The 57,671-nt window shown below is 64.8% G+C and carries 37 protein-coding genes (1 of these 37 running past the window's edge); 12 read left to right on the plus strand and 25 right to left on the minus strand.

The genetic code is table 11. The features are described from left to right. Positions 1-3,291 (minus strand): hypothetical protein (locus VGN72_02840; protein ID HEV7298273.1); only part of this gene is annotated, 3,291 nt, incomplete at its 3' end. 576 nt (positions 3,292-3,867) lie between these two features. Here VGN72_02840 and VGN72_02845 point away from each other — a divergent pair. Beyond that, positions 3,868-4,089, plus strand: coding sequence for a hypothetical protein (locus VGN72_02845; protein ID HEV7298274.1), 222 nt, complete (start codon positions 3,868-3,870; stop codon positions 4,087-4,089). A 16-nt stretch (positions 4,090-4,105) separates the two neighbouring features. On the opposite strand, the gene VGN72_02850 is transcribed toward VGN72_02845, so the two are convergent. Continuing rightward, entirely contained in the window at positions 4,106-9,154 is a 5,049-nt protein-coding gene (locus VGN72_02850; GenBank protein HEV7298275.1) for a PA14 domain-containing protein, read from the minus strand. 502 nt (positions 9,155-9,656) lie between these two features. Between VGN72_02850 and VGN72_02855 the strand changes: the two genes are divergently transcribed. Then, the gene (locus VGN72_02855) at positions 9,657-10,937 is read left to right on the plus strand and encodes a substrate-binding domain-containing protein (GenBank protein HEV7298276.1); all 1,281 of its coding nucleotides are present in this window, start codon (positions 9,657-9,659) and stop codon (positions 10,935-10,937) included. A 195-nt stretch (positions 10,938-11,132) separates the two neighbouring features. On the opposite strand, the gene VGN72_02860 is transcribed toward VGN72_02855, so the two are convergent. From VGN72_02860 to VGN72_02890, 7 genes are all read right to left on the minus strand, one after another. Then, complete coding sequence (locus VGN72_02860; GenBank protein HEV7298277.1) at positions 11,133-11,879, minus strand: hypothetical protein; 747 nt, start codon at positions 11,877-11,879, stop codon at positions 11,133-11,135. A gap of 146 nt (positions 11,880-12,025) precedes the next feature. Beyond that, the gene (locus VGN72_02865; GenBank protein HEV7298278.1) at positions 12,026-15,076 is read right to left on the minus strand and encodes a LamG-like jellyroll fold domain-containing protein; all 3,051 of its coding nucleotides are present in this window, start codon (positions 15,074-15,076) and stop codon (positions 12,026-12,028) included. Positions 15,077-15,371: 295 nt separating this feature from the next. Then, positions 15,372-18,713, minus strand: a complete 3,342-nt coding sequence (locus VGN72_02870; GenBank protein HEV7298279.1) for a UTP--glucose-1-phosphate uridylyltransferase — start codon at positions 18,711-18,713, stop codon at positions 15,372-15,374. Positions 18,714-18,791: 78 nt separating this feature from the next. Then, positions 18,792-19,658: a sugar phosphate nucleotidyltransferase gene (locus VGN72_02875; protein HEV7298280.1), complete on the minus strand. Its 867-nt coding sequence runs from the start codon at positions 19,656-19,658 to the stop codon at positions 18,792-18,794. Between the two features lie 449 nt (positions 19,659-20,107). After that, positions 20,108-23,065 (minus strand): hypothetical protein, encoded by a 2,958-nt coding sequence (locus VGN72_02880; GenBank protein ID HEV7298281.1) that lies wholly within the window; start codon positions 23,063-23,065, stop codon positions 20,108-20,110. A gap of 246 nt (positions 23,066-23,311) precedes the next feature. Continuing rightward, the gene (locus VGN72_02885) at positions 23,312-24,184 is read right to left on the minus strand and encodes a prepilin-type N-terminal cleavage/methylation domain-containing protein (GenBank protein HEV7298282.1); all 873 of its coding nucleotides are present in this window, start codon (positions 24,182-24,184) and stop codon (positions 23,312-23,314) included. Between the two features lie 49 nt (positions 24,185-24,233). After that, the gene (locus VGN72_02890; protein ID HEV7298283.1) at positions 24,234-25,241 is read right to left on the minus strand and encodes a LacI family DNA-binding transcriptional regulator; all 1,008 of its coding nucleotides are present in this window, start codon (positions 25,239-25,241) and stop codon (positions 24,234-24,236) included. A 178-nt stretch (positions 25,242-25,419) separates the two neighbouring features. On the opposite strand from VGN72_02890, the gene VGN72_02895 reads away from it, so the two are divergent. The 3 genes from VGN72_02895 to VGN72_02905 all read left to right on the plus strand — a co-directional run bounded on the left by VGN72_02895 (position 25,420) and on the right by VGN72_02905 (position 26,843). Continuing rightward, complete coding sequence (locus VGN72_02895; protein HEV7298284.1) at positions 25,420-25,872, plus strand: hypothetical protein; 453 nt, start codon at positions 25,420-25,422, stop codon at positions 25,870-25,872. A gap of 138 nt (positions 25,873-26,010) precedes the next feature. Further along, a complete protein-coding gene (locus tag VGN72_02900) occupies positions 26,011-26,211 on the plus strand; it encodes a type II secretion system protein (protein ID HEV7298285.1) in 201 nt (66 codons plus the stop codon). Continuing rightward, positions 26,199-26,843 carry a hypothetical protein gene (locus tag VGN72_02905; GenBank protein HEV7298286.1) on the plus strand — a complete coding sequence of 215 codons (645 nt, stop codon included), beginning with the start codon at positions 26,199-26,201 and terminating at the stop codon, positions 26,841-26,843. The genes VGN72_02900 and VGN72_02905 overlap by 13 nt, the downstream gene beginning before the upstream one ends. Before the next feature lie 152 nt (positions 26,844-26,995). Here VGN72_02905 and VGN72_02910 read toward each other — a convergent pair whose 3' ends face one another. Continuing rightward, positions 26,996-28,126: a hypothetical protein gene (locus VGN72_02910; GenBank protein ID HEV7298287.1), complete on the minus strand. Its 1,131-nt coding sequence runs from the start codon at positions 28,124-28,126 to the stop codon at positions 26,996-26,998. Between the two features lie 141 nt (positions 28,127-28,267). Further along, complete coding sequence (locus VGN72_02915) at positions 28,268-29,005, minus strand: PEP-CTERM sorting domain-containing protein (protein ID HEV7298288.1); 738 nt, start codon at positions 29,003-29,005, stop codon at positions 28,268-28,270. Between the two features lie 39 nt (positions 29,006-29,044). On the opposite strand from VGN72_02915, the gene VGN72_02920 reads away from it, so the two are divergent. From VGN72_02920 to VGN72_02945, 6 genes are all read left to right on the plus strand, one after another. Next, positions 29,045-30,046, plus strand: a complete 1,002-nt coding sequence (locus VGN72_02920) for a helix-turn-helix domain-containing protein (protein HEV7298289.1) — start codon at positions 29,045-29,047, stop codon at positions 30,044-30,046. A gap of 216 nt (positions 30,047-30,262) precedes the next feature. Continuing rightward, positions 30,263-30,649, plus strand: a complete 387-nt coding sequence (locus VGN72_02925; protein HEV7298290.1) for a hypothetical protein — start codon at positions 30,263-30,265, stop codon at positions 30,647-30,649. A gap of 87 nt (positions 30,650-30,736) precedes the next feature. Beyond that, positions 30,737-32,131, plus strand: coding sequence for a TolC family protein (locus VGN72_02930; protein HEV7298291.1), 1,395 nt, complete (start codon positions 30,737-30,739; stop codon positions 32,129-32,131). Continuing rightward, positions 32,128-33,513, plus strand: a complete 1,386-nt coding sequence (locus VGN72_02935; GenBank protein HEV7298292.1) for an HlyD family efflux transporter periplasmic adaptor subunit — start codon at positions 32,128-32,130, stop codon at positions 33,511-33,513. The genes VGN72_02930 and VGN72_02935 overlap by 4 nt, the downstream gene beginning before the upstream one ends. A 10-nt stretch (positions 33,514-33,523) precedes the next feature. Beyond that, positions 33,524-36,721 (plus strand): efflux RND transporter permease subunit, encoded by a 3,198-nt coding sequence (locus VGN72_02940; protein HEV7298293.1) that lies wholly within the window; start codon positions 33,524-33,526, stop codon positions 36,719-36,721. A gap of 19 nt (positions 36,722-36,740) precedes the next feature. Next, complete coding sequence (locus tag VGN72_02945) at positions 36,741-37,217, plus strand: hypothetical protein (protein HEV7298294.1); 477 nt, start codon at positions 36,741-36,743, stop codon at positions 37,215-37,217. 108 nt (positions 37,218-37,325) lie between these two features. Here VGN72_02945 and VGN72_02950 read toward each other — a convergent pair whose 3' ends face one another. The 10 genes from VGN72_02950 to VGN72_02995 form a co-directional block, all read right to left on the minus strand. Then, positions 37,326-38,699 carry an alpha-L-fucosidase gene (locus tag VGN72_02950; GenBank protein ID HEV7298295.1) on the minus strand — a complete coding sequence of 458 codons (1,374 nt, stop codon included), beginning with the start codon at positions 38,697-38,699 and terminating at the stop codon, positions 37,326-37,328. A 170-nt stretch (positions 38,700-38,869) separates the two neighbouring features. Beyond that, positions 38,870-39,025: a hypothetical protein gene (locus tag VGN72_02955; GenBank protein ID HEV7298296.1), complete on the minus strand. Its 156-nt coding sequence runs from the start codon at positions 39,023-39,025 to the stop codon at positions 38,870-38,872. A gap of 147 nt (positions 39,026-39,172) precedes the next feature. Beyond that, complete coding sequence (locus tag VGN72_02960; protein ID HEV7298297.1) at positions 39,173-42,274, minus strand: discoidin domain-containing protein; 3,102 nt, start codon at positions 42,272-42,274, stop codon at positions 39,173-39,175. 458 nt (positions 42,275-42,732) lie between these two features. Further along, a complete protein-coding gene (locus tag VGN72_02965; GenBank protein HEV7298298.1) occupies positions 42,733-44,580 on the minus strand; it encodes a right-handed parallel beta-helix repeat-containing protein in 1,848 nt (615 codons plus the stop codon). A 70-nt stretch (positions 44,581-44,650) separates the two neighbouring features. Next, on the minus strand, positions 44,651-45,451 hold the full coding sequence (locus VGN72_02970) for a prepilin-type N-terminal cleavage/methylation domain-containing protein (GenBank protein HEV7298299.1): 801 nt from the start codon (positions 45,449-45,451) through the stop codon (positions 44,651-44,653). 141 nt (positions 45,452-45,592) lie between these two features. Continuing rightward, positions 45,593-46,360 carry a PEP-CTERM sorting domain-containing protein gene (locus tag VGN72_02975; GenBank protein ID HEV7298300.1) on the minus strand — a complete coding sequence of 256 codons (768 nt, stop codon included), beginning with the start codon at positions 46,358-46,360 and terminating at the stop codon, positions 45,593-45,595. A gap of 145 nt (positions 46,361-46,505) precedes the next feature. Continuing rightward, the gene (locus VGN72_02980; protein ID HEV7298301.1) at positions 46,506-47,525 is read right to left on the minus strand and encodes a LacI family DNA-binding transcriptional regulator; all 1,020 of its coding nucleotides are present in this window, start codon (positions 47,523-47,525) and stop codon (positions 46,506-46,508) included. A gap of 150 nt (positions 47,526-47,675) precedes the next feature. After that, the gene (locus VGN72_02985; protein ID HEV7298302.1) at positions 47,676-48,995 is read right to left on the minus strand and encodes an alpha-L-fucosidase; all 1,320 of its coding nucleotides are present in this window, start codon (positions 48,993-48,995) and stop codon (positions 47,676-47,678) included. Positions 48,996-49,064: 69 nt separating this feature from the next. After that, complete coding sequence (locus VGN72_02990) at positions 49,065-49,895, minus strand: type II secretion system protein (protein HEV7298303.1); 831 nt, start codon at positions 49,893-49,895, stop codon at positions 49,065-49,067. A 112-nt stretch (positions 49,896-50,007) separates the two neighbouring features. Then, positions 50,008-50,865, minus strand: coding sequence for a PEP-CTERM sorting domain-containing protein (locus tag VGN72_02995; GenBank protein HEV7298304.1), 858 nt, complete (start codon positions 50,863-50,865; stop codon positions 50,008-50,010). Between the two features lie 147 nt (positions 50,866-51,012). Here VGN72_02995 and VGN72_03000 point away from each other — a divergent pair, with 147 nt between their 5' ends. Next, positions 51,013-52,179, plus strand: coding sequence for a substrate-binding domain-containing protein (locus VGN72_03000; protein HEV7298305.1), 1,167 nt, complete (start codon positions 51,013-51,015; stop codon positions 52,177-52,179). Positions 52,180-52,480: 301 nt separating this feature from the next. Here VGN72_03000 and VGN72_03005 read toward each other — a convergent pair whose 3' ends face one another. The 4 genes from VGN72_03005 to VGN72_03020 all read right to left on the minus strand — a co-directional run. Beyond that, positions 52,481-55,072, minus strand: coding sequence for a sugar-binding protein (locus VGN72_03005; GenBank protein ID HEV7298306.1), 2,592 nt, complete (start codon positions 55,070-55,072; stop codon positions 52,481-52,483). Positions 55,073-55,078: 6 nt separating this feature from the next. Beyond that, the gene (locus VGN72_03010; protein ID HEV7298307.1) at positions 55,079-56,035 is read right to left on the minus strand and encodes a hypothetical protein; all 957 of its coding nucleotides are present in this window, start codon (positions 56,033-56,035) and stop codon (positions 55,079-55,081) included. A gap of 113 nt (positions 56,036-56,148) precedes the next feature. After that, positions 56,149-56,490, minus strand: coding sequence for a hypothetical protein (locus tag VGN72_03015; protein ID HEV7298308.1), 342 nt, complete (start codon positions 56,488-56,490; stop codon positions 56,149-56,151). Between the two features lie 165 nt (positions 56,491-56,655). Further along, positions 56,656-57,671: the 3' portion of a hypothetical protein gene (locus tag VGN72_03020; protein HEV7298309.1), read on the minus strand. It continues 160 nt past the right edge of the window; the window shows 1,016 of its 1,176 coding nt (coding positions 161-1,176); its start codon lies beyond the right edge, outside the window — the gene reads right to left on this strand; the stop codon is at positions 56,656-56,658.

Consider the following 57,671-nt stretch of genomic DNA (forward strand, 5'->3'; position numbering starts at 1 on the left):
GGCGGCGGTGCGGGTGACGGTCCACTGGGCCGACGAGCCGCTGCCGGCGAAGTCCGCGTAGCCGCTGCCGGTGTAGCCGGCGTGCTGCGAGGACTTGGCCGTCCCGCCACCCAGCGTCGCGTCCTCCGCCTGCAGGACGACTGATGTGGTCGGCGGAGGCGTGGCCGGGTTGAGCGTTACGGCCGTCGTGTAGTCCGTGTACCCGCCATCCTTGTCCGAGATGCGGCCGCGCACGGTGAAGGACCCGGCTGCTGCGTAGGTGAACGAGGCGACCTCGCTGGTCGAATCCGCGACTTCGTCGGCGTCGGTGAAGTCGCCGTCGTTGTTGAAGTCGAACGAGTAACGGAACCCCGCCGCGACGTCAACTGACGACGGATCGCTGGCGTTCGCAAACGACACAGTAGTACTGCTGCCCAGCGTCACGGGCGCGGCCGTCCCAAACGTGGCTGTCGGGTTGGCATTGGCCACGGTAACCGTCGCAGTGTCGAACGACGTCGCGCCGTTGCGCGTCGCCCGCAGCGCCACCGTGCGCGATGCCGGACCCTCCGGGTTGCCGAGCGAGGGAGATGAGCCTGTATAGGTCGGGCGAAAATCGAAACCGTTGTAATTCAGGTCCCACTCCAGCACGGCGTCGGTGGACGATCCGGCCGACGATAGGATCAGTGGTTGCCCTTCGGTCACGGTGTACGAACCGTTGGCTTTAGCCACCGGAGGCACCGGACCCGGCGCGTAGGCGTAGAACTCCGTTGTTCTCGACTCCGGGGTGAACGCTTCGAGGTAGATCCACCCGTTGGAGACGTGATGCTTGTAAACGATCGAGAGCCCGTTGCGGCCGGCGTAGATCTCGTCGGAGACCATCGTCCCCGCGTCGGTACCGTCCGTGCGCCACATCTCCTCTCCCCGGTCAGGTGATTCCCCTACGAAGTACAGCGCGTCGCCGCTTGCATAAAGGAAAAGGGGGCTGCCGCCTCGGTCGGTAACGAGTTGGGTGCCGGCGGCCGTGCCGTCGCTCGACCACAGTCTGCGTTCGACGTTGGATATCGCGACGTTGTAATACGCGCGGCCGTTCATCACCGTGAGCAGGGACGGGCCATAGGATTCGACCGGCGTTGCCGCGGAAATCGAGGCCGTGCCCGCCGCCCTGCCGTCGCTCGACCACAGGGTGAACGGCGCGCCCGCCTCCGATTGTGCCATGTACAGGACGCGGTCGCCGATCGAGACCAGCCCGTACGTGCCGAACTTGTCCTTCACGTCGAAAGCCACCACGCCCAAGTCGACGGGCGTGTCGCCGGCGTCACCGCTCATCTTGAACAAGCGCACGCCGCCATCCACGTTGGCCAGGAAAAACACACTGCCATTCGCCCGTACCAATCCACGGGCCACAACCGTGAAAAAATGCGTCGTGGCGCCGACGGCTGCGACGGGCATGGTGCCGGCGGTCGTCCCATTCGTCTTCCAGATCTGCGTGGTCGAACTTGACCCGCGTCGGATGAAGTACAACTCGTCGCCCAGAGCGTAGAACTCCATGTTGTCCGACACCGTCGTACCTTGTGGAAAGGTGAAGACGATGGAGACGTCCGGGCCGATGGCGCGGAACAGAACCTGAGCACCCGTTACGGTTGACTGGCCTACCGCGTAGTACGCGTCATTCAGGCCGCCGTAGACCTCATGATCGGACATGATGCCGGCATCGAGAAGCGGCACGGGCTTCGTACCCGCCTTGGTGCCGTCGGTTACCCAGAGCGCGCTGATGCCCGTTGGCGTGTTGACGCGGAAATAGGCATAGTCGCCGACGGTCGTCAGCGCGGTCGTGTGGGTGTTGTAGACGCCCGCCCTGGAAACGACCCCGTCGGCCGGACCGGGCACGGTGTCGCTCAGCAGCGATGCGCCAGATGCATCGACGCGCCACAGCTCGTAACCGTGGACGCCATCGTCGGCGATCAGGATGGATGCGTCGCCGAGGCGAACGGCGTCCTTCGGGTAGCTGGGGATCTTCAGCACGTTTATATCGGCCAGGATCCGCGTACCGCTGATGGCGCCATCGGTCACCCAGGTCTCGCGGCCCGCCGCCGCGCTGTGGTGCGAGAAGTAGACCAAGCCCCCATGGCTGGATACGGGCGCCGCAAAGTTAGAATGACTGTGACGCGGAATCGTGCTTCGAACCAGTACCGTCACCGAGTCATCAATCGGAGAAACGAGGCTGACGACCTCGCTCGCGTCATTTCCAGTGACGATCATCAGGCCCAGCGGCGTTGCGAACTTCTGGCCATCGCCGGAATGACTCGTGTCGATTGCCTTCAGGGACTGCATCGCCGGATCGGTGACGTACAGTACGCCACCGGCCGTGAGGTACAGTTTGCCCGCCGTGGCAATCAGGGTTTCAAAGCTTACACCGTAAAGGTCGAACGCACTCGTCGTGCCGGCGAGGGTCCCGTCGGTCCTCCACAACGAGGTTCCACCCCCGTTCGGTGAGTGCCCAAAGAAATAGGCGTAATCGCCCAGGCTCGCCATGCGACCCCGTGGCTGAACCGCTACCGACCCACCAACTAATTCAGTTGTACCGGCAGGCGTGCCGTCGGTGCGCAACAACGTTGTAACCGATCCGGACGCCAACCGACCTTGGAACAACAGCGTCCCGTTGGACATTTCGACGACCGACGGAGTGGTCCAACTGGGCACCATGACCGTCGCTCCGCCCAGTGGCACCGTCCCGTTCGCCGTGCCATCGGACACGTAGAGGGGCTTGAGGGCGGGCACGGCACCGACGTTGGCGAATATAAACTTGCCCCGCGCGACACCCATCGGCTGCAGGCCATATCCGCCCGGACCCGGCACCCTGTCGAGCGTGATCCTCGTACCCTCAACGGTGCCGTCGGAGATCCAGACTTCGACGCCTGTTGGGGCATCGCCGGCGATGAAGAACGCGCGGTTACCGATCACCGTAAGCTGCGGGGGCTTGCTGTTTCCAACGTGTTCGAAAGATCGCAGTTGAGCCGTACCGTTGACCGTGCCGTCCGTCCGCCAAAGTATAATGCGTTCACTGCTTTGAACAGCGAATAGCGCCGTACCCTCATCCAGGGCAGCCAACTGGCCGAAACGATGGGTCTGACCGTTTCCGAGCAAGTCCGTGAGGCGCGTCGATGCCCCGGCTGCGTCAACGGCCCACAGTTCCTCGCCGTGCAGACCGTCGTCGGCGCTCATCAGGCGCTTACCATTGATAACGACCGGCGTGGACGCGTCGGACGATCGATTGAAGTCGCTGATCGTATCGATCATGCTAACCGACAGCATCTGCCGCGCTTCGAGCCCCTCGACCCATGGGCGTACCGGCTGCGCAGTTCCGCACCGCTTGGAATAATTTGTCATTTTGGAGATTCCCCAACGTACGGCTTGATCCCAGGTCCCATACGTCGCAACTCATCAAAGTTCTACGTATTGATGTGTAACGTGGCGGCGACGGATCCACAAGCGATTAGCAATCGAAGATCCACCTCTGTGTTCTCCGGGAATCAATCCAAATCATTTTTGCCCGCATAGTCCGAACAGCCCGCGCTTCGGCCGAGCGTCACGATCGAGAGCGACACTATAACTACCCCTGTCCCCCGCCCCTCTGCTAAGCTACCAGGCCCCCTCCTCCTTTTGCAGCCGGCGGCATTTTTACGCGCTGGCGTCTGGTTCTGATGCCACCCTCCGCACTCCAGGCACCGCTCGGGCGCCGCCCGGAGGTCGTAGCCGCAGGCGGGGCAGAGGCTGGCCCCTGCCCGGCGCTGGAGCCCCCGGCGGGACTGTGCCCACACCAGCAGCGGTACCGCCGCCACTACTAGCGGCGCGGCCAGCGGCACCCGCGCGATGAGGAAGTCGTACACCATGCCGTGGAGGAATCCCACCACGCCGTGCGGCGGCTCGAGGTACGCCACTCGCGGGTCGACCCGCGTGGCGGTGCAGGTGATCGAGTCCGGCGACCGCGGTTCCGCGGCCGAGGCGTACGGCCCGCCCTGGCGCACGTCCAACCTCGGGCAGCGAACGTGCAGCCGCCCCGACGTTCGTCGGGGCGGCCGGTACCACGAGCGCGCTTTCGTCCCAAGGTGAAGTGCGACCGTCTGCGTCAGGCCAGCAGTTCGAGCTCTGAAAGTTGGAGCATACCGTCGCCACTGTTGGCAGTGACGTTCAGCCGGTAAAACTTGTACGCACCGGGCGTGGCAACGGTGTACATGTTGCCGGCCAGGCGGGCGGGCCACGTCTGATTTGACCGGCTATCGAGGGTCGACCAAGACGAGTTATCGTTCGAGCCGAGCAACGTCCAGTTCCTCGGGTCGCGCGTCGGCGCATCGTTTCCACTGCGTACGATGTATTGCCGTACCGTTCGCGCGGCGTCGTTGGCGAACTGGTACTGAAGCCATCCGGTCGGCGAGAACGTGAGCCACTTGGTCGCCGTGGTGCCGTCGAAGGCTTGTGCCGCGCCCTCGTTGGCCGACACGTTCTGCCCGCTCGCGGTGGCGGTGCCACCGGTCGCCCGATTGGCAATGACCGGGGCGACGCTTGCGGTGATTGCCGTGCCTCCGTCGGCGTAGAGTTGCGCGGCAGGTATGGCTTGGAACGTCGTCTGTCCCGGGCGTTGCCACAGCAGGCGGGCGACCGCCCCGCCGGTGTTCTCGTAGTACTCCATGCGGATCGACTTCTTCTCGCCTGCGCCGAAGCTGATGGCGGCCGAGTCGTAACTCGTGGGGGCTTGATTGATCCATCCGCTGGCGACCAGCTGCTCGTTGACGTACAGGCGGATGCCGTCGTCCCCGGTAATGCGGAACACGTAGTTACCGGCCTCCTCGGCCTGCACCTCACCCGTCCACCGGGCGCTGTACGTATCCAGCCCGATCTCGGTCGCCGGCGAGCCGTTCCCCCAGTCAAAATTGATCGGCCCGTCGATGCGCGTCACCGTCGCACCGGTAAAGTCCATGTTGTCGTAGTACGTCGCGCTCAGGCCCGTGCCACTGGGCGCGGGCGGAGCGGAGGCGCCGAACGCGAAGTTGTCGTAATGGGCATAAGCGGCGCCCGAACCGATGTTGCGCGGGGTGAACCAGACGTATTCAAGGTCCGACCACGTGGCGTCGAGCGTGATGGTGGTCAGCGTGTCGGACGTGACGTCGACGGCACGGGTGACCGTCTGCGTGCTGCCCACCTTCTTGCCGACGATGTCGATGACGGTGTTGGTGCTGTAGACCCTGCGAACTTGGAACGAGGTGAGCGTGAAGCCCCCATTATCGCCGCGCCGTGCCTCGAGCCGCTGGCCCCAGTCCTGCGTGCGGACGACCTGCGAGCCGCCGCCCGACTCGATCGTCAGGTTGGCCGAGCCGTTGTACGGCAAGGACCCACGGTTGAAGAACTTGTAGTTGCCCTCGGTGTAGGTGCCGTCGGTCGCGACCGGCCCCGAGAATGTCACGGTGGCCGTTCCGTTCGTGGCGGGTTGCGTCGTGGCGCTGGCCATTGCGCTGTTGGCCGAGCTGCCGGCGGCGTTCGTCGCTCGCACGCGATAGTAGTACGGCGTTGCAGCCGAAAGCCCGGTATTCGCATAGCTGGTCACGTTGGCGCCGACCGTGATGGCCGTCGGCGAGGCGAACGAACTGCTCGTGCTTCGCTCGATGATGAACCCGGTCTCATTGCCCGAGTTGTCGTTCCAGGTCAGGTTGATCTGGCTGGCCGACGTTGCGGTCGCGGCCAGGTTGGACGGTGCGGCCGGGGCGGTGGGATTTGGCGTGGTCGTCGACGAGGCGATGGAGACGTTGTCGATCGACACCAGATCGCCGGACCCGACGCCGTCGCGCTCGAACCGGACGATGAGGAATTCATACCCACCGCCGAAGTCGCGGGTGACCGAGTGGTTGGTCCACCCGGTGTTTGCGGTCGCGACGTCGCCACTGTCGTAGAGCGTGGTGGCGGCGAACGGGAACGACCCGAACTGCCGGGGGAACACGACGCCGTTGGGGGTGTACCAATCGTTGCGGTTGAAGTCGAAGTACGGCGAGCCGCTGGCGTTCACGCCGTACACCAGCATGCGAAGGCGGTTCTCCGCCCCGCCACCCTCGGTGTTGCGGTAGTCGAAACGCACGGTCTGCGAGCCGCGATTGGCCTTGTCGTTGCGAACCAACTGGAACGCGCCGTACGACGTGTTGTTGGTCGTGGCCTGAAGCGTACCGTCGGACTGGCGGACGAATGCGGTTCCACCATCGAAGGTGTACCAAGCGGGCGATCCATCGGTCAGCAACTTGGTGCTCAAAGGGTGGTATCCGGTCTGCCGCATCATCGACGACGAGAAATCACCGTTGGTTAGCGCGTTCACCTGCCCGGCCGCCACGCTGACGGATTGGTTGATCGAGTTGGTTGCCCCCTTGTTGTCCCACACGGTCAACCGCACCACCTTGGCACCGGCCGAGGTGAAGGTGTGCGTGGGCTTCTCGCCCCACGCATCGATGGTGCCGTTGTTGTCGAAGTCCCACCCGTAGGCGGCGATGCGGTTACCGGCCGTCGTGGCGGCGTCGACATCGCTGGAGCCGGAGCCGTCGAAACGAACGGTGAGCCCGTCGCTGGCGGCGCTGGTGAACGTCGCGGTCGGCAGCGTGTTGCTGCCCTGCACGGTGAAGCTTGGGTTGTTGCGCAGTTCCAGGTACGAGTAGATCGGGTTCGGCACGGGCTGGAAGCTGTTGTTGGGGTCGAGCCGCTCGCCGGGCAGGATGTTCACGCGATTGTTGAAGCTGCCACCGCTGATCCAGCTGTCGCGGAAGACCGGGGGTCGGCCGACCTCCTGGTCGCCGTCAAAGGGAATCAACACGCCTTGGTCGAAGCCAACGACGGTGGTGTTCTCGATGCGGATGCTGCGCGGGTTGTAGTTGACGTCGATGCCGATGCGGACCTTTTGGGTCGACGATGTCGGGTCGGCGACGCCGGTCGACGTGCCGACGAGCGTGCTGTTGGTGACGGACAGGAAGCCCGCATAGACAAAGCTGACGGCCGACCCGGAGCGGACCGACCCGCCGATCTGCGAGATCGAGCCGTAGGTGCCCCACGACTTAAAGTTGTCCAGCACGTTGCGCACCGGACTGCGCGGGCCGATCGCCTCGCGCAGCTGCCAGCCGTACTGGAACCCGCTGTAGGAGTTGGATGCCGTGTTGTTGCTGAACGACTGCCAGGGCACGTGCCACGCCTTGATGTTGTTGGCCCCATAGGCGGTAACGAGGCTGTTGCGCAGCGTAAGGTCGGCAATTTGGTCGGGGTTGATGGGGTTACGGCTGTTGTGGACGTCGTCGGCGTCGCCGTACACCTCGAACGCCGGGCCGGCAGCAGAGGCGACGACGTTCCCGTCGGTGACGAACAGGCCCCCCCCTTGTAACCAGATCCCGTTGCCGAAGCTGCCGAAATCATGGTTGCCTGCGCGCCCACCGGGGGCATTGGGCTCGTACGTGCGGCCGTTGCCGCTGCCAATGTCCGAGGCGTTCGACCCGCGGGCCTTGATGGCAAGATTGTTCGTGAAGCTGCCCAGTTCGGTGCCCTCTTCGGTCATGAAGTGGGCGCCCAAGACGTCGTAGGAGACGTTGGAGTTAAAGTTGCCCTTGGACGAGTGCAGCGCGTAGCCCCAGCCTGAAGAGTTTTCGACGACGCACCCGTCGACGACTGCAGCGATGCCCGCCGGGGTGTTGTTGGACAGGTGGTGCATGTGCACCGCGTAACGGCCGCGCGCGTTGTTGTAGGTGGCGCCGGAGCCGGACTTGTCGGGGTCGGTCACGCGCACGTCCTTGCTGGTGCGCCCCAGGCCGTAGAACGAGGCGTTGTTGACGTTCACGCTCGCCGGACCAGTGAACATCGTGTGGCCGCGCCGGTTGTCGGCCGTGGTGGCGAGCCGCCAGTTCTCCGTCTCGAACGTGACGTTGCGCGTCAGGTTCCCGGCGTGCACCTTGAATCCGTAGCCGGCGGGCACGCTGTGGGCAAACCGGAGCGCGTTGCCGCCACCGTCCTGGTTGGTGAAGGTGATCGTGCGGCCGCTGATCGATTGGATCGTCAGCACCTCGTCGCGGAATCGCGAGTTGTCGGCGTCGGAGCCGTTGGCGTTGTAGCTCGTGCCGGTCAGCACGATGCGGTCGCCGACGCGCCATCCGGTCAGGTCTTGCTCGAACGTAAGGGACGTGGCGCCGGCCGAGACGTTGCCAAGGGTGACGCGGTCGGTCTTGTTGGCGCCGTGGATGTTGGCAATTCCCTCGACGATCAGGCCGCGCGAGATGGCCGAGCGGTCGACATTGAAGTCGATGGCGGTGCCCGAGGAGAACTGGATCAGCGCGGTATTGGCTGCGTTGACCGGATTGGCGGCCGTGCCGATGTTCAGCGTGCCGGCCTCGGCGACGACGAACGTGTCGACGAGCAGGTGCGTGTTCTGCGCGGTCGCGAAGTTCAAGACCCCATCGACGCGCAATGTGTTGAGCCGCACCGGGTTGGACGCGACGTTGTAGGTGACGACCTGCCCGTTCGGCACCCACGCTCTTGCGCCGGCGGCGGGGACAACACCGTTGAGCCAGGTGGTGGGGTTGGTCCAATCGCCCGAGCGGATCGCGACGTGGGTCGCGGTGCCGGTCGGCACGAGATCGAGGATCGCGTTGTGGTCGCTCTCGTGCGCCGCGTTGTGAGAATGCCCGGCGGGCGCGATGCGCACGTGGTTGGCGTCGAAGTTTCCCGTGTCCGCCACGAGCCGCATCCACTGTGTGCCAGCCGGCAGCATGATCCCCTTGATGGTGACATCGGCGAACGTGTCGGACGAACCGGTCCCCTTCACGACGAACAGGCCGCTGCGCGTGACCCCCGCCCCACCGATCTGACTTTGCGGCCCGAACTCCAGATGAAGGTGACCGCCGTAAGTGCCGACCGATGCCGACGACGCGACGCGGACGGTGATGTCGTAGCGATGCGCCGCTTCGGGATTAATCGTATACCCAAGCCACTCCCCCGCGGCGATCGAGCCCACCTTGTAGCCGCCACCGGCGTCGTTGGTGGAGTAGAGGTCGACGGCCTCACCCGTGCGGTACTGTCCACCGAGGTTACTGGCGGTCGTGTCGTTGTACGCGTTGCCCTGACCCCCGGTGTCGAAGTTCTCCGCCTGCACGATGGTGCTGCCCACGTGCGGAATCGGGACCGGCGTGCCACCATAGGCGGCCGCGAACAGAACGCGCGACTCGCATGCTTCAACGATGACGGCACGACCGCGCCGTGTGGGACGCCTCAGCGGACGACGCGACGAGCACGACGAAGCAGGGACATCGGAAGTTGAACGTTCGACGTTCGAAGCAATTTTCGGCAGGGCCATTCTGATAATCCTCCGTGCAAGATTTGGCAAATGCGCACGCGTCCCGCGCGCATCGGAATTGTCCGTTTGCGACACGCCGATCAGGATTGAACTCGGTCGAGAGACGATGAGGAGACGTGGCCAAGCGGGCCAATCTCGGGGCTCACAATTAGACGAAAATGGGGTAAAATTACGGTCTAATAGGATAGTATCACACGAATTGTCCCCCTCCCAATGTGAGCTTTGGTAAAGCGTTTCGGTTTTTTGGAAACGCAGCCACTGCGAATCGAGAGGGCGCGGAGAACGTCGTATCTGGCTTGTCGCTCGGAGGTTGTACATGCCGCGTGATCTCCGCCATGCTGCTCACGTCGATCATGTCCGCCGCCCCGGTCGTAAGCCCCCGTACGAAGGCAAGTTGGTGGCAGGCCGGCCGTTGAACGCGCCGGTGCCGATGATCGCGGTGGCGGTCTATCCGCGCTGGTCGTATGACCGCGGGATCTTACGAGGCATCGCTGAGTTCACGGCAGGCCCGGCCCGCTTCCGACACGTGGTGCTCCCCGAGCCGGCTGACGATTCCGCTGGCATCCTCCGTAACAGCGCCGCCTTTTCGATCGCGGGGGTGATCGGCGCCGAAGGCCCTGTGCTCGACCTAGCGATAAGCCTCGGGTTGCCGTGCGTCTGCGTGACGGGCGTCGCGCGGCAGTTCCCGGCCCCGCGTGTGCTGAGCGACGACGTGCGCATCGGACGCGAGATCGCGCGTCATCTGCTCGATCAGGGCTACCGCCGACTGGGATTCCTGGACTACCGCAGGTTCACGTGGTTCGGCCGCCAGCGTTGGCACGGCTTTCGCGCCGCTGCGGTCGCCGCGGGCGTCGAATGCCATCGCTTTGCGGCCACGCCGACGTTGTCCCCCAGCTTTGCCCCGGACAGTCGGCGGCTCGATCGTTACCTCGATGCCTTCATCCGACGCGGTGGCGGTGGGCCGGCCGCGGTGATGGCCTCAACCGACCACCTCGGCGTCGAGGCGATTGCCGCTGCGGCCCGCGTGGGCCTTCGCGTGCCTGAGGACCTTGCCGTGGTTGGCGTGGACGACAACGACGTCGTCTTCGAATCGTGCGTGCCTGCGCTCACGTCGCTCGGGCAGCACACGGACCGCATCGGATACACGGCCGCCACGCTCCTGTCACGCCTGATCGCCGGCGACGGGCCGGTCCCCCAGCTTACGCTCGTTGAGCCTGGCGAACTGATCGTCCGCCGCTCCAGCGACCACATGGTCATCAGCGACCGCCTCGTCGCCGCCGCCCTTCAACAGGTGCGCGATCCGGAGACCGTCATCATCAAGGTTGAGACGATCGCCGCCCGACTGGGGGTGTCGCGCAAAACGTTGGACGAACGATTCAAGGCAGTCATCGGACGCACACCCGCGGCGGAGGTGCGGCGGCTACAAGTCGAGCGTGCGCGGCGCCTCCTGCTGACGAGCGACCTTTCCATTGGCGACGTCGCCGCCGCGGCAGGATTTTCGTCGGCCCAACAGCTCTCCGAAACTTTTCACCGCGAGACCGGCCTCACCCCCACCGACTGCCGCCGGCGCAGCCGCGCATCAAGTATGGGCCGCTGATCCGCCCTCGATGAGGCTGCGAACGGACCACGGGCAGCCGGAACTAGAGCGAAGAGGCCGAAAGTTCAGCGGAGCGAACGGCCGAAACGGTGAACGTGGGCCGAAACTCCCTCCCTGGCCGGCGACCCACGCGTGCATTCCCGAGCCGCGGGGGCTCTTTTTCCGTCAGGAAATAGCACCGACGCAGCGCCTGCATTAACGAGCCTGTGGTGACGCTTCCAGATTAACTTCTACCAGCGACGCGTCTTTGCGATCCATCAGCACCAAGCCGTGGAACTGGCTGTAGAACATCTGCATTACCGCGTCTGTTTTCAGCTCCCGTTCCGTGTACGGGCCGGCCAAAGTGCCTGAAAAAGGAGAGGATGATGCGCTGGGGGGACGACGTAGGATGCCGATACTTGCGCCCCGATCGGCCAAGGCCGTTAGTACCGACGCTGCCCGATCATCGGCAGACAAACGATCTTGCCCGACAACGATCGTTTGCTGCTTCGCCGCCACCAATTTTCCAATGGACTCGAACTGATCGAAAGTCGCATTGTACGCCGTGAGAATCGCGGGCAGCTTGTCTGGCGCATCGACGACTAGCAATGGCCGGTCCGCCGTCAACGCCGCAAGATCGCCGAGGTTGTTCGGGTGAAGTTGTACCGCTTGTTCACCTGCAAGTAGTTCCCGGCCACCGTCGACCATGCTAGCCCGAAAGCGAAATTTTGCGGCGATCGGTTGGCGAACTGTTGGTACGCGCAACGTCACCTTCGCCTTGCCAGCCGGTAGGATTGCTTCGCCTTCGACCAGCGTCGTACCGGCTGCCGACAGGTCCCAACGTACGAGCGCCGTCGGCATTGGGGCATTCAACCCCCAGCGAAATTCAACCGTCTGTACCTGTCCGCCGACCCAGTAGCCGGCGTGGCTCAGGATGATCAAAAGTGCTGTCGCGACGTCCATCGAACCCCTCTGACTTCTCGGCTATGCCCGAATCCCACATCGGTCAGTCTGATCGGGTGAGGGTGCTTTCCCGCCCCACCATGATCTGACTGGAATGGCGACACGATCCACCGTCAGACCTGAAAATAAACGGCTAACGGCGGACGCTACCTTTCTAGTGCACCGGCGTCCCGCTTGGCAGTGGGTTGGCGGCCGGTGAAATCCCGGAGGAATGGGCCATCGAATTGCCAAGTGTAGAGTTCGTCGATAGTCGTGTGAGCCTCAGCGAGGGTCCCCTTTGCGACGCGAACGTACTCGATCTCGCCGGCAAAGCCGCGGCCGACGACGAAATCGGCCGGGTTGTCGATCGAGCCGACTTCGGCGGTGTCGAACTTCGCTTCACCGTCTTTCTGGCCGTCGCAGTAGAGCCGCATTACGCCGGCGGACCGATCCACTTCGACCAGGACGTGATGCCATTGGCCATCGCTTACGTTTCGCGTGCCGGTGATATCGGCTGAGGCATCGCCGGTACCGCGCAGGGTGACATTGACGAGCCCGGCGGCGAGTGAGACCTCGTACCCGACGGCGTTGGGCTGGCGCTTGGCGACGAGAGTCGCGGCGTCGGAGTTGGCTGCAGCGCGAACGTACGCTTCGACGACGAAGCTGTCGTTGCCCACGTCCAGCGATTGGCCCGGCGATGTCGCGGTGTCGGATGGCAGTGTCGCGTGCTGGTCGGTGCCGTTGAGCTTCAGTGCGCCGGATACCCAATCCTCCAGTGGGCCTTCGACATAGCTGTCGGCCGTGAGGTTGACGCCTTTGAGGTCGTTGCGGGGGAGCTTGCGGTACGTTTCGCGGTCCGTGTAGTCAGCGGTCATGAACCAGTGGTCGCCGAGGATCACGCTCGGGTCGGCGTTGTGCCGGCGGAAGTGCCACTCGCCGACCGTGCGGGACAAAGCCCACGGCGCGAAGATCTTAACGCCCTTGTCGATCGCCACGGATCCGTCGGCGGGGCGGAAGTCGAAGTTGGCGGGGTCCATCAACGGCTGATCGTCGGTCGTCCAGCCGGTTTGGCTGGCGACGGCGCCGGCGTTCTCGAGGGCACTACGGAAGCCTTCAAGCGTGCGGTGGACATTGGCCTTGTCGAAGTAGCCGAAAAACCGCGGCTTACCGAAGAAGACATTGTTGGAGTACGCCAGCGTGCTCGCTGCCGCATCGGGGTCTGCCGTCGCGCGCTCCATGTTAACGTCCTGCGGCTTGTCGATGTCGGCGTGACGGAAGAAGACCTCGGTCGCGTCGTCGAACACGTTGCCGATGTACGCCCCACGTCCGCCCTGCGGGGCCTGACGTCGCACGCTGGCGACGAAGCGGTAGGCGGTGTTGTTGGCGAACGTGTTGAGGAAGCCGATCACCTCGTGGAACGCGGTGGTGGCGGCGTGCGGGTGTCCCAGCTCGTTGCTCTTGCCCCAGGCGATGTTGTTGAACACGTAATTCTTGAACGACCCGTCGAAGTAGAACGCGAAGCCAAACCGGGCCGACGCGTGGTTGATCTCCTCCTTGGGCTTATCCTTGCTGCCTTGGTGGCCGAAGTGCCAGTAGCCGTTGGGGTTGCCGGAGATGTTGTTGTAGACGTAGAACGTCCCGCCCTGCCAGGTTTCGATGCCACCGTAGTCGTTGGTCCAGAGCAGCGAGTCGGTCACCTTGTTGTGATGCACGAGCACGCGTGAGAGTGGCACGTCGAACGTAGCGCCACCGCCCTTGCCGCCGAAGATGAACAGCCCGGCGCCACCGGTGCGGTGCAGGATGTTTCCCGCAATCTCACCGACGCGGGCGAACTCCACGGTCAGCGTATGGCCCTGAGCAGCACGGCGCGGGCGCATGCCGGTCTCAAACATGCGGTTGCGGAGGACGTTGACGCGGTTGAGGACGCCGGTGGGCTTCTCGCGTCCACCGCCACTGGTGATCTCGATCCCGCCGTAGTCGGTGTGGGCGATGTCGTTATCGGTGACGTTGAGATTGTCGAGGGTGTCCCCTTCGCCGATGGCCTTTGCCCAGATCGGCTGGGGCACGTGCTCGAAACTGCAATTGGCAACCGTGATGTCGTTGCAATTGCCTAGGATTTTCACTCCGGCCGGATCGATCTCGGGCATTGCCCACCAACGCTCATGAGTCGCCACGACGTTACCGAAGCGGAAGGCCAGCCCGCTGATATGGATGTGGCTCTGGTTGCGGATGTCGATCTGCGTCGTGCGATCGGCGAGCTCAAGGCGAGCGGCGTTCGGGTCGGCGTCGCCAGGCAGGCGGACGAAGAGCCGACCCGCCTGCTGGTCGAACCAATATTCACCGGGCGTGTCGAGGAACCGAGGGAGGTTCTCGAGGTAGTAGCGGTTCATCCAAATCGGCTTGTAATTAGCAGCGTCGCCCCACGGCCCGCCGACCTTGATCGCGCTCTTTTCGGGGTCGTACGCCTCGATTAGCGCAGGATAGGGCTGGCCCATGACGCTGACGTACTCGGTCCAGATGGTGCCGCCCTTGAATGCGTCGGGATCCTTGTCCTTCAGACGATCAGGATCGATGGCCCAGGCACGGGATTCCTTCTTGCCCTCGGCGTCGGTCGTCTCTTCGGTCGTGCTGTTCTTCCAGGTGTACCACTCGCTCTTGACGTCCTCAGGGTCGGAAACGGTCCAGTTGGGGTCGCGGGCCAGGTGCAGGCGTGTGATCTTGTCACCGGCTGCGACAAGCCAAACACCGTAGGGGGTCACGTCCTTGCCGACCTCCTGATACCAGACCTTCGTGGGGTCGGGGATGTCACCGGCGGTGTCGGCAGTGGCGCGGGTCCAGCCACCGGTGACGGCACGGGAGCCGGCGAGAACCGGCGGGCCGTCACCCCACCCTGGATCGCGGGTGAGACGGATGGGGTTGTCGGGCTGGCCGGAATCGTCGGCGGTAAGGGTGCCGCGGTAGGTGACGCCGCCCTTGAAGACGTAGGTATTCACACCGCTGGCAGCCTTCGCGTTGCCAGTGGCGTTGCCGTCCCACGGGTGATGCTTCCAGGGCTGTTCCTTGGTGCCGGCGTTGGCGTCGTCACCGGCGTCGAAGTCGATGTAACGGACGCTCTCACCGGCATTGTACTCGAACGGCTGCGGCGCCCATTCGAGGTCGCCCGTTGCTTTGACCGTCGCGTGAGGCTGTTGCCAGGAGAACCGTGTCTGTTGTGCCACCGCCGTGGCGCAGAAAGCGATCTGCAGAGCGGCGCAACCAAGGAGAGCTGAACGACCGAGCATGCAAAGCCTCCGCTAAACGAGGTGGGGCGGCAGAGGATTCTGCCGGCTGGTGAAAGACTAGCTTCAGGACGAACCCGTGCCAACTTCATTCCATTGGATAACGCGGCCAGCAACATCTCGTTCGCCAACGGTCATGGGACGGCCAGAGGTTAAGATAGCGTTGGCAATGCCTGACCTACCGCCGTGAGTAACGTGAGCCAGCGCATTCGTCTCGACGCGTGGCCGTACAACGTCACGCCCAATCGCAGATCGCGTTCAGATGGTCGGCACCGCCCTCCTGGTACCAGCTGTCGAGCTGGGCCTGGTCCTTCAGTTGCTGCCCGCGCTTGCGGTCGACGACGAGGAAGCTGCTCGACACACCCGGCAGCGCGGTCATGTCGCCCCAAAGCTTTTCGAACTGCGCGACCGGGAACACGTCCTCCTGGCCGTGGCCCCACCGCTTCTTCACGTCCTTCAGCGTAACGTACGTCGGCATGCGGGCCGCCAACGTGCGCACGGCGTCGGCAACCTTGTCGGCGTTCGCAAGGTCGGCGCGCGTCAGGTTGAACTGCGCCAGCAACTGGTTGATGTCGATCCAGGTGGTGTTCGAGTTGTAGTACGACAGCGCGAACTCGTCCTCTTCCCGCGGCATCGCCAGCCCTTCCAGCAGGCGAGGCCGACCGTTCACGCGTGCCAGGCCGCCGCCGCGATCCTCCAGGCGACGGCTGATGACCTCGAAGCTGACGCAGCTGCCGCGCGCGATGTGCGCGCCGAGCATCGCGGGGTCGGCGTCGGCGCCGAGCGTGTCGATGTTGTGCAACATCAGGTGCTTCAACTGCGGGCGTTCGGTCAGCAGTTGCGCCAGCACGCCGTTGCGCAGCATGTTGGGCACCTCGTACCAGTGGCCGACCGGGTGCAGGCACTGGGCGGGCAGGTTGTCGGTGTAGTCGGCGCCCTCACCGGCGGTCTGGGCCCAGTTGATGAGCGCGGCGTGGACGCTGTCGCGCATCTTCTGCTTCTGCACGTCCAGCACCTGATGTGAGACCTCTTCCCACTGAAAGCGCAAATCGCGCACCATCGGCACCATGCGCAGCCCGACAGCGCGCCCCGGCGACAGTAGGATCGGACCCGCGTAGCCGTAGTTGTCGACCGCCTTCAACCAGTCGGCGATCGCGCCGTGCGTGAGCCAACTGGTAGTCATGACGTGCGGCAGCGGCACGCCCGCGGCGCGACCCGTGCGGCGGCTCTTGGCCAAGTGGGCCTCCACGAACGTACGGTGTCGGCCGGCGAGCTTGCAGAATGGGTGCAGTGCCTTCACGACGCCCGCACCCTGCGTCCAGCGAGACCCGACGCCCGCTGCCAGCGAGATGACCGCCACCTCCCCCGCCGCCAGCGCCGCGCGACCCAGCGCGGCTTGCTTGCCGTCGGCGGCGCTGCCGCCGCGCAAATCGACCACGTCGTCGCTGGTGACGTCCGTGATCTGCGTCGTCGACGACAGGCGGTTCTGCGACAGGCCAATGCGCCCGGCGCGCAGTTCACTGCGCACGTACTCGTGTTCCTGCCGGTCGAAACCCAGGCCGTCCAGGATCTCCGATAGCGACCGCCCGCGGTCGGATGCGGCGCGGGCGGCCTGTGGGATCATGCGATGGAAGACGCTGTCGACCGTGCGCGTCATCGCGGGGTCGTTCTGCGTTGCTTGGCCAAAGCGTTCGAGTTCGGCGCGTTGCGCCGGCGACAGCGAGCGCACGTCGCGCCGCAGGGCCGGGGGCACGACCAGTGCATAGTACGCCGGCGGCATCATCGCGGCCTCGCCGGTGCGCAGCGTGCCCCACGTGCCGCGCTCGTTGATCGTGAAGTCGTAGACGACCGGCTCCATCGCGAACGGCAACGCGTTGCGCAGCTCGCGCTTCAGGCCGCTCATCGTCTGCTGCAGCAGCAGCTGGGCTTCGGCCTTGCGGTGCGGCGCGACGATGAAGCCCATGCCGCCACCGCTCATGCCGCCCAGCATCCAGAAGCCCCAGAAGTCGTCGTTTAGCGCCGCCTTCACGCGGGTGATGATCTGTTCGGTGTAGTAGGTGCTGGCCCACGGGATGATCGTCTGCAACGGGCCGAAAAAATTGTACGTGGTGGCGGCGGCAAGATCCTTGATGTCGCCGCGTTTCAGGTCGTTCAGGATGCGGTCGAGCACGCCCAGCGCCTGCTGGCGGGCCTCCGATTCCTTGCTGGCGCGCAGCAGGTACTTTTCCGACACCATCTCCAGGATGGGCCCGACGTTCTGCGCCATGCCACCGTGGACCAGCACGAGCGAGTCCTGCAGCGCCGCGCGGGCCGAATCGGGCGCCGCGGCCCGGTCGAGGATCGTGTGGCGTGGCAGCAGTTGCCCGCGCGACGTGCCAAACTCGGGATCGCCTTCGCTGGCAGTAGCGCCGGCGATCAGCTTGATGCCCGGCCACACGCCACCACTGTCCTGCCAGCCACCACCCGAGCCCCCGATCCACTCGCCCAGGATAGCGCGGGCGGCGACGATACGGCGTTCGTCCTCATCCAAACCGCCTTGCAATCGCTGCGTCTGTCCCGTCGCGCGCATGCAGGCGCTGATCAATCCCGCCAGCAGATTCGTGCTGACGGCCAGGCGCGAGCCCTTGGGGATGTCGTTGATCTTCGAGCAGATCTCCAGCCCGTGGCCGGGCTTGCCCGTCAGTCGCGCAAGCAGATCCTCCAGGCTTTGCTCCGACCCCTCCAATCCTGGCGGCACGATGCCCGACGCAATGACGGCCGCCTTCAGCAGGCCCAGGTAATCGCGGGCGAAATCGAACACCTCGGCAAGCGACCGTACGTCGGCGCTGGCGTTGAGGTCGACGCTGACGAGGCGCAGGACCGGCTCGTCGATCACGCGGAAGTACGCCTCGACCGGTGGCGTGGTCGCGGCATCGCGGCCGTGGACGGCGAGGTCGATCGAGACGTTGAGCACCTTGGCCCCGCTGGGGTAATCCATGCCGAGGAAGAAGATGTCCGACCACGCCGAGTGCGTGAGGTCCATGCGCACCGGCGTCTGTTCCATGAGGAGCGGGAAAAGTCCAGTGGCGGGATCTGTCGAAAGCAGTTCCGGGCGCACGCGCAGCGGCTGGTCGAGCGGGTGCGTGATGCGGAACATCCACTGGTTGCCGCGCACCGACCGCACGCTGCGCCGCACTTGGTTCGCCAGCGTTTGGAACCCAAGGTCCTTGTACGCCGCCGCCAGTGCCGAGGCGAGCTGGTCGCTGGGACCGTTGGCCGCCTGCGCGCCCACGAACGTCTCGATCGCCTCCTCGAACCGGCGGTTGAGCAACTGCTGGTAACCGGCGTACGGGATCGATCCGGCCGCGCCCGAGGAAGGCAGACGTGCCGGCAGCACGTAGCGATAGATCGAGTAGAGGAAGAACAGCGCGCGCACCTGCTGGTACAGGTTCGTGCTCGTCCGCCGAAACGCGTCCAGTTCGCTGGCGTGCTGCAACAGGTCGTCGACGGTCGCGTGTTCCAGCAGCCCAAGCAGCGACTGGTCGCGAACCTCGGCCTTCTCAGAAGTGATGACGTGGATCAGGTTGGGTCGATTCATCGGGAAACGTCCTGCGGTACCACAGACGAGAACAGGTCGAGAGAAAACGGCCTGGCCATGCGCTCACGATCGACATCGCTAGGCCGGCCGCGGAGCCTTCTGGGTCGCCAGGAGTTCGACGAGCTGCGCCAGCACTTCCTCGCGATCCTTGCCCGCCATGGCCAGCGCGAGCTGCGCGTTCAACGTGCCGTAGGTCACACCGATGTTGTATCGCAGCCCCGCGATCTCCAGCGCCAGGTACCGCTCGCGTCGCGCCAGTTCGGCCAGCGCCGGCGACAATGAGATCATCTCGCCCTGCGGCGCCGCCTCCCGTTGATTACGGAGGATCGTCATGACCGCCGGCGTCAGCACGTGCATGCCGAAGAAGCACAGGTAGTGCCCGCCGCGCAGCCCCGGCACTGTGAGGCGCTGCTCGGCCTGCGTGGGCGTGGGCTTTTCCAGGACGGTCTCGACCTCGTACAGGCGCTGCTGCTGGGCGACGCGATGGCCACCGATCGCGCCGTACAACGGAAGGGCGCTCTCGCGCGTCGACTGCACCGCCGACACCGCGCAATCGTTAGCCTCGGCGGCGGCCACCAGCTCTTGGGCGCAGCGGGCGTGTGCCCCGTCGCCGGCGCTGACGTACAAATGGTCGGACACCAGATGCACGAACGGCTCGCCAGCGACGAACGCCTCGCCGCGCAACAGGGCGTCACCGTACCCACGCGGGTTGGCCTGCTCGACGAACGTCAACCGGCCCGCGTGCGGCCCGGCGGCGGTGGCGTAGGGCTTCTCGTCGCCGGGGCAGACCACCACGCCCACTCGCTCCACGCCGGCCGCAAGGACTTCCTCCACAATCACCTGCAACGCCGCCTTCTCCACCCCGTCGCGATCGACGAGCCGCTGCAGGGGCAGCGCCCGCTGGCTCGAGCCCGCAGCTGTAATCAGCGCCTTTTGGATCTTCATCGCCATTCCCTTCCCAAATGTCCCGTCGGTCCACGTCGCGCCACGACAGCATGACGATATTCTGTCGCGAGCTTTGGTGCCGTTTCAGCGCCAGCCTCCGCGCATTCCAGCATCGCGTAGATGTGGTACATCTGCAAATGACCTGACAAATTGACGCCAAGCTGGAGGTCGATAGTGCAGTCGGCGGTCTTTTGGAGCGACCGAAGAAGGTTCCCCGATCCTTTCGCGTCGGTCCAACTGGTGCGCCAGGCACGTCGCCCGGCGTTGGAGACACACTACTGCATGTGGCGGGAGACAGCAGGTCGAATTGGCTTTCGATCGTCCACCGCCGCAATCGGGAAAGGTCGGCCGATGGCGAAGTTCTGGTCCAAGCGCGTCGGCCGGTTCACGGGCGGCGGGCGCGCGTAGCATCGGCGACCCCCTCACAACCTCAGGCGGACTTGCGCCTACTACTTCGATGCCTCGCGGTAAATCTGAATGAACGCCACCCGCGGCGTTATGGCCGACGGGGCCGGCTTCAGGACCAATCTGCGGTCGGTGCCCACGTCGACCGTTGTCCAGTAGGCGTCTCGCCGCACATCGGATTGCCCCGGATCCTTTAATAACGTTCCATTGAGCAGAACATCGTTCACTTGAATAAACGGCAGCGGACGTTCGTCCGGCCAGGTGAACCGCTCCGGCTTGCGCGGGGAACCGACAGCGAGGAAGACATTGTAGCGCCCCGGCTTCAACTCAGCCTGCCATGACATGTCTCGATTCTTGTCCCATTTCCCGTATGGCCGCAGGTCATTGCCGTCGGACTCGCCCCAACTCGCGAGCGTTCGATAACGGACGTCCGGATCGCTCCAGTCCGCCTCTTGGTAAACAGCCGGTCGCCCACCGACCCATCCGAACCGAACGGGCGCTGTCGACCCGGCTGCCTGATTGCCGAAAGGCGCGCCCGTATCGATGTTCCAGTTCTTTCCGGGTTCCTCCCCGTGCCATTGCATCGGGTCATCCTTCTGCCCGTCGCGCAGTTCACCGAAGTTGACCTGGAGCACCAGTTGCCCGTCGTCGCGAACGTTCGTTTCGTCATCCGTTCCGTGATCGCCCGGGTACATCGGACGGCCGGCCGCGAGGCGGCCGGCAAACCCTTCCGGGTGCGATCGCTGCGTCTCGAAGACGGACGCCATCGCGGGTTGCGGGCGGGGCGGGTTCGCTTCCCAGGGAAGAACCTTGTTGCCCGCGACGCGTCGCCAGGAGGAGCGAGCATGATCCAAGCGGTAGCTGCCATCCGCCTGCTTGCCGTTACCGCCATAGATGGTGTTAAAGAGGAAATCGTTGCCGACGTTAGCGGTCCCTAGCCCCTTGTGCGTCTTCGGTTGGGTTCCGCCCGCAGCTGTTGCTAGACGAGAGTGCTCGATATCGGAATCACCGAATAAGACGGCGGGCTCGAACCGATTCTGCACCACAAACACGTTCCCCAGGAAGATGCCGTTGAACACGTGGTAGCGCAGGATCAACGCGGGCCCCTCCGACGATCGCACGCGGTTGTGGAGGACCAGGGGGATCTCCGTCTTGCCGCCCAGGAAGATGCCACCCGCCTCACCGGCAACGTCGTTGTTGTAGAGGCAGTTGCGCGGGCCCATCCCGGGCCCGTGGATGTCGGCGATGTTCCGCTGCGCGAATACGCCGTAGCCGTAGGACCCGGTTCCCTGAAGCGCATCGACTTCGCAGTTCTCCAGCAAATGCGCGCGGCCCCAGCCCATGTGCCATTGCGCATCGCTCGAGAAGAACCGGCTGTTACGAACAACGCTGCCGGTCCCGCTGAAGTTCGGCGAATGACGACAGTTTCGCGTGTAGATATTGTCGACCAGCAGGAGCGTGCTGCTGCTGAAGTACCCCGACCCCCCGCCGGTGTTGTTGGCCCAGACCGGGTCGACGAACTCGCAATCGCGAATTTCGTTCATCAGCCCCGCGAGCGACGCGGGGTTCCGGCCCGCGCGCTCGACGCGCACGTTCCTCATCCAGCAGTTCATCGCCGACGACATGTTGATCCCGTCAAACCAGATCCGGCGCGCCTGCTCAAGGACGAGATCTTCGACGCCGCACTCCTCGACTGGCAGATAGGTGGTCAGAAAGCTCGACTGATTACCCGTTCGCACGTACCGGCCCAGTTCCATATCCCACGTGTCTACCTGTCCTTCGTTGACGGGGAAGTCCAGCTGCAACGGTTGCTCGATATCAATGATGACGTTGCCTTGTTCCGAGAGGCGTAAGGCCTTGATAGTGACGTCCTGATCACGGTCGGTCGCCCCACCGCCATCGCGCTCGATCATTTGCGCGAAGGGCGTTGATTGATAGACGAACATCCGCACGGCCCCGCCAGGCTTGAAGCCGGCGGCGACGGCGCCTTCCAGGCTGTTGAGCTTCATCTCGATCGATGTATCGCCCCGTCGGGCGTCGCGGACGGGCGTGGTGCGTTGCGCCTTGTGGGTGTGCCGATCGCCAATGAAGTGGATCGCCGCGGTGTTGGGCCCGTCGCTCATGCCCTTCATGCCCGGCGGGGACATCTCGTCGAAATCCTTGCATGAGAAAGACACGGGCGGGCTGAATGCCTCGTCCTCCACCTCAGGCGCATCGGGTCCCGAACCGTCCTTCCATACCCACACCACCTTCGTCTCAAACGATACCCGTTCTGCCCCTGCGAGCAGGTCCCTGAGCTTTTCGCCAGAGATCGCGACCGCGTTGACGGGCCCCGTCGGGGAGAACCGCTCCACGACGTCGTAAGGGGCACCGTCCTTTGCATTGCGTGCGAACCCGTACCGGAACGGCTCTTTGCCGTCGACGCGGATCGTGATTTCAAAGCGGTTGATGTGGCTCTGCTTCCCGTTGGCCGTCTGCGCGGTGAAGCTGGCTTTCGGGCTAAATGCCTGAGCGTAAAAGCAGACCTGTGACTCTCGGGTGATCCGTTCGTGCAGCGGAAAACTGAGGACCTTCACCGCCGGCTCACCATCCACGCCGTACGCAAAGTCGAAAAGGATCCTCGTCTCATGGGCGTCATCCCGTCCGCCCATCTCAGCTGCCTTGCCGCGGCCGGCCCCGCGAATGACCACGCGGCTGTGCCGGACCATGATCGGCCGGGTGAGCACGTAGGTTCCCGCGGGGATCTGGATCACCCCGCCGCCCTCCCGTCCGCACCGTTCGACCGCCTCGACCAGCGCCGTGGTGAAAGCCTCACCGTTTTGGGCGCCAGTCAGACTTCCCGGGAAGGTCACCGTGGCTTCACCGATCACTGGGATGCCCGGCTTGCGATCGCCTGGCTCACCGATATGGACGCCTGCCCACGTCCAGTTGGGATAGATGATGCCATCGGGCCCCACCCAATCGGCCGGTGTGACTTCGTCCTTCCCGACGTCGCGCGGCATCGTCGGATTCCACGGGTACTCGGCTAAGGGCGTTGTGTCGTACTCCGCAGGCTCGTCCTGAGGCAGTTGCCCCCGCACCAAGGATGACGCCGCCAACGACAACACGATCAGAGCTGTGGTACGCAATCGCATCAACTGGATCCTTCGAGGTCTAGCACAGCGAATCAACAGCTTGGTGCTTCCGCCCCATGTACTTCAAGAATGCCAGGGGGTTCGCTTCGGCAGCACCGGTAGGCCAGTACGCGACTACTTCGGCCAGGAAAACCCGTGCGGGAGGCTGCGGCCGACAGGGGTCGCGGTGGCGGCGATGATCTGACCTTTATCCATCGCCTCAACGTGCCCATCGACGAACCACATGTTCGCCCGATTGCTGTGCCGGCGGTGGGCGTAGGTGTTGTCGCCGGAAACGTCCACGGCGTTCGGAAAAGACCTGAAGAACAGGCCATCCGTCTGCGCCCCGCGCAACGCTGTGCTCGCGTTCGGGCGAATGCTGTCGCCGAGGAACGGCGCGTGCTTGCTGACGCGGGTGATCTTCGCTGTCACCCCGTAGAAATCACGGTTCGATCCGTCAATTGCGGACGATTGCCATGCCTTACCATCGATCCGGCGCCAGTCGTCCCCCGGCAAGTCGTGGGGGTACGTTCGCAGACCGTACACCGTGGCGTGGCTGGCGCCGGTCAGCGCTTGGCTGAAGCTGCCGACATAGCCCTGCTGCGGGGGCGGCAACGTCGGGCAGGACAGGAAGTTCACGTCCGGCAACTCGATGTTGTTGAGAAACTCCGTGCCACTCAGGGTGCTGTAGTAGAGTGCCCGCGCCGATTTGGAGGAAATATAACCGCCCGCCATCAGCTGCGCGACGTACCCGCGCCCGCCACGGTAGATCCTGACGCCGGTGCCGGGGTCCATCAGCGCCTCGGAGGCCGGCAGCCATCCCTTCTCGCCGTTGGCGTACATGATGACCGCGATGCCGACCTGCCGCAGGTTGCTCTGGCACGCGACCGCCTGGGCAGCGCTCCTCGCCTTGTTCAGGGCCGGCAGCAGCATCGAGATCAGCAGCGCGATGATACCGATCACGACCAGAAGCTCAACGAGTGTAAATGCGTTTCGACGAGTTCGCATGACAGTTCCTTTGTTCGCTACGCGAGCTAGAAGTGCACAATTTTCGAGGCTATTGACCGCCGGGCGCCGCGCACGTCGTCCCGGCGACGTAGGAGTACGGCAGCGGCCGGGGTGGGTGGCTGGATACCACCCCCGTGATTCGTTCAAAAAGCATCGGGACCGCGTGCAGTGCCATCTTGTTGAACGGGAGCACGCACGTGTCCACCTGAAAGCCGCCGATCCGAAGTTCGCTGCGGTCCAGCGCGACGATCGACAGGTCGTCCGGAACCCGCAGCCCTGCCTGCACGGCGTGAAGCAGCACCCCCGAGGTGTCGGCCCCGTCATCAGTCAAGATCGCGGTCGGGCGGCCTTCGCCAGCCAGCAGCGCACGGAACGCTTCCGCGTCACCGACCGGCAACACCTCTATCTGCGGAGCTAAGCCGGCGGCACTCATCGCGGCGGCGTACCCGGCCTCGCGGTCGGCCAGACTGTAGTGGTCCTCTGGAGCCCCGGCACGACGCGACATGATCAGCGCGATCCGCCGATGCCCCAGGCGAAGGAGCCGCTCGGTTGCGTCGCGCAAGCTACCGAAGTCGTCGGGGAAGACGCAGTCACTCGCGATTCGGGCGTTCAACCAGATGGCCGGCAACTGACTTCGAGACATGAAGTCGACGAGTTGCTCGGAGATCGAATGCGCAATCGAGATGAAAACACCGTCCACCGACAGCACCCTGGCGAGGCGCGGAACGCCCTCGCCCGACACCAAGTCGCTGCTGCTCACCTGCTCTGCCACGAGTCGACAATCGCGCTCGCGGAGCTCGCGCTGCAGGATGTATAACACCTCGCCTGGCACGATCGAGCCCGCGTCCAACGCTCGCGAGAGAAGCCCTACCATGCCAAAGCGCCCCCTGCGGACGGCCCGCGCGGCGCTATTGGGTCGATAGCCCAGTTCGCGCGCAGCCTGCAACACGCGATCCCGCGTTTCAGGTCGGAACAAATGCCCCCGCTCACCAAGCACTTGCGTGACGGCCGAGAGTGACAGCCCCGTGGCGCGAGCAATGTCTTTTGCAGTAGCCATAAAACCTTAACTCGCTGCAATTGCGACGTGACAACTGGAGTATAACTCAGATTTTTGGGTTTGCAAACCGATAATGCAACATAAGACAGGAAGGTGTTTTCAACTCTTACGAGGCCACGCAAGATTTGCTGGAGCGAGTAGCCGACCAGCACGTGCGGTGCGACCGACGGCGACGCCCATGTCCAAAGAGTACCTCAGCGCCGCCGCGATCGCCCTGACGTTCGTCCTGTTCGTCCCGTACATCCGCTCGATCTACCGCGGCCACACCCACCCGCACGTGCTCACCTGGGTCATTTGGGGCTTGGGCACGCTCATCGTGTACTTCGCGCAAGTCGCGGGCGGCGCCGGCATCGGGGCTTGGCCGATCGGCGTCTCCGGCCTGATCAGCAGCTACATCGCGTTGCTCGCTTACCACAAGCGCGGCGACATCGCGATCCTCTGGACCGACCGGGCGTTCCTCGTCGCGGCCCTGTCCGCCCTGCCGTTCTGGTTCCTGACGGCCGACCCGCTGTGGGCAGTCGTGACGCTGACGGTCGTGGACCTGCTCGGGTTCGGGCCTACGGTGCAGCGTTTCACAGGAATTCCACGCTCGCGGGCGTGCGTCCGTCGACCTGCTGGTTCGCATGCTTGAGGGTGAGAGCGTGCCCTCGCTCATGGTCGACCCGGTCATCTGGGCGCGATCCTCCTCCGCCGCACCATAGGTCGCGGCGGAGGCCGTTCATCGTCAACTCGTCGTTCGCATCAAGTCGTCCGCATCACGAGCAACGCCATGTTCAACATCAACGTTACTCCATCACTCGCCCGCCGCCACACCGTCAAACGCTCCGATGGTTTCACGCTGGTCGAGTTGCTGGTGGTCATCGGGATCATCGCGGTGCTGATCTCGATGCTCCTCCCGGCCTTGCAGAGGTGCGCGACTCGGCCAACGCCGTGGCCTGCGCCTCGAACATGCGGCAGATGGGTATGCTGATCCGGCAGTTCGCCAGCATGAACAACGACCGCGCGCCCGCCGCGGCAAATACGGGCTCGGGCAGCGTGCGGTGGTCTAACGTGATCAACATGGTGCTGCTGAACAAGCCGCCCACCGGCATGACGGGCAGTTACATTCAGGTGACGGGCCTTCCCCAACAGGGAACGCTGTCATGCCCTGCCTATACCGCATCCGTGAACCAGGGTCGCGCATTCCTGTACACGGTGTCACTCCATGGCGGCGACGCCACGGATCTCGTCCCCGGGCCGTACGGTTACATGGTTGACACGCCCACGCAGGTCCATGACAGCTTCATTCGTTACAAGCTCGGCACGAAAATCTCGAAGTTCCGCGACCCATCGATGAAGTTCATGGTGCTTGAGAGCGAGACCAACAGTGACCTCACCAACAACACGTTCGGCGGCGACCTCGTCTGGGCGCTGGGCGACACGCCCGGTCGGCCCGCCTTTGCTGGCAACGCTGGCAGGTTCGCCTTCCGCCACTCGCGCTACACGAGGGCCAACGCGCTGTTCATCGATGGTCACGTCGAACAACTCGTTCCCCCAGCGAGGCTCGGTCAGCCGAGAATGGAGATCAACACAGCGCGTCGGTTCAATATCGCGCCGTGGTAGCTGATCGCACACAACACGGACCAGTGACGGCAACAATCAATGTGGTCTTTGCGCCGGCCCACGTGCTTCATTACCCCAGTCACGGATGGCACAGCCCGGGACCGCAGAAGGTCCGACTGTTGCACCGCGAGAACCGGGTCGCTGCTGCCCGTTTATTCCTCTAATAGTGCCTTAACGGGAACCAAGGCTAGATCGACGCGATCGTAAATAGTCGTCGTGTGGCAAATGTATCGATCGCCGCAGCAAAAATGGGGGTGGGGATGCAAGTGAGTGCATTGGGTCAGGTCGTCTGCCAAGGGTGGCCGATTGACGATCTCCACTTCCATGCCAGTATGCGTGTCGCAAAACACGACGTGGCAATCAGACGCGACGGGATCGCGCATGCGGTCGGCCACGATGTAGCGGCCGGTCCGGTCTGATTGGGCATGGGAGAAGCGACCGGGCCAGATCGTGGATTCCTCGCCACTCGCCAAGTTCACCTTTTTGATTCCGACGCCGTAATGCACGTACCAGACGTGCCGACCATCGGCATCCCACCATTCATGTCCGCTGTGGCTGACGGGGGCTTTGAGGATGGGCCGTGCCCGGTCGCCTCGCCTGATGGTCCAGAGGCGGTGATAGGGGCGATCGGGCTCGAACGGCTCGTCGGCGTGCTGCTGCCAATATTCATTGGCGACCATCTGCACGTCCGGGTCCGTCGGGCTGAACATGCCGTGGTTGAAGACCTGACCGTCCAGCGTCTGCCACAGCCGGAACGGCGCCCCGTCCAACGGTATCTCACCGATGTGGGAATCGGTCGATCCATCGCGCCGAACCATTCGGGCATCGACGTTCAACGAGTGCCGATCAGCCGAGAAGGTCAGATGCGTGGCGATCTGCTGAAGTCGTCCCGGTGCTAAGTCGGTTGGGAAGCGGTTCACGCGCTCCGGTCGATCCGTAGCGTGGGGGCCGCGCTTCCAGATATCGAACTGGTTGCCCCAATAGACCTCGCCCGTCGTCGTGTCCACGAGGGGACGAGCGGTCGGGTGCTGGGTTTCCGGGTAAATGCGAAGTTCGTCCCGTTCGAAATCGACGACGCCCAGCACCTGTGCCGCATGCCGCCCACCCGGCGGTGGGAAGCCGCAGTGAAGCCAGAGAAATCGCCCGTCGTCCGTGAAGCTGGACGTCGCGAAGTAAAAGGCCATCTGAACGGGCGCCAGCCGTTCCGTGAGGATCAGGCTCTCCAGCCCATTACAGGGGTTCGCCCACCGGGTGAACAGCCTCGATGTCTCGGGGGTCTTCATGGATTGACCTGCACGAGCAGGCGACATGCGCCCGCCCCACTTGCCGACGAGATGACGCGCGACGCGGCGCAAGCGAAATCTCCGTTGCCGCACAGGCGCGGCAACGGAGAGATAAGTCGATGCTGAACTCCCACTTGTGCCTTATCGCGTGCCGCGACGGCGACGGGTAGCGAGCGCTGCGCCGACGAAGGATAAGATGGCCAAGGAGCCGGGTTCGGGAACGGCCGTGACGTTGAAATTGTCGAACGAGATCGACTGACTGCTAGCCGGGCTGATTCGCAGGGCCACGGAAACGGCGTCGAACGCCTGAACGTTCAGCGTGGTGGGGGCAAGTACGAGGCTGCCCACGGTCATCGAGATCACCGGATTGTTGTTGGCGTTCACCGCATAGCTGACCGTCAGGGGTGAGAACGCAGTAGAAGAGACGCCGGAGGTGCCGGTTGCGGAGCCGTATTCGGTGAGGTCGCCCGCGTTATTGGAAGTAGGGACGGTCGAGTCGGCCACGCGAATGGTCCCGGGATGGTTAAAAATTGCGAGATAACCCTGACCCGAGTTGGCCGCGTTGACGAAATAGATCCCGAACGATCCACCACTCATCCGGATGTCCGTCTGAACGGTCACCGGACCGGCAAAGCTGTCGGCGGTGGTGGTTTCAGCGGGCGTCGTATCGAAGAACGACACAAAACTGGAGCCGCCGGCGACGCCAACGAAGTCATTCTCGATTCCGTTGCTCGATTGGGTCGCGCTGGCGGCACCGGTGATCATGCGGAAGTTACTCGCATACTCTCCCGCGGTCTCAAAGGTCAGCACCGCTGCCGACGTCGTCTGTGGCATGGTCATCGCGGCGATTCCCGCCAACGTCAAAAGAGCTTTACGCATTTTTCGATCCTCCGAAATAAGTTCGCTTGCCTGCCTGAATTGGCTGAAATCCGCCTCATCGTCCGACGCTCGAATTATGAACGCCAGCCGACGTTTTCCAAGCAAAACCACTTGTCATTGTTGCACGAAAAGATACCATTTTTGTGCATGGCCACTCCTTCGGCGCAGCCCCGATTGATGGACTGGTCCCGCTTGTACGTGCGGTTGCTGTGGGCATACGAGGGCGCCCCACAAGGCATGCATCACGCGCTGCCCGAGGCGGCGCAGTCGATCATGTGTTGGTTCATCCAGCGGGGAGAGGTCGAGGCCGAAGGAGCCAAGTCCGGCCTGGTTCGGGGCCACGCGGGACAGTGGCTGTTCCTGGCGAACGATAAGGTCCGACATGACTTTACGGACGATGCCCGGATCGTTTCACTCCGCTTGATCGTTCGATGGCCTGGCGGACAACCCCTATACCCGAACGACCAGTGGATCAAGTTCGACTCCGCGAACTCCCCCCTGCTGGAGCGGCACACCCGGTCGCTCCTGCGGCGCCTTCGCCCCTACCTGTCCCGAGCCAGGGACCTGACCCACCTGATGGCCGAGCCCGCACGCCTGGTGGACTACATCCGGATCGAACAGGCGACGCTCCAGTGGCTGGTCGTCTATGACAGCGTTATGCAAAGCCTCGGTGTTCAGCCCACGCCTGTGTCTCGCATGGACGACCGTGTCGGTCGCGCGGTTGAACTGTTGGACCGCCAGGACCTTGGCGACCCGGCCGACGAACGGGAGATCGCTACGTTGGTTGGATTGAGCATCGGCCAGTTGAACCGGTTGTTCACATCCCAGGTCGGCATGACGGTGAAAGCGTATGCCGAGCAGCGCCGCATCGACCACGTCCGTCGGACTCTGCTCAGCAGCACGATGCCGATCAAACAACTCGCCTACACGATGGGCTTTAGACAGCAGTCCCATTTCTCCCGCTGGTTTCACAAGAAGACGGGAATCTATCCCCGCGCGTTTCGCGAGAAGACGCACCATCCCAATGAGTTGATTCGTTAGACGCATTGTGAGGGCTTGGATGCTTAACTGAAATATCGAATCGCCGTCCCGCGCCCGGCTGGCAGTTGCCACAGGAGGCGGCGACCAATAAGCGCTTGAACGAGGGGACGTCGTCGCGCAGTCACCCGCGTAGCGCACGTTGATGCGCGGCGGTTCCGGTCGCTTGACGCGGCATCGAGTGACGCATAAATTTGCCTGTTCGTGGCCGTACGTACCTTGCGCATCCTCGCAGTCGTCTGGTTCTCGTTATGGCTGATCGGCGGCCCGACGCTGGTGGTCTGCCACGCGGGGAGCGGGCACGTCGGCCTTGAGATGGCGCACGAAGGTGCTTGCAACAAGTCGACGGACGCTTCCGGAGCAGATGCCGCGGCGGTTGTCGAGACATTTGAGCTGGACTGCCAAGACCAAGCCGTTCTTGACACGGCGATTCGCGTGGAGCGGCAGAACACCGAGTTGGCGGTCCCCGCGCTGCTCCCACTGATCCATGCCTCCGCGTTCCCCGCCGCGCCTGGCCTTGCGAACGCCCGGCCCGAGCCGAGCGACATCGCCTTAGTGCCGCCCTGGCATCTCACCCCGCTGGCGAGCGTCGTCCTCCTCATCTAGACCGCTTCGACCTCTCGGTCGCCGTCGCGAGCGCGCCCCCGCGTTGCGCGCTCGTGGTTTCCCCCGTCTCTTCCATCCGGAGCGTCTATGCGCAGCAGGGTCTGCTACCCCGCGGCACCCGTCGTGGCGATTTGCCTCGCCTTGGGTGCCTGCCAGCCTTACGAGCGCCGCCCGCTCGACCTCTCCTCGCACGCCGATGGGCTCCGCACTCGCAGCGTCGCCGACGAGGGCGTCCTCGCCTTTGCGGAACGGGTGCGATCGGCTGAGGCCGGCCCTGCCAACGCCGCATTCGACTCGTCAGATGGTTTAGACTTACGCGAGGCCGAGATTGCCGCGCTCGTGCTCAACCCCAAGCTGCGGGCCGCTCGGTTGGCGGCCCGCGTGGCGGCGGTGGGTGCCGAGCACGCCGGCCGCTGGGACGACCCGCAGCTGGAGGCGGACGTCCTGCGGGTGCTGGAGAGCGTGGACGAGCCGTGGCTTGCGGGCGCGGGCATCGGGTTCACCATCCCGCTGTCGGGTCGGCTTGCGGTCGAGCAGGCACAGGCTAACGCCGAAGCCTTGGCGGCGCTGGAGGAGGCGCGGCTGGCCGAGTGGGAAGTCTTAGGCGAGTTGCGGGCCGCTTGGTTTGAGTGGTCCGCCGCGGGCCGTCGGGCCGAGCTTTACCGCGAGTACGGCGAGCAACTTCGACGGACTGGCGACGCGGTCGAGCGGCTCGCGGCGGCGGGAGAAGTCCAGCCGTTGGAGGCGCGGCTGCTCGGCATCGAACGGCGCGCGCAGGCGTTGGAGGCCACCGCCGCCACCGCACGGGCACGCGAGGGCCGACATCGGATCGCGCGGCTGCTCGGCGTGCTCCCTTCCGCACCGCTCGAACTCCATCCCGCTCTCGAGGCGCCGGAACTCGCGATCAGCGACGTCGACGACGCGCAAGCCGTGCTAGCGCATCCGCGGGTCGCGCTCGCGCGGGCGGAGTACGAGGTCGCCGAAGAGCGGATGCGCCGCGAGGTGCGAAAACAGTACCCGGACCTGACCATCGGCCCCGTGTATGAGCACGAAGAGGGCCAGTCGCGGCTCGGGTTGGGGCTCGGCCTGCCCCTCCCGGTCTTCAACCGCAACCGCCGCGGTATTGCCGAGGCGGCCGCGGAGCGGGACGCGGCCCGTGCGGAGGCGGAAGCGGCATACGAGGCCGCGTTGCACGACGCAGCGGAGTTGCGGCTGCGATTGGACGCCGCCACGGCACGCCTGCGGGCGCTGCGGGACGAGGTGGCGCCGCTGGTGGACGAGCAGGTCCGCGAGGCGGAGGCGCTCGTCGCCGCCGGCGAGGTGGACGTGTCGCTGCTGCGGGAGATGTTGTCCATGGCGCTGGAGACGAAGGTTCAACTGCTCGACGCCGCCGCGGAGGAGGCAATGGTGCGGAGCCAGCTCCGCTCGCACCTGCGGCCTTGGCGGACGCCCGTGCCGGCCCAATCAGGAGATGGAAGATGATCGTACGCGCATTGACAACCCTCTCACTCGTGCTCGCCGGGCTGGCGGCCGGGGGCTGCGGCAACGGTGAGCCGGACGCCACGCCGGTCGCGACCGCGACGGCACCAGCTGCCCCGGCGGTGACGAACCGGATCGACGTGCCCGCGAGCGTGCGGCAGAACCTGGGCATCACGTTCGCCAAGGTGGAGCGCCGCCCGGTGCAACAAACCGTCCGCGTGCCGGGGCAGTTCGAGCTCCGGCCCGAGGCGACGCGGGAGTACCGCGCGATGGTCGCGGGTCGCGCCGAGATCCTGGTGCAGCAGTTCCAGGCGGTGAAGCGCGGGACGCCGCTGGTCCGGCTGGACTCGCCGGAGTGGCGGCAGATGCAGCACGGCACGGTCGAAGCGGAGGGGGAGATCAAGCTCGCGCAGGCGGCGTTGCGGGTCGCGGAGGCGAGCAAGGCCGAGGCGGAGCAGGCCGTGGCGTTCCTGCGCGAGCGGCTGCAGGCCCTGGGCGACGTGGGCGTCCGCCGCGCGGAGCTGGAGGGCCAGCTCCGCGAGCGCGAGGCGCAGGTGCCGAAGCTCGATGCGGAGCTGCAAGCGAAACAAATCGAACTGCATGAGGCACGGGAACATTACGCGTCGATCCTCAACGTGCTTGCCTCCCTCTCGGGCGTGCCGAAGGATCGGTTGCTTGCGCCGGCGGAGCCCGCGGACGATCACGGACACGCGCACGAGGGGCCAGTCCCGCTCTGGCGGACGTTGGGCACGCTCGTCCTCGCGGCCGAAGCCGACGGCGTCGTCGGCAACATCGCCGTCACCAACGGCGGGTGGGCCGAGACGGGCGCCCTGCTGCTCTCGACGGTGGACCCCACGAAGCTACGATTCGTCGCCGAGGCCCCGCAATCCGACCTCGCGCGGTTCAAGGATGGCCTTCCCGTGAAGATTACGCCTCCGCAGGGCGGAAGCGTGCCGCTCGACGCATCGGTCGACGCCACGCTTAGCCTGGGCTTCCAGGCACACCCGCAAATCCGGACGATCCCGCTCTACGCGACGCCTGCGGCCATGCCGTGGTGGGCCAAGCCCGGCGTAGCGGGCTTCCTCGAAGTCTTCGTCGGGGGGTCGGAGCAGGCGGAGTTGGCAATCCCCGCGGCGGCGATCATGCGGGAGGGCCTGAACCTCATCTTTTTCCGCCGCGACCCGAAGAACCCGGACAAGGTCTACCCCGTGGAGGCGGACCTGGGCGTGAGCGACGGCCGGTGGACCGTCGTCAACAGCGGCCTGGCTGACGGCGACGAGGTCGTGCTGGAAGGCGCGTACGCGCTGAAGCTGATCGGCGGCGAGCGGCAGACGCCGGCGGGTTACCACTACCACGCCGACGGCTCGCTTCACAAGGATCACTGAGTACCACAGCATGCTGCGTAAACTCATCGCATTCTCGCTCAACAACGCCGCGCTGGTGCTCGTGCTGGCGGCCCTGCTCATCGCGTTCGCCGCGTTCCAGGTGCCGCGGATGCCCGTCGACGTGTTCCCCGAGCTGAACGCGCCGACGGTCGTGGTGCTGACCGAGGCCAAGGGGCTGTCCGCCGACGAGGTGGAGCAGTACGTCACGTTCCCCATCGAGAGCGCCGTCAACGGCCTCGCCGGCGTGCGCCGAGTCCGCAGCGGCAGCGCGATGAGCCTGTCGCTCGTGTACGTCGAGTTCGACTGGGGCACCGACATCGATACCGCCCGCGTCCGCGTCGGCGAGCGGCTCGCAATCGCCGAGGACGAACTGCCCGAGGGCGTGCATACGGAAATCGCGCCGAGCACCGGCATCACCGGCGAGATCATGATGATCGCGGTGTCGTCGCCGGACGGCAGCGTCGGCCCGATGGAGCTGCGGTCCTTCAGCGAGTTCGAGCTCCGGCAGCAGTTGCTCTCGGTGGCGGGCATCGCACAGGTAGTCGCGATCGGCGGCGAGCTGCCCGAGTACCAGGTCCACGTTCGACAGGACTCGCTGCGGCTCTACGGGTTGACGATGCAGGACGTCGTCAACGCCGCGGGCGCGGCTCACAGCACGGCGAGCGCGGGGTACCTCGCGAACGTCGGCGGGATGGAACTGTCGATCACCCAGTCGGCTCGGGTGCGCTCGGCGCAGGACATCCGCGACACAATCGTGAAGTACCACGAGGGCTCGGCGGTCACGATCGGTCAGGTGGCCGACGTGGCGATGGGACCGACGCCCGCGCGCGGCACGGCGTCCGCCGCCGGCGAGCCCGCCGTCGTGCTCTCGATCAAGAAGTCTCCCGGGACGAACACGCTCGACATCACGCGGGCGATCGACGCGACCCTGGACCAGGTGGACAAGGGCCTGGCGGCGGGCATGAAGATCGACCGGCACGTGCTCCGCCAGTCCGACTTCATCCGCCTGTCGGTCAGCAACGTGGTCCACGTGCTCCGCGACGCGGCGATCTTCGTCGCCGTCGTCCTCATCCTGTTCCTGCTCAACGTCCGCACGACGATCATCACGCTCACGGCGATCCCGCTCTCGCTCGCGATGGCGGTGCTCGCCATGCGCGGGCTCGGGCTGAGCATCAACGTGATGACGCTCGGCGGCCTGGCGATCGCGATCGGCGAGCTCGTGGACGACGCGATCATCGACGTCGAGAACATCTACCGTCGGCTGTGCGAGAACCGCCTGCTGCCCGAGCCGCAGCGGAAGCCCGACCTGCGCGTGATCTTTGACGCCAGCAACGAGGTGCGATCCTCGGTCGTCTTCGCGACCGTGATCATCGTCATCGTGTTCGTGCCGCTGCTGTTCCTCCAAGGTGTCGAGGGCCGCTTCTTCCAGCCGATGGGCGTGGCCTACATCACGTCGATCCTCGCGTCGTTACTGGTGGCCCTCACGGTCGTGCCCGCCATGTGCCGCTACCTGCTGCGCGGCAAGCTCGGGGGCGAGCACAAGGACGGCTTCGTCGTGCGATGGCTCAAGTCGGTGTACGAGCCGGCGCTGCGCCTGGCACTGCGGTGGCGGCTCGCCGTGATCGCGCTCGCCGCGGTGGCAACGGGGGCGAGCCTGTGGCTCGCGAGCACGTTCGGCAGCAACTTCCTGCCCGACTTCAACGAGGGCACGCTGACCATCTTCATCGACGCGCCGCCCGAAACGTCGCTCACCGAGAGCGACCGCATGGTCCGCGGGCTGGACCGCCAGCTCGCGCAGGTCGAGGGCGTCCGCTCCGTCGTCCGTCGCACCGGGCGAGCCGAGCGCGACGAGCACGCCCACGGCGTGAACCGCAGCGAGATCCAGGTGTCGATCAATGAAGGCGTGGACAAGTCCACGGTACTCCACCGCATCGACGACGTGCTCGCCAACGTGCCGGGGCTGAAAACCGAGGTCGGCGCGCCGATCGGCCACCAGCTCTCGCACGTGCTCTCCGGCACGCAGGCCGCGATCGCGATCAACATCTACGGCAACGAGCTCGCCACGCTCCGCCAGATCGCCGAGGACGTGGAGGGCGCGATCACGCCGATCCCGGGCGTCCGCGACGTGCTGGCCAACCGCGAGGCGGCCATCGAGTCGCTGAGCGTCCGCTACCGCCATCAGGACCTCAAGCGCTGGGGCCTCACCCCTGCAAGCGCCGCGGAACAGGTCGAGGCAGCCTTCAGCGGTATCGAGGTGGACCGCGTGAACGAGGGCGTGCGGCAGCGCGCCATCGTCGTGCGCCTGCACCCGGACGAACGGGAATCGGTCCAGTCCGTCAAGCGCCTGCTGCTGCGCGGCGAGGGGGGCGCGCTGGTCCGCCTGAGCGAGGTCGCCGACGTCGGCCCCGAGCGCACTCCCTTGGGCATTCAGCGCGAGAACGCCCGCCGCAAGGCCGTCGTGTCGCTGAACGTTGCGGAGGGCTACAACCTGGGGCACATCGTCGAGGCGGTGCAGGCCAAGGTCGACCCGCTCGTCCACTCCTACGGCTACACCGTGACCTACGGCGGGCAGTTCGAAGCGCAGCAGTCTGCGGCCCGCACGATCTACGTAATGGGCGCGTTCGTCTGCCTCGTCATCCTTCTGCTGCTTTCGCTAGCGCTCGGCTCGAACCGCGCGGCGTTGCTGGTGATGGTAAACCTCCCGCTGGCGCTCATCGGCGGGGTCGTCGCGATCTTCCTGAGCGAGAGCCCGAGCCTCGTCGACAATTTGCTGGGCCTGTTCGGCGCCGGCACCTATCGGGCGCCCGTGATCTCCATCGCCAGCATGGTCGGCTTCGTCACGCTCTTCGGCATCGCCGTCCGCAACGGCATCCTGCTCGTGAACCACTACGCGCACCTCCTGCGCGAGGAGGGCGCGGCGTTCGACGAGGCGGTCGTCCGCGGCTCCCTGGAGCGGCTCGTCCCGATCCTGATGACCGCGCTCACCGCCGTGCTCGGCCTCGTGCCGCTGGCGATGGCCAAGGGCGAGCCGGGAAGCGAACTGCTGGCGCCACTGGCGATCGTCGTGCTCGGCGGGCTCGTCACGTCAACTTTGCTCAACCTCATCGTGGTGCCCGCGGGGTACCATTTAATGTTCCACAAGCGGCCCATCGCCCTGACGACGCAACGTGCGGAGCGGGTGGATGCGGACGCGATTCCCGTTGCGTGAGCAACCAAAGGAGACTCCGATGAACCGGACTGCTGCCCTCTGTCTAGCCGCCTCGCTTTCCCTCGCCGCAACCGCCTGCGACCGAGCGGAACCGACCACCCCCGTAGCGCCCGCGGCCGCACCCGTGGCCGCCGAACAAGACCACGGGCACGACCACGGCCACGACGCCCACTCCGGCGAACGGCACGACCTTGGGTCGGCAAAGGTCGGCACGTTCGACGCCGCCGTCACGCAGATCGGCGACGCCCATGCCGGCGAAGGCGCCACCTTCGAGATCCGCCCGACGGGCGGCGCCGGCGAGATCACCGCCGTCCGCGCGTGGGTCGGCGTGGAGAGCGGCCAAGGCTCGGTCAAACTGAAGGCACCCAAACGCGGCGACTTCTACGACGCCGACCTTGAGGTACCCTCGCAGCTGCCCGACGGGAGCAAGTTTTGGGTGGAGTTCGAGACCGCCGCCGGTAAATCCAACGGCAGCTTTGAGCTGGCGAAGGATTAGCCAGGCGTCCTAAAACTGGGCGAAGGTGCCTCCGCGCAGGCGGCCGGCCTTTCGAAGCATCAGACGAACACGGGCGGCACGGCTTGACGTGTCGATCTGGCGACTGCCTCAACTCAGGAACAATTCGATAACCGGAACCACGGCCTGTGGGTGGATCACCGGCAGCGTCAGCTTCAGCGACGCCATGGCGGTGGCTTCGCTCAGGGCCGAGTGCTCGCCGGCGGCCAGCACCTTTGGCTCCTCGAACCGCACCTCGCTCGCGTCCTGAAGGAACTGCGCGTACGCCACCCGCCCTGCCAGTCCCGGCAGGTGCAGCAGTTCGAACGGCCAGTCAAACAGGTGGACGTATAGTCGACGCGTCACGGCGTTGTACGTGTAGCGCGTGCCGCTCGGGGCAGGCGGCAGATCGCTGGGAGGTTGGCCACAACCGTAGATGCTGCGGTCGTGCTCGGCCATCCACGCAGCGTAATCGGCCAGCGCGTCAATGGCGCGGCGGTCAAACGTGCCGCGGGCGGTCGGGCCGACGTTCATGATCAGGTTGCCCCCCTTGCTCACGCCGTCGATCAGCAGCTTCACCAACTGCTGGGGGCTCTTCCACGTCTGCTCGTCGCGCGCGTACCCCCACGATCCGCTGAACGTATGGCACGCCTCCCAGGTCACCGGCTTGCCGTCCACCGTCACGCCCTGCTGCGGCACGTACTGCTCGGGCGTCCTGAAATCCCACCCATTCGGCACGTCGTCGAGGTCCAACCGATCGTTGATCAGGATGTTCGGCTGCAGCTGTCGGCACATGCGCACGAGCGCTTCGGCGTCCCAGCTGTGCCGGTCCTTGTACCCTTGGAACGGCCGACCGCCGGGACCGGTCCAACCGAAGCGGGCGGGGTAGCTGAAGTCGAAGAAGAGCGTGTCGATCTGGCCGTAATCGGTCAGCAGCTCGCGCACCTGTCCGTGCAGATATTGGGCGTACTTGGTTTGGTCACGACCGCGGGCCAGCTCGTCACGGTCGGGGTGCTCGCGCAGCGCGTGCTGGTCGTCGATGATGAAGTCGCCGTGGTCCCAGTCGATCAGCGAGTAATAGATGCCGATCCGTAGCCCATGCCGGCGGAACGCATCGACGAGCGGCCGCAGCAGGTCGCGCTTGGCCGGGCTATGGACGGCGGTGTAGTCGGTCAGCTTGCTGTCCCACAGGCAGAACCCCTCGTGATGTTTCGCCGTGATGACCACGTACTTCATGCCCGCCTCAGCCGCCATCATGGCCCAAGCGTCGGGGTCGTAGCGGTCCGGATCGAAACGCGGGAAATAGCGCTCGCGGTACACCCGCGGGTCAATCTTCTCGCGCTGCATCACCCACTCGTGCCGCGCGGCAAGAGCATAAAGCCCCCAGTGGATGAACAGCCCGAACCGGTCGTGCGTGAACCACGAGGTGGACGGACTGGCGGCGGTGGACGGAGATAGGGGGAAGGTGCCGTTCTGCTGGGTCATCTTGATCCTGGTGAAGGTCGATCAGAAACGTTACTATTTAGTGATAAATCAATGGCTTTGCGGCGCCTAGCGCGGTCGACGTCGACACACGATCCGCTCGTGATATTACCCGGGGCTGACGACGTATGCTGCGTACGGCCAACCGCGCGATCCGCAGATCGGCGCCACGATCAGCCACACGCTCGCGTCTCGAACCCCATCGTGCGCCACGCTTCGTGATGCCTGCGCCACCGGTGCTGCGCCAGCCGCCACAGCTCGCGCCCCACCGCCGACCACGGGGCCGCGTCGAAGGCGGCCAAGTCGATTCCAGCACTCAGTGCGGTCATGGGTTGTGTCGTATGAGGACGCTGCACCGCACGGTGCGGCCGGCGCACGCGTCGGCACCTGCGTCCGTCGTTGCGCTAAGCACGCCCGACCGCTGTGGCGGCCGGGCGTGCGATGTTGACAGGTACGGCTATCGACCCGTTGCTCGGTTAGAAGCCGTATGCCTCCAGCTCCGCGATGTTGCCCCAGCCACCGTTGGGCGGGAGGTAACGGATGTACCGCCACGTGCCCGAGACAGCTACCGACTGCGTCGTCAGCGAGCCCTCGGTCGGGGCGCTGGCAACGGTGAAGATGGTCGTTGCCGACGCGAAGTCCGCGGTGTTCGACACCTGGAACTGGCCGCCGACCATTCGGCCAGCGAACCCGGCGCGCGGCGCGAACTTGATCTGGTTGATCGTCTTGGCCGACCCCAGGTCCAGGCCAACCCAGGCGCCGTTACCGCCGGTGCTATCGGGGGCGTCGAAGTACGAGTTGACGTTGCCGTCGAACACCTTCGAGATCGTGTTGCCACCGCCACCGTAGCTGCCGGCCGTGCCGATGGCCGTGCCGGTCAGCTTCGCCGAGGTTTGGGTGCCACTGCCGGCGGCCATGAGTTGCAGTTCGCCCAGCTGGATCAAGCCCGGGTCGCCGTTGTTGGCCGAGATGTTCAGGCGGTACTGGTTGTACGCGCCGGGCGTGGCAACGGTGTAGGTGCGCGTGCTGCCGTTGGCGGTGTCGGCCTCGTTGGTACGCGTATCGAGCGTCACCCACGTCGAGCCGCTCAGGCCCTGCAGCGTCCAATTTTTCGGGGCCCGGCCGGTGTAGATGGCGGTGTCGTTGCCGCTGGTCAGCTTGTACTGGGTGACGGTGTAGGTTGCCGCGTCGGCGAACGTGTAGCTGAGGGTCGCAGTGTTCGTCAGCGCCAGCCACTTCGTCGCGGGGTTATTGTCGAACGCCTGCGCCGCCCCTTCGTTCGACCCGCTGTTCTGCGAACTGGCGCCCGCGGTGCCACCGGTGGCAACGTTGATGAGCGTGCCCGATCCGGTGTACATCGAGAAGTTTGCGAACGTGACGGTCGACAGGGCGGACGTGTTGTGGCTGGTTGCCGCAAGCCCAGCCAGTAAGCTGCCGGTGCCCAGGTTGACGATTGGGCCGAACCCGGTCCACGTCGTCCCGTCGGCCGACGAGAAGGCCTGCACGTTATCCCCGGTGCGCACGAGGCGCACGTACGCGTTATTGTTGCCCGCGCCTGCGTCCTGCGCCTGCGCGCCGGCGGCCGTGCGGTACTGCAATCGCGTGCCGTTGGACGGCGTGACGACGACTGCGGCGAACGCGGCGTTGGCGGCGGTGCTGGCGCGCATCATCACGCCCGCCTTGGCCCAGCCGTCGGTGTTCGTCTGCCCGGTCACCCGCGCCGAGAGCGCGCCATCGCCGGCCAGCAACTGGGACGCGAACTGGAATTGATCGCTCGTGCCCCAGATGTCCGCGCCACCGCCGTTGACCGTGTAGACCTGCGTGGAAGCGTTGAAGGTCGCCGAGCCGTTCGGCGCGGCGTTGCCCACGTTGGTGCTGGTCCAACCCGACGGTAGCGTGTCCGTCGGTGGAGGCGGCGTAACGCCGCCCCACTCGTAGCGCCCGATGTCCGGTGCCGTGCCGTTGTACGTAACGGCGTCGCCACCAACGTTCGTCGTGCCACGATCGACGACGCCCGCCGTCGCCGCCGAGGGCCGGTAATAGGGATCGGGAATGCCACCAGAGAGGTTGAAGCCCGGCGCCACATTGGTGACGTTGTTCGTCGCCTGCAGGCCGGGCAGCGACAGGTTGCTCGAGTTGCTGTACGGCGCCCCGCCAGACACGGACGAGTAAAGGTTGTAGCTGATCTGCGTGTTCGCGTGGTCGCCCGAGCTGAAGGCGACGCCCTGGTTCGAGCGGATGAACGCGTTATTCTTCACCTGCACGTTGCTGGTGTCCATCGTCGCGTCGTTGTTATTGCCGAACAGGACGCCGACGTCGAGGTTGTCGAAGGTGTTGTTGTATATGTAGAAGTCGCTGACCGTCTCCCCACCCGCCCAGAAGCAGATGCCGCGCGAGTTGAGAAATCCGGAGAACGACTGTTCCTTCAGGAACGAGTTGCGATAGATGTGAACGTTCCTGCTCGGGGTGTACCCCTCACCCGCCGACGAGAAGACGCCGATTGCGCCGGCCGAGCCGGCGTTGATGACGGTGTTGTCGTGGATCCGCACGTCGGTGTTGTTGTGCACCTCGATGCCGACCTCGCTGTTGGTCGAGTTGGGACCGAAGTTCACCACGTTGTCGTAGATCTCGACCGTGGTAGCGAAGCCCGGGTCTTTCTGGCCGTCGAGGCTGAGAGAGATCTCGGAGCCGACGTTGCCGTAGATCTTCACGTGGTTGGACGTGTGCCACACCTCGATCGCGATGCGGAACCCAGGTCCGCTGTAGTTGTTGTGGTGGATCAGCGTGCCCTTAAGCCAGCCGCCCGAGTCGACCGCCTTAATGCCGTAACCGCTATCGTCGCCGCGGTTCTCCACGATCGTGTTGTTGTAGATCTCGCCGCCCTGCAGGTGGTTGATCTGGATGTTGCCGCTCCAGTAGCCGCCTCCGTTCTTCGTGTTGTTCAGGAAACTGTTGTCGTGGATCTTGATGCCGGTCATGAAGTTGGGTGGCACCAGGAAGTCCACGCTGCTCTGGTCGCGCGTCTGCACCTGGATGGCGCGCTCGTACATGTTCACGAAGCGGCAGTTCTTAATCTCGACGTTGTTGCGCTGCACGGCCCAGATGCCAGTCTTCGCCGTGCGCTCGGCGCCGTCGATGGCGAAGTCGGAGAAGGTGTGATTGCCGTTGACGTTGCTGCTGGACAACGCCTTGATGATTCCGTCCACCGTATTATCGGCGCCCAAGGGCACGGTGATCGTTGATGCTCCGGTGCCCGTTGAACCGTTTCCTACCAAGTTCACGCCCAGGTTCATGTAGATGCTGCTCGACTCGACGTAGGTCCCGGCGTTCATTCGGATCGTGTCGCCGGGCGTAGCAACGCGGCCCGCAGCGTAAGCGACGGAGCGCCAGGGCGCGTTCAACCCGCCGCGCGACGGGTCGTCGATCCCGTTCGGGTCGACGTACCACGCCGCGAACAGCCGGCGGTTCTCCAGTTCCTCGATGACCGACATCGTCGAACGTTCCAGGACCTTCACGCGCGAAACGACGGAACGCTGCGGCTTGCGCGTGAGACGGTTTGACACGAGCTCTTTCAACATGCTTACTCCTTTGGTCCCCCCCGGGATACGCCAAGGCCAAAATGAGAAGCCACCGACGCCGCGGCCTGAGCGGCGTGGGGCCGAGATGGTTGGGTTGGGAAAGCGATCTGCTGATCTAACGCGAACGGGTCAATCTGCTTGCGTGTCGGTGCGAAGGTGGCAGAGCGATGGAAGCCTTCTATCGCTAAAAGAGTGCATGCATCGGTTCACGACAGCGTATCGCCTTCCCCCATGGCGACGTTTGGCCACGGGCGTGCCCACGATGATCTTCCACGTCACTTGCGGGCAAGCCCCGAGGTTAAACGCCGGGCGCGGCGCTACAAGCATGCGTAACAGTGGCGACGCCGCGCGATCGGTCGACGTGCAATATCGAGTTCTTCGAGAAGCCACAGCTGTGGCTGCGCCACGCCACGACACCGGCGTCGTCGGTACAGCGCTTCACCCCTTCGCCGCACCGGTCAGCGGCTCGCCGAACCGTTAGCCGTCGCGGTCGGGTCGGGGACGTTGGACAGATCGATCGGGTAAACGAACTTCGAGTTCTGGTCCTGTCGGCCGTGCGCGTTCTCGAGCTGTTGCCAGGTGGCCAGGTCGATGTCCGGTGGGCCGTTCGCCGCCGTCAGGGAGTACATCACCTTCTCACCGGGGAAGTAGTCCTTCTCGACGTTGTCCTTCGAGAACGTGTTGTGGTCGGACACGATCTCATTGGCAAACTCGGCAGCGCAAGTGCGGCCGTTGGGGAAGTCGGGGCCACCGAGGATGAACAGCGAGCCCTTTCCAACCGGGTTGCCGAACGACGCGATCGTGTTGCCCACCATGCGCCAACCGTCAAGGCCGAACTTGAAGTCGGCGCTGTCGCGGTGGACGTCCGAGTTGATCTTGATCTCGTGGCCGTACAGGCGCTGGCCGTTGAACTGCGTGTCCTGACAGTTGTAGTAAATGTGGTTGTTCGCCAGCGTCACGTTCGGCGCGCCGCTGGAGATGAAGCCACTGTTTCCGTTGTTGCGAACCACGCTGTTTTTAAGCGTGAAGGGCCCGCGGGTCATCTCGTTCAGCACGCCGTACCCACCGGCCTTGTTGCCGCGGTTCTCTTCAACCAGGCAGCGGTCCAGAGTGACGTTACTGCCGCCGTAGTCCTGCCAGAAGCCGTTGGCGATGTTGCGGTTAAACTGGCAGCGGACGAAGGTGTACGAGTCGATGTTGTGGCCGAACATCTTGTAGCCGGCGGCGTCGTTCATGTCGCCCCACGTGCCGATCGTGCGCCAGTTGTTGTCGTTGAACTGGCAATCCTCGTAGAGGAAGTTGCGCGGCCCGACGGCGACGCCGATCTGCTTGTCCGGTTCCACGCCGAGCTGGACCGAACCCGCCCCGCGCGACCCGTTGGCGTTGAACGTGCTGCGGCGGACGGTCACGTCGCGGCAGTTGATGATCTCCAAGCCGATGCCGTTGTTCTCGATTGCGTCGCAATCCTCGATCAGGATGTTGCGCGGCAGGTTCGCGTACTCCTTCACGTCGTAGTTGCCGATCTGGATCGCCCCGCCGAACTTGATGTAGTTGGCGACGTGCTGCACGCGCAGCCCGCGCAGCACGACGTTGCCGCGGTTGAAGATCTCCAGCAGGGGCCGGCTGTCCTGCGTGTAGCCCGGCTGCACGCCGCGCTCGGCCACCTCGACCCTGGCGGTGGCCAGGTCGACACCCAACGGTGGGCGCACGCGGATCGACCCGGGCGTGGCGGCGTTGTCGGTGACCGTGAACTGCCCGGCCTTCAACTGCTCGGCCGCGATCGGCCCACCCTGCTCGTCGCACACCTGTTCGAGCCGCTTCCCGTCGACGTAGACCATTTCGCGCCGGCGGTTGAAGGGCGTGGCGCCCCACCACCCGTTCTCGTTGCCCAGGCCCCACGCGAAGCGCCAGTCGTGCGTGAACGTTCCATCGGTGTCGGCCTTCCAGCCGGTGTAGAGCGCCGAGCCGCTCAGCACCGCTTTGCCCGGTTCCGTCGCCTCCAAGATCAGCAGGGCATCCCCCTTGCGCACCTGCACGTATTCGCGATAGTCGCCGGGGGCCAGCAGCACCTTCGTCGGCTTGTCCCCCGCCTTTGCGACGGCGGCGCCAAGCGTCTTGAAGGGCGCGGCGGCCGTGCCGGGGTTGGTGTCCTTCGCCGCCTTATGGTCCGCGTCCACGTGAATCGTCTGGGCGATCGTCGACTCGTCGATCGACGCCTGCGCCATCGCCTTGGTCGATGACAACGACACGCTCACGAACGATGCGATAAGGCAAAGACCGACGGACGAGCGGCGGAACAACTGCATGCAAGGCTCCTTTGATGATTTGATCGAAGATGAACGTAGGTGAACGTGACGGTGCGCGACACGACCGATGCTAGTCGTTGGGCGTGATCGTCCAGTACTTATCGGGGTCGATCCACCCACCGGTCGTGGTGGCGGCGGCGTTATTCACGGTCTCACGGGGGGTCAGCAGCGAGACGTGACCGTCGACAAATAGGTAATTCCACCGCAATGAGTGAACCGGCTTGCCAACGGCCGGTGGGTAACCGCCGACGGCCGGCCCGCTCCAGCCGGCGTTGTTGATCGATTCGTAAGCCCCTCCGCCCTGGGGGTTCCACGTGTTGTGCGCTTCGACTAGCAGCAGGACCTCAGTCGAGTTCTTCACGCTTGAGAACTTGCAGACCGGGTTGCGGACGTCCGTCCCGTCGGCCGGCGCGAACTGCCACAGCCGGCCTGTTCCCCAACCGTTGCCGGTGGCGTTGCGGGCGTAGGTCATGGCGTAGGACCGGCGGAACATGCCGAAGGAGGGGTCGATGTTCAGGAAGTCGCTCGGGCAGCGGACGACGCCGAACCCAGGCCGCTGCCAGAACGCCACTGACGCGTTGTTGCTCACGCCGAGGTAGCGTGACAGCGAATCGTCCCAGCTGCGATAGATGTCCGCGGTCCCTACTTTGTATTGGTAGATGGACGGCGCGATCACGTCGCGGTTGTCCCCGGCGTACCCGCGGAACGCGAGCCCGATCTGTCGCATGTTCGACGCACAGGCAATGGCCTGCGCGGCTCCCCGTGCCTTGTTGAGGGCCGGCAGCAAGATGCTGATTAACAGGGCGATGATCCCGATAACCACCAAGAGTTCAACTAGCGTGAACGCGGCTGGCCTTCGTTTGCGGTTCATGTCAGCTTCCTATGCGGTGATCGCACGTACGTTGGTTCCGTCCGTCTCGCGCCACGCAGCAAACCGGCGTCCGTGGACGGTAAAAGGGGACGTCCAGCGTTAGCCGAACGCCCCAATGTTCAGGACCCGTTCAAGACGAACTTAAACCGAAGCGCGACGGCGACGCAGGACCATCAGGCCACCGGCGGCGACGAGGCCGAAGGTGGTGGGTTCGGGAACAGCCGTCACGCTGAACGCGAGGTCGTCGAACGCCGCCTGCGAGAAGCCGGTGTTGTCGCCGTTATTGTTGAACAAGATCACGGCCCGCAAACTCTGCCCATCGGCGAGGGCCGCGTACGCCGTCGAAACCGGTACGAAGGTCCCCTGCGTGATCGTGCTGCGCGCGATCGATACCGGGTTGATGGCCGTGACCGGTTCGGTCGAACCGTTAGAGGTGTTGATGTTCTCGAAGCTTGCGCCCGGATCGAAGTCGACCAGGAAGCCAAGCTTGTACGTCCCGCCACTGGCGTTACCGACACCGTCCAGCCGTCGACCGAATTCCACGCTCAGGCTGTAGAGGTTGCCGGCGGTGGTCGTGGCGAACGGATCCGAGATCACGACGCCGATCTGGCCGCCGCCGGAGTTGATATAGCCATATTGGTCTCTATCCGTCAGGAACTGGCCGCTCGTTGCCTGCCCGGTGCCGATCGCGTCGGAACCCGTATGTCCTCCAGTAAAGCTGGGCAGCGCAGGCACGTCTTGGTTCTGGTCGTTCTTGCCGACCAAGTCCAGATCGGCTTTCCAGCCGTCGCCCGGGGCGTAGTAGCTATAGTCGTTGACGTTTGGCGACTCAAAGTCCGAAATCGTCGCGGCTTGCGACACGTTCATGGCGAGCGCCACGGTCGTAACCGTCGCTACGATCGACGTCATGCCAACGTTGGCAAACCCACGCATTGTTCCACTCTTCAGACTCATTTCCATTCTCCCGTTCAATTAGAACTGATGTGACATTGCGTCCGCGCCACCGTGGGCAAGGACGCTTGAAATGCTTAACTTAAGTGATCGCTCGCCAGCTTTATCCATTCGGCACGCCGGCCGAGCCGCCTTCCAGAAAGTTGAACGGCACGGCTTGGCATGCCTGCACCGCATCAGGGGTGGCGACCTTGTCGACGATCAAGCGGGCGGCCAATTCACCGAGCGCCTCGCGCGGCCAGTCCATGGCGGTCAGTTGCAGGCCGCCCAGATCCAGGTCCCGGCCATCGTCGACGATGCCGACGATGGACAGATCCCGCGGCACCTCGAGCCCGAGACGCAGCGCTGCCACGTATGCCGCCCGCGCGTCGATCGCCGACCCAGCCACGTAAGCGGTCGCCCGCCCATCCGACCGCGCCAGCAGGGGGCGAAGGTCCATTCCAGTTACCGTCTGCCCGGCCGGCACCTGTTCCCGAATGACGGGCGACAATCCTGCCGCCTCCATCACCGCGGTGTACCCGGCCCGGCGGTCGCCGCGCGAGTAGTGGGCATTGGGAACGTGGCAAAGATACTCGATTTTCCGATGGCCCAACCGAAGCAAATGTTCGGTGACGGCCGCCGCGGCCCCGTGATCGTCGGGGAACACGCAGTCATTGCCCACTTTGGCGTTCAACCAGACGTACGGCACGCTGCACTCCTGCAGCAGCGACATCACCCGGTCGGGGATGTTCTGCGTGTAGGCGATCAACATGCCATCGGTCGACCACTCGCGGAGAAGCCGGGGGACGTACGTATCGTCGGACAAATCCTCGTCGGGCACCTCGCCGACGATCAACTGGAGGCCCTGCCGGCTCAGGTGCCGCTCTAAACCAACCAGAGTGCCGAAGGGCACGACCGAACGCTGAGCATCGGTGCTAAGCAGCAACCCGATCGCTGACCGACGGCCTGATCGCATGCCCCGAGCCATGGTGTTCGGGCGGTAACCGAGTTGCTTGGCGGCCGCCAGAACCTTGTCCCGCGTCTCAGGGCGGAACATCTCCCCCTCGTTCAGATTCAGGATGCGGCTGACCGAACGAATGCTCAGCTGTGTCTGACTGGCAATGTCTTTTAGCGTTACGCCCATCAATTCCCTCTAACACATTGCCCAGCCCATGCCAACGTTGCCCTCCGTAGTGCCAACGTTAACCTGAACATACCTCATAAATCGAAAGAGGCAAATCCCTCGATTGTTTTTAGTGGCCCCGCTCACTCTAAGGTTCTGATCGTCTTGGCCTCAGGCCCGTCGCATGCGCACGCGCAGCACACGGGCTCCGAACTTCGTGACGTCGTCCCAGCCGGTCTTCTCTTCGATTCGCACCATGCCGCAGTTCGTGAAGGGTACCGGTTGCCCAGTGTGCAGGTCGATGATCGACTCCGCTTCGTAACCGTTCGTTTGTAGGTGCAGCCGTTCGGTATGCGGCACTTCGGTCACCAGGACGTAATGCACGGCCGGATCGGCATGGCTGACCGTGACCGAGTAGAACCCGCCAAAGGTGCTCCAACCCGGTTGGAGCATGCTGCACTCGCCACCGGTCGTGTCGTAGATCGCCGGGGCGGCCCAGGCCATGAAATCCTGCAGGTTGTCGAGCATCGGTTGAAACAGCTCGGGTGCGGTACCATCCACGCACGGTCCAAGGCCGAGCGTGTAGTTCCATTGGCCGCGCTGGCCGAGCGTGCAGATCATCTCCTTCACAAGGTACGTCGGATCCGTGACGTACGGCGAGGCGAGCAGTTGCCGCTGGCTAATGTGCGGCGCGCCGTGCCACCAGGCATTGGGCGTGGGGATGTCTTCCATATAGTCGCGCTTGGCCGGGAAGATGAACCACTGTGGGTGCGCCTTGCGGTAGGCATCCGGACGGTTGTAGCGCGGCTCGCACAAATCGGGAACCAGTTCCAGGCTGGCGGCATCGACGTCGTCGCCCATCAGGCCGGTGTCGTTGTTGCTGATGACGATCGCGTCGGGCCACAAGCCACGGATGTGCGGGCCGATGCCCCACGCCTTGTTGTTCCCGTCGAGCCAGAATCCGGCGATGCCGTCGCCGTAGCGCTCGTGCAGTTCGGTGATCAGTGCTCTCAACTTCGGTTCGTACGCGGCGTCGTTGCAATACTCGGCCGGCACGCCGTGCTTCCAATCCCCCGATGGATCACTCGGTGGCCCGCCGGCGGGCAGGTAGCACAGCACGCGCACGCCCGCCCGTTGCCCGGCGCCGACGAGTGCGCCGACGTAGTCGATCTGCGTGTGCAGCGCAAAGGCCGGCACGCGCGTCGGGTACATCGCGCAGTACATCTCGCACGTGTGCAGGACCGTGAACGTCACGTACCGCGCGCCGATGCGGACGGCCGTGTCGATCAGGTTGGCCGCCACCATGTCGGGGTCGGGCGCGGCCGCCTCAAGGTCGGCGGGCGTGGCGTAGCGCAGCGGTCGCTGCGAACCGCCCGACTCGCTGCTGCCACCACCGGTGAACAGCCCCCAGTGATAAAACAGTCCGAGGCGGGCGGGCGAGAACCACTGCATCATGCGGCGTTGTCGCCGCTGGTGAATATCTGTAGTCAAGTCGAATCCTTAACGGTGCGGGCGCTAGGTCGTTTATGCCGTGGTGGTTAAAGAAAAAGCACGTGGGTTTCAGAATCGATCCATATCGAGCCACGCGCCCTGAGCCGGTTGGGCGGGATCGGTCTGCAGGAAGAACTTGTTGTAGAACGAGGCGGGCGACGCGAAGCCGGACGGCACGTTCTTCAGGTTGCCTTCGATCACGGAATAAGGCACCCACTTGGCCGAGCCGTTGGAGTAGGCGACGTTCAGTCCCTTCCGGTGGCACGTCACGACGTCCTGCGGGCTCATAAAGACGTCGGCGACCAAGGCGACGTTTCGCTGTTTGGTCATCTTCGCGTAATTGTAATGCCCGGTTGCCGGGTCGCGCGGCACGCCCCGCGCGATGACGGTGGCGTCGTTGCCGTCGTAATCGCGGATCGGCCGCGTCGTATATGCCGAGAAGGTGTACTGGCCCGCCACCAAGGCGTTGATGTCCTTTGGCCAAGGATTCAGTTCGGTGTCGTACTGGGTGTACGGCCAGATATTGCTCGGACAGTAAAAGATGCGCCCGTCGCGGACCAGCCCCGCCTTGACGAGCATACCGTTGGCGATGAATCGCGGGCCGGTGGAGGGCGCGTCGACGATCGACTGCCCATAACTGGTGTAGGTGGAGTAACCGACGGTGATCTGGTCGCGGTTCTCGTTGGCGTAGAGCTGCTGAAACGTGGCGATCTGGCGAAGGTTGGCCAAGCACGCCGTCCGCTGGGCCGCCTCGCGCGCCTTGTTCAGCGACGGCAGCAAAATGCTAATCAGCACGGCGATGATGCCGATGACGACGAGCAGTTCAACCAAGGTGAACCCCCTGCCTCGCCCCGTTTCGGAGCCTGCCGCCTGCAGGCCGATCATATCGAGATCGGACATGGTACTCGCCCTTTTCCGTGTCGACCGAGCCGGCTCGAACCACCGCGAACCGACATGCCGCAAGGCCGGCTCTTGGCCAGCCTTGCGGCGAAATGAAGATGCAGTGAACGCATCACATCGACCGACGACGCCGCCCCATCAGGCCCAGCCCGGTCAGTCCGACCAGCGCCAGTGAGGTCGGCTCGGGGACGGTCGCGACGTCGGCAAAGGTGTCGCCGAGACGGATCTCGTCGGCAGCCAGGCCGTTGTCGGTGCCGCCGCCGGTGAACTTGCCGAACGCAAAGCGGTCAAACCCACCGAAGTTCACACCGCTGACCACGGCATTAGCTGGGCCGGATTCGTCGGCCTGGTTGATGAACAGCGAGATCGTGTCACCGTTGTTCGTGGCCGAGAGTTCGAACTTGACCACGAACAGGTTCACGTCTTGGTTGAACGCGACGTTGCTGCCCTGCGACACGGCGTTGTTGACGCGCACGCCAAAGTTGGTGCTGCTGCCGGTGTCACTTTCGCTGAAGCCAACCTGGAGCTTACGGTTGCTGCCGTCATCCGTGCCGCCGTTGTACAGCTCGATGGCGCGGTAGTTGGTGGTCATGCCGGTGAACTGGACGAGGAAGCTCAGGTAGCGGGTGCCAACGAACGAATCGGAGGTCGTGGTGGTGAAATCCCGGAATGCCCGACCGCCGCCGTCGGTTTTCGTCAATGCGCCACCTTGAGTCGTGCCACTGACGGTCGCGCCCGCCCGGGACAGGCCAGTCTCCGTGATGTCGGTCGTTCCAAACACGGTCGACCATGCGCCGCTGAAACCGAGAACGGTCGGGGCCTGCCCACCGACGTTGCCGGTGGCGTATTGACCGTCACCGACGATGAACGAATCAGAGGCCAGCAGGGCGGCATGGCTGGTGCTATTCACCGCCAAACACCCGAGACCCAACAGCACGGCCAGACAACGATATGCATTCGTAAATTTCACGAAACCCTCCTGAAACATCGCGATAGGTGAGTCCATAGAGATGGAAGCCGGATCAGCACAATGCTGAACGCGATGAAATATACGGCCCAAATTTTTCTGTTTTACGTCTATTTTTTTACCGTCTGACGCCAGTTAAGTTGTCGGAGAATGGCCTTAGCACGTGTCGCCTTACTGATTGAACGTTACCCGGGTTACCAGGAGCAGGTGCTGCGAGGGGTCCGTCATTATGCGACGCCGTCAGTCGACTGGCTGTGCCAAGCGGTTCGGCCGGCACAACATCTTCTGGCGCACGTGCAGGAGTGGGGGCCGGAGGGGATTATCCTGGGCACGTCCGACGAGGCGATTCGCCAGCGGGTCTTAGACCTTGGCCGCCCGGTCGTCGAGGTGTTCCAGTGGTTGAACCCATCGGAACGTTGCCCACGGATCGGCTTGAAGGACACGCAGGTTGGTCGATTGGCCGCAGAGCACTTTCTGGACCGCGGGTACCGGTCGTTCGGGTTCATCCGAGGCCGCACGCACGCCCATTTTGTGCGCCTCCGCGAGCAGGGGTTTGCCGACACCTTGTCCGAGGCGGGTCGGACCTACGCGGTATACCAACAACCCGAGGGAGACGAAGAGTTTAACCCGGGCGTGCTCTGGTCCGATGGTGGCCCACATCTGCGGGATTGGGTGTTGGAACTGCCCAAGCCGGTCGCAGTCTTCGCCCTCAGCGACAACTGGGCGCTGCGCCTGCTGGAGACATGCCGCATGGCCGACGTGCAGGTACCCGAACAGGTAGCGGTGGTCGGCGTGGACGACGACGACATCCTCTGCCTGTTGGCGCAGCCCCGGTTGTCGAGCGTGGCGACCGCGGCCGAGCGTATCGGGTACGAGGCCGCGGCGCTCCTGGACCGCATGATGCATGGGGCGCCCCTGCCGGACCGCGACCTGTTGTTGCCACCGGTCGGCGTGGTGACGCGGCAGTCGAGCGACGCGGTCGCCGTTGGCGACCCGGACGTCGCCGCCGTCCTTCGGTTGATCCACGCGGCCCAACCGGTGCGCGTGGACGTCGCTGCCGTGCTGGCCGCGGTGCCGGTTCCCCGGCGAACGTTGGAGCGCCGGTTCCGTGCCGCCGTCGGCCGCGGCATTGCCGAGGAGATGCGACGCGTCCGCCTCGATCGCGCCAAACGCCTGCTCGCGACGAGCGACGATGACATGCCAGCTATCGCCGCGGCCGCCGGCTTTGGCGACGCTGCGAAATTGTCCGCCGCCTTCCGCACGAGTTTTGACGTAACTCCCTCGTCCTACCGCCACCAGTTCCGCAACGGGCGATGACGCCTATGGGCTGGTCAGCCACCGTCTGGTGTTAACCGGTAATGTCGGCGAACGTGGGCCTTCGAAATGCCCGACGGTTGATTGCAAGGTCATCGACGCTAATGATCCGCTCCACGCCCAACGTGCGAGCCTCGGCCACGTGCCAGTCGCTGGCCGCGGCCCACATCAGCAGGACCGGGATTCTCCGGGTGGTGGCATTGGCCCGCATCGCACGAAGGAACTCAAGGCCGCTAGCGAGACTTGCTGCAAATCTTCCTAGCGAACCTTAAGCGCCTGCCTGCGTGGCGCGGTTCGGACCGGCTCAACGAAACCGGACGATGGGAAACAGCTGGGCGTCCTTGAACAGGCCGATGCCCGGTGCGACCTGTATAAAACCGTCGCGGCCGGCGCCGTCGTTGTCGCTGTCGTTGACGATCAGGTTGAACCGGAAGCCGTCCTGAATCGCCGTGTCGGTCAATCCGACGCCTGCGAGCGGAAGCGAAAGCTCATACAAGACTCCGCCTTCACGGGACGTAGCGGTCACGGTGGCGTTCTTGTTCAGATCCCCCGTCGGCGCGCCACTCGGACGGTTGAGCACAACAACCTGCCCTTGGCCAGCACCATCAGGACGAGCCGCGACGCCGATCTCGTAGAAGCCGGCCGCCCCGGGCGGTTGGATGCCGATCTGCAAGCTATCGGCCTTCCAGATGTCGTTGCCGGTGAACGGTTGGTGCGCGCGATCGTCGCTGACGTCGACGCGCACACGCAGCGCGCCATCTTCGATCGCGAGCCACGCACGAGCACTGAGGTCGGCTGGGCCCTTCCAGTCGCGGTGGGCGGTGCCGGGGTCATTTTTGAAGAAGCTGACGATCTGCTCCGGGTCCTGCAGCAGAAAATCTGGCCTGCGACCGTCGGGCGATGCGAGTGGAACCGTGACGGTGCGTTTGATCGGTATGCGCAGCGCATGCTGTGCACCGGCGACAGACACGTTCAGCATCACCGCCGACGCCGGTTTGCCATCAACATCGTCCGGCAGCGGCACCTCCACGGCACCGTCCTTCAGCTCACCCGAAGTGCCGACGGTAGCCATCACGGGCAACTGATTTAGACTTACGGCAGTCACCTGCAGCACGTCCGATCGGTCGTCCGGCACGTTCGCCAGCGGCGACAGCACGAGCTCGACGGGCAGGGCCTTCTTGCCCGCACCCCTCACGACGATGTACGCCGGTTCCTCGGCAATTGCGAACATTGCAGTCCCCGAGCTATCGGCGGTGCCTAACGGTGTTCCGTTTCCCATGGTATCGACGCGCGTGGCCGTCGCGCCGGTCGGCAGGCGCACGGCCGCCAACGCGTCGGCGACATCATCGTCCTCGCGCCAGGCGACGATCACCTGATCGGTACCGTCGCCGAACTGCAGCGCATATCGCCCGGCGCCCAGCGGCGCGTCGGCCAGGTACGCCTTGTTGCGCAGCTGTCGAACGACCTCGTTAAATGCCGGATAGATCGGGCGCGGCTGGAAGTCGTTGTTCAACATTCCGAAGCCTTCGTGGTCGTTCGACCGATAGATGTGGAACCACGAGTAGTACTTCCCACCGCGCGCCTTGGCGTAGGTGATCTTCTTCACCAGTGTGCGAGCCTGGAACTCAAGCCCGCGCTGGGCATCGATGGCGGTCTCGTTGAAGGCCAGTGGCTTTGGCGACCGCAACGCCTTCATCATGTCCGCAAGTTCCCCGTCAATGGCCTGTTGGAATCCGCGGAAGGTGCCGTGCTCATGATGGGCGATGGCGTCGAACGCATCCTGCGCCTCGGCGATCACGCGCCGCTGCAAGCCTTGGTTCAGATTGTGGCCACCGTGGCCACCCACCGTGGCAAAGCCGGCCGTCCAGACCTTGGCCTGTGGGTCGGCCGACTTGATCTCCGCGTGGGCAGTCCGCAGCAGTTCGATGTAGTCGTCGGTCGTGCCCTTGAAGAACCCGGACAGGTCCGGCTCGTTCCAGATCTCCCAGTAGTGAACTCGCCCCTTGTAACGTTCGGCCGCGGTGCGGACGAAGTTGCGCCACGGTTCGAGTTGAGGGGCGAGCGTGTTGGCCCACCACCCGTCTTTCGGCTTGTACTTTTCCACGTAGCCGGGGCGGGCAGCCCAGATATTGCCGTAGCCCAGGAGGTGCTGATAGGCGTAGCCGAACTGTTCCGCACGCGCAACCTGTTCGTCCAGCTTGCGCCAGTCAAACGTCCCTTGGACCTTCTCAACCTCGTTCCAGTTCAACCCGCCACGCGTCCAGTCACCACCGATCAGAACGCCAGCGGCGGCGGTGTCATCGGAGGCGCCCATGCCGCCGATGCCAAACTGGAAGTCGTCGGGCGTCCGTGGCCGTGGGCCGACGGCGTCGATGTAGGCGACGGTGCCCTCGACCTTTTTGACGTTCGCTGAATCGCTTCCGTCAGCCATGGTTAATTCGTACGACCACCACCCCATCTGCGGCAGCGCGAGGTTGAATGGGACCGACGCCTTCTCCCCCGGCTCAAGCGTTACCTGCTCGCCGTGCGACCACTGCGCGGTCTGCCGGTCGTACGACCGCAGCGCGGCACTAAGTGACAGCGGGACGGGGAATCCGCCGTCGTTCGCGAGATGAACCTTCAGCTCGCGCTCTTCCCCTTTGGTGATGATGGCCGCCTTGCGCGGACCGGTTACGTTGACCGTAACGCTGTTCATCCGTTCACCGAACGGCACGTCACTGGCGGTCACTTCGTTGCGGCGGACGGTGCCCATGAGCACCGTTCCCGGGCCCTCAAACCCTGTGGGGGCCGTCAGCGTGAGCGATACGAGTTTTACCGGCGAATCGATCGTGCCGCGCCCCGCTTCGCTGCCGCCCCAGTTGCCTTGGTGCGTCGTCGGTTCGAGCGCGATGCGCACGTCCTGCTAGCCCGACGCGTTCGGATCGAGCTCGGCGGACCAGCGGAACGTCTCGCCGTTCGCATCACGGACGCGCGCGCCAATCGACCGGAAGCCAGGAAAGGCATCGGCGTTCACCGGGACCGACAACACCGTTCCAGCGCCGAACCCGTGCAGTAGCGGTGGCTCACCGAGGAGCACGATCTCCGCGAACGATTCATTACTGTCGGCGAGCCACGTGACGCGATACGCGGCCTGCCCCGCACTGTCGATGAGCCGCGCCTCCTGCTTGTTGGCCTTATCGCGGTTGAGGCGAAGACGCGGCTTCTGCGCCATGTCGAGCACGACGGTGGGCGTCGGCACGTTTGGATTGACGGTTGGCGGGCCACTGCGCGCGGGCCCGTCGGCGGGCTCGGCGAGCGCCGGATCGCCGAAGGCATCGGGCGAATGAACCAGTTGAAGTTCGTTCAACGTGAATGCCCGTTGCACGCCCGCCCGGTGCTGGCGGACGACGAAGATGTCCAAACCATGGGCAACCTCAGGCTTGCGCCCAAACAGATGCGTGCCGCGCGATTCGGACCCAGGGCCTAAGTCGCTTGTCGATCCGACGTACATCTCACAGTACCCGTCGCCATCGGTATCAACGTAGAACCGCATCTCCTGCGCGTAGTAGTTCTTGAATGGTTCAGCGTCGCCTGTAGCAACCCCCGCCAAGTCCGTGAGCGGCGTCAGAAACCGCAGCTTCGGCGTTGCGGGCCGAGCGGCTGAATTGGGTGCAGGAAACAGGAACGTCTTGGGGTCGTTGTCGGTTAGCGCCTCGGGACCCTTGCCGGTGTCGGTCGCGAAGTCGGTGGTGATCCGAGCATCGGCCGGCAGCGGGCGGATCGTGGTCATGGGCGCCGCGGCATGGACCACCGATTGCTGAACGTGTGAGGCACAGGCCGACACGAGCAGGAGCAGGATGGCGCGCGGGCAGAAAGTCATTTCGGGAACCTCATGTGGTTGTTTTTGGTCCCCCTCGCGTGCCGTGGATCGTCATCGGTGCCGTGGCGACACCGTGGGGGTGAGTAGGCGTGCGGCGGACGGTCCGCGCGGCATTAATCGTTGGGTGCCACCGTCCACGCGCCGAGCGATTCACCACTGTTAAGAATCGGATCGGTACGAAGCTTGGGGTTGACCGGGTTGACGGTTTCCTCGGGCGCAAGTCGCGCGGCGTGTCCGTCGACAAAAAGGTAGTTGAACGTGCGGCTGTGGAGCTTGATCGTCGCAACGTCAAACCCACCGGCCGGAGCGCGCAGCTGATCCCGAGCCCGACGGACGATGACGGCAGTGCTTCCAAGCGCCGCGGCACTCTTTTCCACCAGCAGCAGGCAGTTAGAAGACTCGCGGACGTTCGCGAACTTCCAAGGTACAGCCTCTCGGAGCGCGTTAGCAGCCACGCTCTTGTCCAAATAATTCCCGTTCCACCGAGGGTCAAGTGGCGTTGGCCATCGCTGTTGTTGGCGCCAACCGGCATCCGATAGGTGGACGTAGCGGTATCGAGGTCCGAGGGCCACAGAAACAACCGGGAGGGCCCCCCGAATGCCTCAGCCGCAATGTACTGGTCAGGAGTATCCAGGGCCGCGTCGGACAGACGCGCTGCCGCGGGCGTACGTCATACCATCCAACTGCGGTCGCACGGCGAACCGGGCAAACCCCGGTGACAGCGGCACGATGCCGAGCACGCCACCGGTGAACAGATCGATCGGACCGGTCGCAAAGCCGTGGCAAAGGCTGCCGGACGAGCCGAACGCGGCTTCGCCGTGGTCGTGGACGTTGAACTCCCAGATCGTCGGTGACCCCCCGGCGACGATCGGCCCCCAGTGCCGCCGCACGCGGTCCAGCGCCGCCGCCACCCGCCCCGCGGCGGTCATGGCACCGAACACGAGGTGGTGCAGGTACAGTTCCGGCGCCAGCAGGTCGTCGGCCGCAATCGCAGCGACCAGCGCATCACGACGATGTTGCGGAGCGAGCCCCGACAGCAAGGCGATCGCCTGCGGCAGTTGGCTCGCCGGGGCGTCTGCGCCTTCCCAGTCCGCGTACGCGCCGAGGGCTTCGGACCACAGCCGCGCGTCGATGGCCGCCGCGACCGTGTCGGCCCGCCTGACGAGCCCGGCGGCCCCGTCGCCGCGCCCGAGCATCACTAGCAGGTCCGCCGTCGTCCGCAGGCCGTCGGCGTAGTACCAGTTCAGCACCGCCGTCGCCCGGCCGTTGCCCAAATCGCGCTCGCCGCCCGCGTTGAACGTGTACGACCACTCAACGAAGTTCCACACGCCCGGCGGCGCGACGATCAACCCGCCGGCGTCCTCCCACCCCCGCGCGACGGCGAACACACGCGTCATCGCTTCGATCTGCTCGGCGACCACCGTTGCGTCTGCGGTGTAGGCGTAATGCTCGGCAAGCATCATTGCCATGAAGAAGTTCGTCGCGGGGAACGCCAGCGACCGATTGCCGGGCGAGGGGCAGACGCCCATCACCAGCCCCTCCTCGGTCCGCTCGGTGGCGGCCAGGCGCAGGCAGCGAGCAGGTAGCGCCGCGTCACCGGTCACGCGCAGCCACGTCGCCTGCTCGACCAGCAGGT

It is taken from the genome of Tepidisphaeraceae bacterium, from assembly GCA_035998445.1.
GTDB lineage: Bacteria > Planctomycetota > Phycisphaerae > Tepidisphaerales > Tepidisphaeraceae > DASYHQ01.

Excerpts from the sequence above, each read along its gene's own strand:
- VGN72_02845 (HEV7298274.1), top strand. The coding sequence starts at position 3,868 with ATGCCGTGGAGGAATCCCACCACGCCGTGCGGCGGCTCGAGGTACGCC.
- VGN72_02855 (HEV7298276.1), top strand. The coding sequence starts at position 9,657 with ATGCCGCGTGATCTCCGCCATGCTGCTCACGTCGATCATGTCCGCCGC.
- VGN72_02860 (HEV7298277.1), bottom strand. The coding sequence starts at position 11,879 with ATGGACGTCGCGACAGCACTTTTGATCATCCTGAGCCACGCCGGCTAC.
- VGN72_02870 (HEV7298279.1), bottom strand. The coding sequence starts at position 18,713 with ATGAATCGACCCAACCTGATCCACGTCATCACTTCTGAGAAGGCCGAG.
- VGN72_02875 (HEV7298280.1), bottom strand. The coding sequence starts at position 19,658 with ATGAAGATCCAAAAGGCGCTGATTACAGCTGCGGGCTCGAGCCAGCGG.
- VGN72_02880 (HEV7298281.1), bottom strand. The coding sequence starts at position 23,065 with ATGCCGCGCGACGTCGGGAAGGACGAAGTCACACCGGCCGATTGGGTG.
- VGN72_02885 (HEV7298282.1), bottom strand. The coding sequence starts at position 24,184 with ATGCGAACTCGTCGAAACGCATTTACACTCGTTGAGCTTCTGGTCGTG.
- VGN72_02890 (HEV7298283.1), bottom strand. The coding sequence starts at position 25,241 with ATGGCTACTGCAAAAGACATTGCTCGCGCCACGGGGCTGTCACTCTCG.
- VGN72_02895 (HEV7298284.1), top strand. The coding sequence starts at position 25,420 with ATGTCCAAAGAGTACCTCAGCGCCGCCGCGATCGCCCTGACGTTCGTC.
- VGN72_02900 (HEV7298285.1), top strand. The coding sequence starts at position 26,011 with ATGTTCAACATCAACGTTACTCCATCACTCGCCCGCCGCCACACCGTC.
- VGN72_02905 (HEV7298286.1), top strand. The coding sequence starts at position 26,199 with ATGGGTATGCTGATCCGGCAGTTCGCCAGCATGAACAACGACCGCGCG.
- VGN72_02910 (HEV7298287.1), bottom strand. The coding sequence starts at position 28,126 with ATGAAGACCCCCGAGACATCGAGGCTGTTCACCCGGTGGGCGAACCCC.
- VGN72_02915 (HEV7298288.1), bottom strand. The coding sequence starts at position 29,005 with ATGCGTAAAGCTCTTTTGACGTTGGCGGGAATCGCCGCGATGACCATG.
- VGN72_02930 (HEV7298291.1), top strand. The coding sequence starts at position 30,737 with ATGCGCAGCAGGGTCTGCTACCCCGCGGCACCCGTCGTGGCGATTTGC.
- VGN72_02935 (HEV7298292.1), top strand. The coding sequence starts at position 32,128 with ATGATCGTACGCGCATTGACAACCCTCTCACTCGTGCTCGCCGGGCTG.
- VGN72_02940 (HEV7298293.1), top strand. The coding sequence starts at position 33,524 with ATGCTGCGTAAACTCATCGCATTCTCGCTCAACAACGCCGCGCTGGTG.
- VGN72_02945 (HEV7298294.1), top strand. The coding sequence starts at position 36,741 with ATGAACCGGACTGCTGCCCTCTGTCTAGCCGCCTCGCTTTCCCTCGCC.
- VGN72_02950 (HEV7298295.1), bottom strand. The coding sequence starts at position 38,699 with ATGACCCAGCAGAACGGCACCTTCCCCCTATCTCCGTCCACCGCCGCC.
- VGN72_02955 (HEV7298296.1), bottom strand. The coding sequence starts at position 39,025 with ATGACCGCACTGAGTGCTGGAATCGACTTGGCCGCCTTCGACGCGGCC.
- VGN72_02960 (HEV7298297.1), bottom strand. The coding sequence starts at position 42,274 with ATGTTGAAAGAGCTCGTGTCAAACCGTCTCACGCGCAAGCCGCAGCGT.
- VGN72_02965 (HEV7298298.1), bottom strand. The coding sequence starts at position 44,580 with ATGCAGTTGTTCCGCCGCTCGTCCGTCGGTCTTTGCCTTATCGCATCG.
- VGN72_02970 (HEV7298299.1), bottom strand. The coding sequence starts at position 45,451 with ATGAACCGCAAACGAAGGCCAGCCGCGTTCACGCTAGTTGAACTCTTG.
- VGN72_02975 (HEV7298300.1), bottom strand. The coding sequence starts at position 46,360 with ATGACGTCGATCGTAGCGACGGTTACGACCGTGGCGCTCGCCATGAAC.
- VGN72_02980 (HEV7298301.1), bottom strand. The coding sequence starts at position 47,525 with ATGGGCGTAACGCTAAAAGACATTGCCAGTCAGACACAGCTGAGCATT.
- VGN72_02990 (HEV7298303.1), bottom strand. The coding sequence starts at position 49,895 with ATGTCCGATCTCGATATGATCGGCCTGCAGGCGGCAGGCTCCGAAACG.
- VGN72_03000 (HEV7298305.1), top strand. The coding sequence starts at position 51,013 with ATGGCCTTAGCACGTGTCGCCTTACTGATTGAACGTTACCCGGGTTAC.
- VGN72_03010 (HEV7298307.1), bottom strand. The coding sequence starts at position 56,035 with ATGACTTTCTGCCCGCGCGCCATCCTGCTCCTGCTCGTGTCGGCCTGT.